This is a genomic window from Arthrobacter koreensis (assembly GCF_009193255.1).
In the GTDB taxonomy this organism is placed as follows: Bacteria; Actinomycetota; Actinomycetes; order Actinomycetales; family Micrococcaceae; genus Arthrobacter_B; species Arthrobacter_B koreensis.
Window position 1 is genome coordinate 172,174 of the sequence record NZ_WACG01000007.1, and the last position, 43,463, is coordinate 215,636.

Genomic DNA, 43,463 nt, shown 5'->3' on the forward strand with positions numbered 1-43,463 from the left:
CGCGGCAAGTATCCGATCCTCGTGGGCGGTTCCGGACTGTACGTCCGCGCTGCCCTGGACGTCCTCGAGTTTCCCGGCACCGACCCGCAGGTGCGGCAGCGGATCGAAACTGAACTTGAGCGCGCCGGACTCGACGCGCTGCGCGGGCGGCTCGCGGCGGTTGACCCGGTGTCCGCCGGACGGCTGGGCGATGCCCGCCGGGTGGTACGCGCGCTGGAGGTCTACGAGCTCACCGGACGGCCGTTCAGTTCGTTTATGCCGGACCGCACCTACCACCAGCCGGCCATCCAGGTGGGGCTCGACGTCGACCGCCAGGTACTGCACGAACGGCTCGCCCTGAGGGTGGACCGCATGGTCGCGCAGGGCCTGCTGGAGGAAGTCCGGAACCTGGACGCTGCCGGTCTGCGCACCGGACGCACCGCCTCACGGGCTCTGGGGTACGCCCAGTTCCTGAAAGTCCTCGATGGGCTGTGGAGTACGGAACAGGCGGTTGAGGACACCGTGGTGGCAACCCGGCAGTTTGCTCGCCGCCAGCTCACCTGGTTCCGGGCCGATCCGCGCGTCACGTGGCTGGATGCCCTCGATCCCAACCTGCATGAGAAGGCGCTCACCGCTATTCTGGATCAGTGAGCACTACTTCCCCCGCTGCCCTGTCCGCCTCTGGTCTGCCCTCCGGCCTGGCCGGCCTCGCCTTCGCGAAGGGACACGGTACCGGCAACGACTTTGTCCTGGTTGCCGATCCGGACGGGCTGCGGGACTACGACGCCGGGGAGGTGGCAGCCGTGTGCGACCGCCACAACGGCATTGGCGCAGACGGCTTCATCCGTGCCGTGCGTTCGGAGCACCTTCCCGAAGGACAGGCACTGCTGCAGACCAACCCGGACGCAGAGTGGTTCATGGACTACCGCAACGGTGACGGCAGTGTCTCGGAGATGTGCGGCAACGGCGTGCGCGTATTCGTCCACTTCCTGCTGGAAGAGGGGCTGGCGCAGCTCGCCGAGGGCCAGGCCCTTCCGATCGGAACCCGCGCAGGACTGAAGACGGTGACCCGCACCGAAAACGGCTACGCCGTGGACATGGGCCCGTGGGAATTCATCTTTCCGGATCACGCTGCGGCGAAGGCCATGGACACAGTGGTGGACGCCGGCGGACTGGAAGTACCCCGGCCCGGCCTCTCAGTAAGCATGGGCAACCCCCACACCGTGGTGGCCCTGGCGGAACTGTCGGAACTGGCTGCGACGGACCTTAACACGGCGCCGTCGGTGGAACCCGTCCCCGAAGACGGGACCAACGTCGAATTCGTCGTTCCGGCGGAACCTCTGGTGGTCGACGGCGTGGGCCAGCTGACCATGCGGGTGCACGAACGCGGGGTGGGGGAGACCCAGTCCTGCGGCACCGGAGCCTGCGCTGCAGCCGCTGCGACCCGCTTCTGGGCCGGAGCCGCTGCCCCGAACAGCTGGAGCGTTGCCGTGCCCGGAGGTGTGCTGGGGATCCGTTTCCTCACCGGACCGGAAGGCCGCGAGCACGTAGAGCTCAGCGGACCCGCCGTGCTGGTGGCACGCGGAACCCTGCTCTAGCGGTTACCGCGGGGTCCTAGGCGGCGCGCTGGACCTTCAGGATGCGGAAGGACTTTGCCGTGCTGTGCCGGGACACGCCGAAATCCGCGCCCAGCGTCTCGTCCAGCCAGCGCTGAAGCGAATCGGACCCGAGGTTCTTCTGCACCACCAGCCAGGCGGTTCCGCCCGGAGCCAGGCGGGGAAGCCAGAGCAGCAGCAGCGCGTGCAGCTCGTCCTTGCCGATCCGGATCGGGGGATTGGACCAGATGGTTTCGAAGCGCAGGGACGGATCAACATCGTCCGGGAGGGACGCCCGCACGTTGGACAGGCCCAGCGCCGCAGCGTTGTCCCGGGTCAGGCCAAGGGAACGCTCGTTGACGTCCACCGCGTAGACCTGGGCCGCCGGGGACTTCAGGGCCATGGTCAGCGCGATCGGTCCCCAGCCGCAGCCGATGTCCAGGAGATTGCCCTCTGCTGCCGGATCGGGAATACCGGAGAGCAGAACCTGCGTTCCCTTATCAACGCCGTCGGGAGAGAAGATCCCGCCCGAGGTTGCGAGGGTGACCTCGCGTCCTGCAAGCGAGACGTGCAGCGGCCTGCGGACCTCCGGCGTTGCCGGCTGCGAACTGAAGTAATGCTCTGAACCCATAACTACCAAGATTAGTGGCTGTCCGGGCTCCAGGCCCCATCGGGGACGGCCGCGAACCTTCTTGCACAACCTGCCGGGCGCCCCTCACAATGTGGGTCCACTGGCATACCATGGTTAACACCGCTTCTAAGGAGATTATGACGATCAACAATTCCCGTCCTGCTGCCGGCTCGACGCCCACGGACCTCCAACCCGAAGAAATTCAGGGTGTCATTGACCGGATCCTGGCCAAGGAAGACGCAGCTGCCGCCAAGCAGAGCGTCAATCCTGCCGGCGGATACCGCGGACAGGCCCAGGCGCTGTCATCGCAGGCAGCGGAGCATTCAGATTATGACGGGGATCAGCAGGATCTGGCGGACCGCCGTGCCCTGCGCCGTGTAGCCGGACTGTCCACGGAACTCGAAGACGTCACCGAGGTTGAATACCGGCAGCTGCGGCTTGAGCGCGTTGTGCTCGCCGGACTGTGGACGGAAGGAACGGCGGCGGACGCCGAGAATTCGCTGCGTGAACTGGCGGCACTGGCTGAGACTGCCGGTTCCGAGGTGCTGGACGGAATGATCCAGCGGCGCCTCAAGCCGGACCCCGGTACTTTCCTTGGCTCCGGCAAGGCCCAGGAGCTCAAGGACGTGGTGATGGCTACCGGTGCGGACACCGTAATTGTGGACAGTGAGCTTTCGCCGTCCCAGCGCCGCGGACTGGAAGACATCGTCAAGGTGAAGGTCATCGACCGCACAGCGTTGATCCTGGACATCTTCGCGCAGCACGCAAAATCCCGCGAAGGCAAGGCCCAGGTTGAACTGGCGCAGCTTGAATACCTGCTTCCCCGGCTCCGCGGCTGGGGCGAATCAATGTCCCGGCAGGCAGGCGGCCAGGTTGGCAGCGCCGGCGCAGGCATGGGCTCGCGCGGTCCCGGTGAAACCAAGATTGAACTTGACCGCCGGAAGATCCGCACCCGCATGGCCAAGCTGCGCCGCGAAATCGCCGGCATGAAGCCGGCCCGGGAAACCAAGCGTGCCAACCGCCAGCGCAACGAAATTCCTTCCGTGGCGATCGCCGGCTACACCAACGCCGGCAAGTCCTCGCTGCTGAACCGCCTCACGGACGCCGGGGTCCTGGTGGAGAACGCGCTGTTCGCCACCCTGGACCCCACGATCCGCCGCGCGGAGACCCCGGACGGCCTGGGCTATACCCTGGCGGACACGGTGGGATTCGTGCGGTCCCTGCCCACGCAGCTGGTCGAAGCCTTCCGCTCCACGCTTGAAGAAGTGGCGGACGCAGACCTCGTCCTGCACGTAGTGGATGCCTCCCACCCGGATCCGGAAGGGCAGATCGCGGCCGTGCGTTCAGTCCTGGCCGACGTCGATGCCCGCCGGATCCCGGAGATCATTGTGCTGAACAAGGCCGACGCCGCGGACCCGTTCGTCATTGAACGGCTGCGCCAGCGCGAAGCCCGTACCGTCGTAGTATCCGCCCGCACGGGGCGGGGCATCGACGAGCTCCTCCAAGCCATCTCCGAAGGTATTCCGCGCCCGGGCGTTGAACTCGAGCTGCTGGTTCCTTACGACCGCGGCGATGTTGTTTCCCGCCTGCACAGCCAGGATGCCGAGATCCTGCAGCTGGACCATGAGGAAAGCGGCACCCGGATACGGGTGAAGGTCCGCGATTCCCTGGCTCCGGAGCTGGAGCCGTTCCTTAGCCATGCCTAGGAAAGACACCGCCGGGGAGGTCCTGGACCTGCTGCAGACGGCCGTGACAGCAATGGGCGGCCAGCAGCGTCCGGGACAGCAGCAAATGGCCAGGGAGGTTGCCGAGTCAATCGACTCCGGCCGGCACCTGCTGGTCCAGGCCGGAACCGGTACGGGCAAGTCACTGGCATACCTGGTGCCGCTGATCCACCATGCGCTGCAGAGCAGCAAGCCGGCGCTGGTTTCGACCGCCACTCTGGCCCTCCAGGCGCAGATCGTTGGGCGTGATGTTCCGCGCCTGCTGGCTGCCCTGAAGCCCAAGCTGTCCCGTGACGTTGACGTCGCGCTCCTGAAAGGACGCAGCAACTACGTCTGTGTCCACAAGACGGGCGGCGGATTTCCCGACGACGATGACCCGGGGGCCCTCTTTACCCTCGGCGAGGAAAAGGCGGTGTCCCATCCGGCTCCTGCCGCGGGGCCGACATCGGCCCTTGGCCGCGAGGTAGTGCGGCTGCGGGACTGGGCTGAGGAAACCGAAACCGGTGACCGGGATGAGCTGCTGCCCGGCGTCAGCGACCGCGCCTGGCGGCAGGTGTCCGTCACGGCGATGGAGTGCCTGGGAGCCCAGCGCTGTCCCGTGGCCGAGCACTGTTTCAGTGAACAGGCACGTGCCAAGGCAGCCGTAGCAGACCTCGTGATCACCAATCACGCAATGCTGGCGATCAGTGCGTTCGAAGGACTCGCGGTGCTGCCGGACTATGACGTGGTGGTGATTGACGAGGCCCATGAGCTCCAGGACCGGGTGACCGGGGCAGTGACCGGCCAGCTCTCCGGAACGGTCATCAGCGCCGCCGTGACAGCCGCACGCAAACACACTTCGGCTTCCGTGGAAGAACTGGCAGCAGCCGGCCGTGCCTTTGACTCGTCCGTGGAGGGCCTGCCCGCGGGACTGATGCCCTCCGGCCTCAACGAAGAACAGCAGCTGGCGGTTTCCCGGGTGCGCGAAGCCTGCCGGGTTGCCCTCTCTGATTCGAAGCCCGAAGGTGGGGACGCCGGCGACGGCGGACGGCAGATGGCCCGTTCACGGCTGCTCGCCGTGCTGGAACTGTGCGAACGGCTTCTTGAGGCCCCGGACTCAGGCGAAGTCCTGTGGTCCTCGCGGCCGAGCACGTTCTCCCCGGGCGAGGGATACTCCCCGGCGGACGACTCGGCGCCCGCGACCCTGAACATCGCACCGATCTCCGTAGCCGGACGGCTCAGGGACGGACTCTTCGACGGGCACACCGTGGTGCTGACCTCTGCCACCCTGGCGATCGGCACCGAGTTCGGACCGGTAGCGGGCGGACTCGGCCTGAGCGGAGCCGGCGCCCCGGACTGGACGGGCACCGACGTCGGCAGTCCTTTCGACTATCCCCGGCAGGGTGTCCTCTACGTGGCGAAAGACCTGCCCAAGCCGGACCGCGGCACGTCACCGGCCCAGCTGGAAGAACTCGAAGCGCTCCTCAAGGCATCCGGCGGAGCCGCCCTGGGGCTGTTCTCGTCCCGGCGTGCTGCCGAGGACGCAGCGGCCGCCCTGCGCGACAAAGTGGACTTTCCCATCCTGTGCCAGGGCGAGTCCTCTATGTCCGCCCTGGTCAAGGAATTCGCCGAGGACGACGCGACGTGCCTGTTCGGAACCATGTCCCTGTGGCAGGGTGTCGATGTCCCGGGCGAAGCCTGCCGGCTGGTCGTGATCGACCGCATTCCGTTCCCGCGCCCCGATGATCCGCTGATGACAGCGCGGACGAGGGCTGTGGCGAAGGCCGGCGGCAACGGCTTCATGAGCGTCTCGGCGACCCATGCCGCCGTCCGGCTGGCCCAGGGGGCCGGCCGGCTGATCCGTGCTGCCGGAGACCGCGGCATGGTGGCGGTGCTGGATTCGAGGCTGGCGACGGCCCGGTACGGAGGGTTCCTGCGCGCGGCGCTGCCGCCGTTCTGGTCGACCACGGACAGGTCCGTGGCGCTGGGCATCCTGGAACGGCTGAACGCCGGCCAGCGCGCGGAAGCCTAGCTTCGAAGACCGTCGAAGAGGCGGAGACCGGAGCGGGACCTGGGCTGGCTAGAGGGAACGCATCACTGAAACGACCTTGCCCATGATGGTTGCGTGGTCGCCCATGATCGGCTCGTAGCGGGTGTTCTGCGGCAGCAGCCAGGTGTGGCCGTTGCGCTGCCGGAAGGTCTTGACCGTGGCCTCGTCGTCCAGCAGGGCGGCAACGATGTCCCCGTTTTCAGCAGTCTGCTGGCGCCGGACAACTACCCAGTCCCCGTCACAAATGGCGGCGTCCACCATTGAATCTCCGGAGACGCGGAGCATAAAGAGTTCACCGTGACCCACCAGCTGTCGGGGGAGCGGGACCATTTCCTCAACCACCTGCTCGGCCAGGATCGGCCCGCCGGCAGCAATCCGTCCCACCAGCGGAACCATTGCTGTGTCCACGGCGGTGGTCAGCTCCGTGACGGACGCCGCGGCTCCGGTCTCCGGGGTTTCCGGTGCGGAGCCGGAGGTCTCCTTGTGCATCAGCAGCGGTACCAGGATCTCCATGGCACGGGGGCGTTTCGGGTCCCGCCGGATATATCCCATCTTCTCCAGCTGGCTCAGCTGGTGCGTGACGCTGGACAGGCTGGCCAGTCCTACCGTGTCACCGATTTCGCGCATGGATGGCGGGTAGCCGTTGGCACTGACCGATGCCTGGATGGTCTCCAGGATCTTCTTCTGCCGCGGGGTCAGCGCCCGGGGGCGGGGGGAATCGACCGCAGCAGCGGCAGCCGAGCGGCCTTCGGAGTCTGTCCTACGGGGCACTTCGGCTTCCCTTCGAGCGTTCCGGGCTACCCGGAAGTGGCGGCAATGTCAGTGGCGGGTGTTTTCCTTTAGTCCGAACGCTGATGCCGGAAACGGTCCGCTCATCGAGAGGGCCACATCCAGCGGCTTTCGAAGGTTTCCGCTGGTACCACGCTAGGTGAGCGGAAGGTCATTTTCAAACATTTGTTCGAGTGAGTCTCGACAGCGTTCGTAGATAGATGCTAGAAAAGGAAACAGCAGGAATCGAATACATGTTCGATTCGAAGATGCCAACAGTTCGAATCCAGTTTCGAAGCCGGGTGCGTGTGCCGGCGAAGAAAGGCTTCGATCCGGAAAGGTTTGCCATGTCCGTTCAGTTTGCGGCAGCCCCCAGTTCAATGGGCTCCATCCGTCTCGCCTCCGCTGCCCGCCGCTCAGGTGCCAACCCCGCGGCCGCCCGCACCACAGAAAGCCGTTCCGGCAAAAGCCGCACCGCGCCGCAGGCTCCCTTGAAGCTCACCCGCCGCGGCCGGCTCCTGCTGATCGGCGCTCCAGTGATGCTCGGCGGGGCAGCGCTGCTGACATTCATTGGGTTCTTCACCGCCCCTGCACTCGCCTCAAGCGGCGTCGCAGAGGTAACGCGGACACAGCAGGTGAGCGTGCACACGGGGGACAGCCTCTGGAGCCTCGCGGGAGAGTACGCTCCAGAACGTGACCCCCGCGCCGTCGTCGCGGACATCATGGAACTGAACAACCTCTCCGACGCCGTGGTCCCCGCCGGTGTCCAGCTCTACATCCCGGTGGCCGGCTAGGCCCGTACAGCACTCCGGGCTGCCGGTCACCGTTACGCAGGATTCTGCGGCGCGGCGGGCGGCGCCTTAAGCTGTAGTGGTGAACGAACAGCTGGAAAGACTCAACCGACTTCCCCTGCGAGACGACTTGAGGGGCCGGACCCCGTACGGAGCTCCGCAGCTGGAAGTGCCCGTCTTGCTGAACGTCAACGAGAACACCCATGGACTGCCGCAGGAAGTTGCGGACGCCATCGCCGGGTCTGTCCGCCAGGCTGTAGCCGGGCTCAACCGCTACCCCGACCGGGAATTCACTGAATTGCGTGAACGGCTGGCCTCCTACCTCGGCCACGGGCTGTCGGTCGAAAACATCTGGGCAGGAAACGGTTCCAACGAAGTCCTGCAGCACATCCTGCAGGCCTTCGGAGGCCCAGGCCGGACCGCCATGAGCTTCCCGCCCACGTACTCCATGTATCCGCTGCTCGCCAACGGGACCGGCACCGAGTACATCGCAGGGCACCGCGCCGCGGACTTTACGCTCAGCGCCTCCTCGGCTGCAGACCAGGTGCGGGGAGCGAAACCGAACATCGTCCTGCTGTGCACTCCCAACAACCCCACAGGCACGGCTCTCGGGCTGGACGTCGTGGAAGCCGTCTATGAGGCGGGCAGCGCCAGCAACACCGTCGTGATCGTGGATGAGGCGTACGCCGAGTTCTCCCACGCAGGGACTCCGAGTGCGCTGTCCCTGCTCCCCGGACGCGAGCGTCTGATCGTTTCCCGGACCATGAGCAAGGCGTTCGCCCTGGCCGGTGCCCGCCTGGGGTATATGGCCGCGGCGCCGGAGGTTACCGATGCCCTGCGCCTGGTCCGCCTGCCGTACCACCTGTCGGCGGTCACGCAGGCCACCGCCAATGCCGCCCTGGCCCACGCGGCCGCCCTCCTGGCCAATGTGGAGGACATCAAGGCCCAACGGGACCGCATTGTCTCCGAACTGACCGAACTGGGCCTGCAGCCGGCGGAGTCGGACGCCAACTTCGTCCTCTTCGGCGGACTCGAGAACCCGCGGAAGACCTGGCAGGGGCTCCTGGATGCGGGTGTGCTGATCCGCGACGTGGGTATCCCGGGGCATCTTCGTGTGACCGCCGGCACGGAGGCCGAAACCACCGCCTTCCTCACCCGGCTCCGTGAGCTGCTCTCGGCCTAGCATGCAGCGGCGACCGGAGCGTCGGCTCCGGTGCGCAAACACTAGACTGGTAACCAGAGCCCCTTCTTCCTAAGGAACCTTTTATGACCGTGGAGACCGCCACCGGCCGCACGGCCCGCCTCGAGCGGACCACCAGCGAATCATCCGTCCTCGTGGAACTGGATCTGGACGGCACCGGACAGTCGGACATCAGCACCTCCGTGCCGTTCTACGACCACATGCTCACCGCCCTGGCGAAGCACTCGCTGATCGACCTCACGGTCAAGGCGACCGGAGATACCCACATCGACGCCCACCACACGGTTGAAGACGTTGCCATCAGCATCGGTGAAGCCCTGAAGACTGCCCTGGGCTCCAAGGCGGGTATCCGCCGCTTCGGCGAGGCCACCGTTCCGCTGGACGAAGCGCTGGCCAACGCCGTCGTCGACATCTCAGGACGCCCCTACCTGGTCCACTCCGGAGAGCCCGCCGGGCAGGAATACCACCTGATCGGCGGGCACTTTACCGGGTCACTGACGCGCCACGTATTCGAGGCGATCACCCTGCACGCCCAAATCTGCCTGCACATGACCGTGCTCGGCGGCAGGGACCCGCACCACATCGTGGAAGCCCAGTTCAAGGCCTTCGCGCGCGCCCTGCGTGCCGCAGTCGAACCGGACCCGCGCGTAGACGGCATTCCTTCCACCAAGGGTGCGCTGTGAGCCGCAACGTCACGGTCCTGGACTACGGATCCGGCAACATCCACTCCGCCGTGCGCGCGCTGGAGCGGGTGGGGGCCAACGTCACCCTGAGTTCCAAGTCCTCGGACGTGCTGGAAGCGGACGGCCTGGTGGTTCCCGGCGTCGGTGCCTTCGCGGCCGTGATGCAGGGACTGAAGGATGTCGACGCGCTGCGGATGATCGGCCGCCGCGTAGCCGGCGGCCGGCCTGTGCTCGGCATCTGCGTGGGTCTGCAGGTCCTCTTCGACGAGGGCGTGGAACACGGTGTCCGCACCCAGGGCATGGGCGAATGGCCGGGCGTGGTGGAGCGGCTGGCCGCGGATGTGGTTCCGCACATGGGCTGGAACACCGTCGAAGCCCCGGCGGGGTCCCGCCTTTTCTCCGGCCTCGAAGACGAACGGTTCTACTTTGTGCACAGCTACGGCGTGCAGAAGTGGGACTTCGACGTCACGCAGCCTGCCATGCAGCCGCCGCTGGTTACCTGGGCCAACCACGGCGGGCCCTTTGTGGCTGCCGTGGAAAACGGTCCGCTGAGTGCCACCCAGTTCCATCCGGAAAAGTCGGGCGATGCCGGCGCCGCGCTGCTTGAAAACTGGCTGAAGGGACTGGGCTGAGCCGTGTGGAGCGTTGTCCTCATGGGTCTGGCCGGCCTGCTGATTGGCGGAGCCATCTCCTTCCGGCGGCAGGGCATGCCGCGCATGATCTCCATCAGTTTCTGGGTGCTGGCAGGAATGTCCCTGCTCGGTGCCTACGTCCTTACCCTCGGCCTCTGAGCCGGCCCCACCTCTGAAAGCAGGACCATGTCCCTCACCGAAACACCCATCCTCGAACTGCTCCCTGCGGTGGACGTTGCCGACGGCCAGGCCGTGCGGCTGGTCCAGGGCGAAGCGGGCTCCGAGACGAGCTACGGCGACCCGCTGGATGCTGCCATGGCCTGGCAGAACGACGGCGCCGAGTGGGTGCATCTGGTTGACCTGGACGCAGCTTTCGGCCGCGGCAGCAACCTGCCGCTGCTCAAGCGCGTGGTGGAAGAGCTTTCCATCAAGGTGGAGCTTTCCGGCGGTATCCGGGATGACGCATCGCTGGAGAAGGCGCTGGAACTCGGTGCCCGCCGGGTGAACCTGGGCACCGCTGCCCTGGAGAACCCGGAATGGACCGCCAGCGCGATTGCCCGCTACGGCGACGCGATCGCCGTCGGGCTGGACGTGCGCGGCACCACGCTGGCCGCCCGCGGCTGGACCAAGGAAGGCGGCGACCTCTGGGAGGTCCTCGCCCGCCTCGAAGATGCCGGCTGTCCTCGCTACGTCGTCACCGACGTGACCAAGGACGGAACCCTCCGCGGACCGAACGTTGACCTGCTGCGTGACGTGCTGGCACGCACCGACCGTCCGGTAGTGGCCTCCGGCGGCATCTCGAGCCTGGATGACCTGGCTGCGCTGCGTGAACTCGTTCCGCTCGGGCTGGAAGGCACCATTGTGGGCAAGGCACTGTACGCCGGCGCTTTCACGCTGCCCCAGGCATTCGACGTCGCCGGCCACCCGGAGCGCTAGTACCCGTGGCCAAGCGCGAACTTCCCGGACACATCGCCGCAGCACTGGCGGGGGCCGGAGGGCCGACGGACTCCGCCGGCGTGCCCTGGGAAGGGCGCAGCCTGGAGGGTGAGGGCAACCCGCTGCACCAGTTCGACAAGGACGACGGCCAGGCGGACGCCGGGTACGCGGCTGCCGTGCAGGCCCTGGTCGCGGGAACCGGCACAGAGGCCGGGGTGGTGGAATCGCTTGCCACAGCCAGGGTCTACGTGGCGATCGTCGCGACCCTCGGTGAGGAAGCTACGTCGGACCACGGACTGACAGCAGACAAGGAAGCCGACCTGGCACTGGTGACCCTTACCGCGCCCGACGGGCGGAAGGCCCTGCCGGTCTTCTCCTCCGTGGACGCTCTTGCGCACTGGCATCCGGAGGCGCGCCCCGTGGCGGTCTACGCACCGCGGGCAGCCCTGTCCGCGGTGTCCGAGGAGGCCCAGCTGCTGGTCATCGACCCCGGCAGCGATGTGACGTTCGTGGTGCGCCGGCCGGCCATGTGGGCTTTGGCCCAGCAGCGGGAATGGGTGCCCTCCTACGAAGACGGCGGGCTGGCCGGGATCGTTGCCGAAGCCGCCGGCCAGGAGTCGGCGGTGCGCCAGGTGCGCCTCGCCGCCGGGGGTGGCGTAGCCTCCCACACGGCAGGGGGTACGCTGGTTTCCGGCGGGGGCGCAGGGCCGGAACTGAGAATTATTCTCCAACTGGCACCGGGACTCGACGCGGCAGGCGTCCAGTCACTCGCAGCAGCGTTCCAGCAGCGCCTTGCCGGCCATCCCGAATTCGTTGAGCGCGTAGATTCCCTGGAACTGAAAATCACGCGCTGACCGGCCCGAGCGGCCAGAAGAGAAGTGCAGTGAATTTTAGTGTCTACCGGGACCTGCTTGCCATCGTCCCGGTCCGGCGTGTGCTCCTGGTGGGCATGCTGGCCCGTTTCCCCCATGCTGCCGCCGGCGTGCTCCTGACCCTCCACGTAGTGCTCACCCTGGACAAGGGGTATGCCGCTGCCGGAGTCGTCGCCGCCCTTGTGACCATCGGCATCGCCGTCGGAGCTCCGTGGCGCGGCCGCCGGGTGGATAACGTGGGCCTGCGCAAGGCGCTCATTCCCTCGGTGATTTCCGAAGCCGTGATCTGGTCCGTGGCCCCGCACGTCAGCTACGAGTGGCTGCTGGTGCTGGCCCTGATCGGCGGGCTGTTCACGCTGCCCGTCTTCAGTGTGGTGCGGCAGTCCCTTGGCGTGCTCGCCAAGGGGGACAAGCGGCGGACAGCCTTCACGCTCGACTCGATCGGCACCGAAGTGGTGTTCATGGGCGGGCCGGCCGTAGGTGCCGTCCTGGCCACTTCAGTCTCCACCGCCGTCGGGCTGACCCTGGTGGGCATCTGCACTGCCGGTGCCGGGCTCTTCCTGATGTGGTTCAACCCGCCCACCAGGTCTGAATCGCCCGAGGCCACGGAGCACGACGTCGAAGCGGCCACGGCGGCCGTGGTGTCCTCCGCGCCGGCCCACCTGGGCGAACCGGCGGCTGAGCTAACCGAAGCGGCCGGTGCCGCGGTTGAAGCGGAAGGCCAGAGCGGCGGACTGCTGGCCCGTGCAGCAGCAGGTTTCTCCTGGCTGACGGTCAGCGTTGCCGTGGTGTTCGTCGTGGCTGCAGGCGCGGGCCTGCTGCTGGCCAGCAGCGACGTCGGCATCGTGGCCCTGGTGGAGTCCTCTGGCAACCCGGGCCAGCTGGGCATAGTCTTCGCGGTCTGGTGCTTCGCCTCGCTCGTGGGCGGCCTGGTCTACGGCGCCATGAAGCGGCGTGTCTCGCCCATGCTGCTGCTGCTCGCCATGGCGGTGCTGACGCTGCCGATGTCCTTGGCAACCGACACGGTCTCCCTGGCGCTGCTTTCGATTCCCGGTGGACTGCTGTGCGCGCCTGTCCTTTCAGCGGCGTCCGAGCGCGTCGCGGACCTGGTCCCGGAAGAACGCAGGGGAGAGGCCATGGGCTGGTACGGGTCCGCGCTGACCACGGGTACCGCCATCGGTGCGCCGCTGGCGGGAATGGCGATCGACGTCGTCGGACCCTGGGCGGGTTTCGCCTTCGCCGGCACCGCAGCAGCGCTGATGGTTCTTCTCACGCTTGGCATTCGGGCCGTGGTGAACGCCCGCCGCACGCTGGTCTAGGCATGCATAAGGCCCGAAGGAACATCCTTCGGGCCTATGCATGTGCTGAAACCTAGTTGACGGGTCCGGTGAATTTCTCGCCCGGTCCCTTTCCGGGAGCATCCGGAACGGAGGAGGCCTCGCGGAAGGCCAGCTGCAGGGAACGCAGCCCGTCACGCAACGGACCGGCATGCTGGCTGCCGATTTCCGGAGCAGCCGCGGTCACGAAGCCGGCCAGTGCGGTGATCAGCTTGCGGGCCTCGTCCAGGTCCTTGAGTTCTTCTGCATCCGCACCTTCGGCCAGGCCGCACTTCACGGCGGCCGCGCTCATCAGGTGGACTGCCGCGGTGGTGATGACTTCAACCGCCGGGACTTCGGCGATGTCCCGGACGTGGTCCGACACGGGGCTATCAGAATGGGTGTGGGTTTCTTCTTCGGAGGTTCCGGGGAAGGAATGGCGGGCAGAATCGCCAGCCGGATTGCTCTGTGGGGTACTCATACTGGTAAGCTTGTCACAGACCGACCGGTACACGTTATTTGTGCCCAGCTCACCGACGTGATGAAAATCAGTGGAATGCTGGCGCAGGTAACGGGACCGGTATGCAAGCGGAGTCTCTCCCACCCGCGTCAGCCTGATTAAACCAGCCTCACGGCCGGATCAGAGTTGCCGGGTTCTGGTCGGCCCTTCCGGGGCATCATCTTCGGATGATTCCGGGAAGTGCACTGCAAAGCAGTGCCCGGCCGATCCCCGAGGCCTCCGATTGCGCGTGCAATTGGGGGCCTTCTTCAGTTGCAGGCGGTAGCCGTTTTGAGTCAAACAGGAGCTGCAACATTAGCGAGCCAAGAATCAATGATCGGATCCGTGTCCCTGAGGTGCGGTTGGTAGGACCGGCTGGGGAACAGGTAGGTGTGGTCCGGATCGAGGACGCCCTTCGCCTGGCAGCGGAGTCCGACCTGGATCTTGTAGAGGTAGCACCTCAGGCGAAGCCTCCGGTGTGCAAACTAATGGACTTCGGCAAGTACAAGTACGAAGCCGCAGTCAAGGCCCGTGAGGCACGCAAGAACCAGACCAACACGGTCCTGAAGGAAATCCGTTTCCGTCTCAAGATCGACACCCACGACTACGAGACCAAGCGCGGGCATGCCCTTCGCTTCCTCGGTGCGGGTGACAAGGTCAAGGCCATGATCCAGTTCCGTGGACGTGAGCAGCAGCGCCCTGAAATGGGCATCCGCCTGCTGCAGAAGTTCGCTGAGGACGTCTCCGAGGTGGGTGTGGTTGAGTCCAGCCCCCGCATCGACGGCCGGAACATGGTCATGGTGATCGGCCCCCTCAAGAACAAGGCAGAAGCCAAGGCTGAAGCCCGCCGCGCTTCCCAGCGCGCTGAGGCGAAGGCCGCCAACGAAGCCGCCAAGAATGGTGAAGCCCCGGCACGGGTCGACACCAGTGCTGACAAGGCACCCATGACGCAGAGCCTGGCAGATCTGCTGCCGGACGGTCTGCGCCTTGGATCTTCCGCAGCCGAAGCCGACCAGGCCCGTGCTGAGCAGGAACAGGCTGAGAAGGCAAAGGCAGCGCAGGCCGCCAAGGCTGCGGCGGACAAGGCTGCTGCCGATGCCCGCCGTGCGGAGGAAGCAGCCAAGGCTGCTGCCGCCAAGCCGGCTACAAAGCCTGCTGCGGCACCTGCTGCAGCAAAGCCGGCCGAAGCGCCCAAGCCCATGGCAGTGCCCAAGCCGACGGCCGTCAAGCCGTCCGCGCCGAAGCCCGCTGCCCGGCCGAAGCCGGCCGCCGCGCCCAAGCCTGCTGGCAAGGCACCCTCCCCGGGAGCCTCGAGCCAGAAGAAGCCTGGCTCAGCGGAGTAAGCACCGCTAGAACGCCCAGGCGTCCCTAGGAAACCCCGGCACCGTTACAGGTGCCCATATCCCCGCGGGCTCGTACCGCGGAAACCAAAGGAGATCGGTTCCCATGCCGAAGATGAAGACCCACAGTGGCGCCAAGAAGCGCTTCAAGCTGACCGGTACCGGCAAGCTCAAGCGCCAGCAGGCGAACCGCCGCCACTACCTGGAGCACAAGTCCTCCCGCCTGACCCGCCGTCTCGCCGGTGACAAGATCGTCACCCCGGGCGAGGCCAAGGTCATCAAGAAGATGCTCGGCAAGTAACCATCTTCCCCTGCGGTTCTGAGAAGGACTGCTCCATATTTCAACTAACTTTCCCGCGGCCCGACAGGGGCCGCAGCACCGGTAGTGTGCGCGGGACTATTTCTAAGGAGTACGCACGTGGCACGTGTGAAGCGGGCGATTAACGCCCATAAGAAGCGTCGGGTAATCCTCGAGCGCGCCAAGGGCTACCGCGGACAGCGTTCGCGCCTGGTCCGCAAGGCCAAAGAGCAGCTGCTGCACTCGTACGTGTACAGCTACGGTGACCGCCGCAAGCGCAAGGGCGACTTCCGGCGCCTGTGGATCCAGCGCATCAACGCTGCGTCCCGCGCCAACGGTCTCACCTACAACCGCCTGATCCAGGGCCTGAAGGCTGCTGAGATCGAGGTTGACCGCCGCATGCTGGCCGAGCTGGCCGTCAACGACGCCAACGCTTTCGCCACCCTGGTGCAGGTTGCCAAGGACGCCCTGCCGTCCGACACTTCTGCTCCGGCCGCTGCTGCTGCAGCACCGGCTGCCAAGAAGGCTCCCGCCAAGGCTGCTGCCAAGACTGCCCCGGCTGCTACCGCCACCGTTGCTGACGGCGGCTTCAAGGCCTCCGAAGGCGAAGCTCCCGAGGGCTACGTCATCAAGGGTGCGGCAACCGGCAAGTACCACGTCCCGGGTTCCACCTGGTACGAGCAGACCGTAGCCGAGTACTGGTTCAACTCCGTGGAAGCAGCCAAGGCTGCCGGCCTGGAGCCTGCTGGCGGCGAAGCCCGCCAGAAGTTCCAGGGCTAATTTCGGTACCTGCTGAACATGCATGACGCCGGACGCTCCGCCGCTCCGCTGATGTCCAACCCCCGAGCAGATCGGGTGAAGGAGGCAGCGAAGCTGGCGGGGCGTTCGGCTCGTTTAAAGACCGGCCGGTTCCTGGCCGAAGGCCCGCAGGCTGTCCGTGAAGCCCTCGTGGCGCACCGCGCGGCGGTTGCGGACGGCCGTCCCGGCGTCGTCGTCGAGGCTTACGCCACCGAAGCGTGCCTGGACCGGCTTCCCGAACTGGCTGAACTCGCGGAGCAGACCAGCCTGCGCCTGGCCACGGACGAGGTCCTCGCGGCCATGGCGGACACGGTGTCCCCGCAGGGGATTGTCGCTGTGTGCCGCATCCAGTCGCCGTCGCTCGACGACGTACTGGCCACCCGGCCGAAGCTCCTGGCAGTGATGTGCGAGGTACGGGACCCCGGCAACGCCGGAACCATCCTGCGGGCGGCGGACTCGGCCGGAGCTGACGCCGTGATCCTCACGGCGTCCAGCGTGGATATCCACAATCCCAAGGCCGTGCGCTCCACAGTCGGCTCCCTGTTCCACCTGCCCGTCGTTTCCGGCGTGGACTTTGCTGAGCTTTCCTCCCGGCTGCGTACGGCCGGCATCACGATCCTCGCCGCGGACGGCTACGGCAGCCAGGACCTGGACGCACTCCAGGACTCATCTGCGCTGCGTCGGCTCGCACCCGTTTCCGGAGACCTTGCGCAGGCACCGGCAGATGCTGGTCCGCGCCTGGAAGATCCCTCCGCCTGGCTGTTCGGCAATGAAGCCCAGGGCCTTGCCGAAGATGAACTTGCCGCAGCGGACTACCGCGTCGCCGTCCCCGTGTACGGCCAGGCCGAGAGCCTCAACGTCGGCACGGCCGCGACCGTGTGCCTGTACGCCTCCGCCCGCGCCCAGAACCGCTAAAGACCCAGAACCGCTAAAGTCCCAGAACCGCTAAAGACCCAGGGCCGCCCCTAGCGCTGCAGTGCCTTCTCCGCCTCGTTCGCGGACGCCCCGGCGGGACGACGGCGGTCCAGGGCCCCGCTGAGCAGGGCAACTCCCAGGCCCAGCAGCGCCAGGACCGCACCCACGATCGCAGGTGACCGGAAGCCCCAGCCCCAGGCGATGACCAGACCGCCGGCCATGGCACCCAGGGCGTTGGCCATGTTGAGGGCGGCGTGGTTCAGCGAGGACGCCAGCGACGCGGCACCGGGGGAGACATCCAGGAGGCGGGTTTGGAGTGCGGGAGTCAGTGCTGACCCGATAGCCCCGACCAGGAAAACGAGGATGATCGCACTGGCCTTGTACTGCACGCCCCAGGCATAGACAGCCAGGATCACGACGGTTCCGGCCAGGACGGCATAGATGCTGCCCATAACTGAGCGGTCCGCGATCCGTCCGCCCACGATGTTGCCCACCACCTGTCCCACGCCGTAGAGGCCCACAATCAGCGGCAGCACTCCAATGGAGAAACCGGCAACCTCGGTCATGGTGGGGGAGATGTAGGTGTAGACGGCGAAGAAGCCGCCGAAGCCGACGGTGCCCACGAGCAGGGCCAGCCACATCTGCATCCGGCGGAGGGCACTCAGTTCACGTTTGATGCTGGCATCCGGGTGCGCGGCCTGGAACGGAACGAACCACGCCACCAGGGCGACCGTCAGGAGGGCGATGGCACCAACGAGTACGAACATCCAGCGCCAGCCGGCAAGCTGTCCGAGCCAGGTGGCGAAGGGCACGCCGATCACGTTGGCGATGCTCAGGCCCAGCATGACCATGGAAATGGCCCAGCCGCGCTTTGTAGGTGCAACAAGGGAGGCTGCAATGACCGCCGCGACGCCGAAAAATGCCCCGTGCGGCAGCCCGCTGAGAAAACGGGTGAACAGCAGCCAGCCGTAGTCCGGAGCAATGAAGGACGAAAGGTTGGCGACGGCGAAGAACGCCATCAGCCCCAGTGCCAGCCACTTGCGCGGCAGCTTGGCGCCGGCAGCGGCGAGCAGCGGGGCTCCGACGACGACGCCGAGGGCGTACGCGGAGATGACGTGGCCGCCCTCGGGGACGGAGATGCCGAGGTCGGCGACCATTTCCTGGAGCAGGCCCATAATGGCGAACTCGGTGGTGCCGATGGCGAATCCGCCGGCGGCAAGGGCAATGATGGCCAGGGATACGTGGCGGGTTTTGGGCGTCGCTACGCGCGGGGAGGGCATAAGTGCGTGGGGTGCTTTCGGATCAGCGGTGCCGCGGAGCCGTGTAGAGGCACGGGCGCGTCTGGCGGGCCCGGGGCCGGAGCGGGAACGCTGGCGCTGCCGTTGGCCGGGGGCCAAACGGCCACGATGCCGTTCCTTCCAAGTCTAGGCCAGTAGGCACCGTAGACTCGATCTGTGTCGAATTCAGAACTGAAGCAGGTAGTCGGGGCAGCGATCGTGGATGACCTCGGCCGGCCGCAGAGCCTGCTGGCCGCTCGCCGTACCGCACCCGTTGCCTATGCCGGCATGTGGGAGTTCCCGGGCGGCAAGGTTGAACCCGGAGAAACCTGCGAGGCCGCACTGCACCGTGAGCTCACCGAAGAGCTCGGTATCGAGGTGGTGCTCGGGAGCGAGGTCACCGGACCTTTGGATCAGGGTTGGCCGCTGAATCCCCAGGCCGCGATGCGGGTTTGGCTTGTTGAGGTGAAGGCTGGGGAGCCCCGCCCGCTGGAGGACCACGATGAACTCCGCTGGGTGCGGCTGGATTCTCCGGAGCTTGCAGAACTGCCGTGGATTCCAGCGGACCTGCCCATTGTCTCGGCAGTTCGCCGGGCCGCGGATCAGTCCCCGGCCGAATAGGTTCCAGCCGGCCGGGGACTCTCCGGCCTTCGCTAGGCGGACGCCAGGATGGCGTCCATCTGCGACATCGCCTCGGCGGCGCCTTCTACCGCACCCATTGAGATCAGCTCCTCCATCTGGGTCCGGTCCGCGAAGGACGTCACTATTTCTGCAGCTGTTCCGCCGTCTCGGGCCGTGAGCGTCACCGTGACCTCTGTGACGGGCATGTCATCCCGGCGGGTTCCGTCCTGATCAGCAAATCCGTCCCGGAAGCTCAGCTGCCGGGGCGCATCCACCTGCTGCACCGCCCACCAGCCGTGGTAGATCTGTCCATCCGGTCCAGTCATGAAATAAGTGACGCTTCCGCCGGGTACCAGGCTGTGTTCCCGCACCGTGGCCGGGTAGGTCGGTGGACCCCACCAGCCCTCCAGCTTGCGGGGATCGGCCCAGAGCTCCCAGACCCTCTCCGGGGCTGCCTCGAATTCTGCGAGGGCCCTGATGGTCAGGGTGTCATAGTCCTTGTCAATGCGTTTCACGCTCATGGCGGTTCTTCCCAGCTCCCGGGAGGTTCCCGGGCTTGTCCTGCCGCAGCAGGTCGGACATCCGGTTCAGCCGGCCGGCCCAGGTCTCTGCCAGCGCGTCCAAGGCGCGGTGTGCCTGCTCCACGGCATCGGGTGTGGTGCTCACGAGCTGTTCCCTCCCGCGGCGTTCCTTGGAGACCAGGCCTGCGTCCGCAAGGACCGCGACGTGTTTCTGCACCGCCGCGAAACTCATGGGATAGGCCTCGGCCAGCCGGGATACCGACAGCTCGCCGGCGGCAGCACGGCGCAGGATATCCCTGCGCGTGCTGTCCGCCAGGGCATGGAACAGGCGGCTCACGGCTTCGTCTGGCAACGCATCTACAACCATTTGGTTGTAACTTAGAACCCTCCGCGGCACCGGTCAAGACCCTCCGGAGAATCAGAAAAGGGTTCCGGCTGCCACTGGCATGCCCGCCGCAGTCTTGGGCGCGGGCCGGGCGGCGCCGCGGGTGGCGACGAACTGGTTCCGGCCGGCGAATCCATGCCGGTTCTTGAAGTGGGTTATTCGTCCCGCAAGCCACTGGCGGTATTCCTTGGACGCGTAGGTGCCGCCGTCGTACAGCTTGTCGTAGCGCGCCGAAAGCTGGGGATAGTCCCGGGCCAGCCACTGGCGGTACCATTCGCGTGCACCCGGGCGCAGGTGGAGGGCACCGGCCGTGACCGAGGTGGCGCCGGCGTCGGCCAGTGCGGAGAAGAGCGCGTCCAGCGATTCGTCGCCGTCAGTCAGCCAGGGCAGGATCGGCATGGCCATCACGTTGCAGTCCATGCCGGCATCCCGGATGCGGCGGACCAGCTCCAGCCGGGCTTTGGGCGAGGGCGTGCCCGGCTCCACCCGCTGGGCAAGGTTCGGATCCAGCAGGGCGAGCGAAATGCCCATGCTGATGCTGGTCTGCTGCGCTGCCTCCGCCAGGAGCGGCAGGTCGCGGGCCAGCAGGGTTCCTTTGGTCAGGATGGAGAAGGGGGTTCCGCTGTCCGCCAGGGCCCGGATGATGCCGGGCATCAGTTTGTAGCGGCCCTCAGCCCGCTGGTACGGGTCGGTGTTGGTGCCCATGGCCACGTGTTCGTAGTCCCAGGAAGGCCGTGCCAGTTCACGCCGCAGGACCTCCGCTGCGTTGGTTTTGACTACCAGCTGGCTGTCGAAGTCTGCTCCGGTGTCCAGATCCAGGTAGCTGTGGGTCTTACGGGCAAAGCAGTACACGCAGGCGTGGCTACAGCCCCGGTAGGGGTTCACTGTCCAGCCGAAGGGCATCGACGAGGTCCTCGGAACCTTGTTCAGTACGGATTTGGCGAGGACCTCGTGGAACGTCACGCCGGCAAATCCCGGGGTCTGCACGGAGCGGACCAGTCCCTGCAGCGGTAGCAGCGCGTCAGCGGACGGCGCCGCCTTGGGTTCCTGCTCCTGCCACCTCATGCCACCCATTAGAACATATGTTCGAATCCGTGCCTACCCTCTCCGCCCCTTCGAGATGGAAGAAACTGCACGTTAGACCCCCCTATTCGGGCAGTTTCTGTGATTTCGATGGTGTGGGGGGCGGGAAGCGCGGGTCCGGTAGCCGCCGTCGGACAGACCGGCCAGGATTTCAAAAATGTTCGACGACGCCGGGTCTCCGGAACGCAGCTTGGAGAACCCCGCTGCGGCGAAGTAAAGCGGCAGGAATGCCGGCCCCAGTACCGCGTACTGGCTGCTGTGCCGCGCCTCATGCCGCAGCAGCGCGGAGGCAGGTCCGGCGTCGAACGCCTGAGAAACCCGGGAACGGTAGAGAATCACGTTTCCCAGGGTGAAGGCTGCCGCGCGGGGAAGTGGATGGTTCCAGCCGCCGGCGAGCAGCAGCCCGCCGGGCCCCTGCCGCACCGGAACCCTGCCCAGCCGGGCAGCGAGCAGGCCTGCCGCCGTCGTGCCGTTGACCAGGTTCACTGCTCGGCGAAGCGCGTGGCGGCGGGACAGGGGAGGAGCCATGCGCCAATGCTAGGACAGGCGGGGTGCCTTCACACTGCCCGGGCGGAGAGGATGAGTTGGTTAGACTGGTAGCCGCAGGCTTCGTGCCTTTGCCTGCAGGACACAGCATCCACAACCATTCACGTCAACACGGCCGGAAACAGGTAAGAACGGTACATGTCGAACTCCATACCGGGGACGGACTCCCCAGACAACGCGGCGCCCAATCCGCTCGACGAGTCAGCCATCGCGGCTGCCGTTGATTCAGCGCTCGCAGATATCGGTTCCGCAGCGGACCTGGATGCCCTCAAGGACGTCCGCATCGCCGTCACCGGGGAGAAGTCCCCGCTGTCCCTGGCGAACCGCCAGATCGGGTCGCTGCCCAAGGACCAGAAGGCAGCAGCCGGAAAGGTAATCGGCCCGGCCCGCGGACGAATCAACCAAGCGCTCGCGGCCCGCACAGTGGAGCTCGAAGCCGAGCGGGACGCGCGGATCCTCGTCGAGGAAGCCGTGGATGTCACCGCAGCTCCGCGCCGCCGTCGCATTGGCGGACGCCACCCGCTTTCCACCCTGCAGGACCGCGTCAGCGACATCTTCGTGGGTATGGGCTGGGAAATCGCCGAAGGCCCCGAGGTGGAATCCGAATGGTTCAACTTTGACGCGCTGAACTTCAAGCCGGACCACCCCGCCCGCGAAATGCAGGACACCTTCTTCGTGGAGCCTCCCGAAGCGCACCTGGTCATGCGCACCCACACCTCCCCGGTGCAGGTCCGTTCCATGCTCGAGCGCGATCTGCCCATCTACGTGCTCTGCCCGGGCAAGGTGTTCCGCACCGACGAACTCGACGCCACGCACACCCCCGTGTTCCACCAGTTCGAAGGCCTGGCCATCGACAAGGGCCTTACCATGGCAGACCTGGTGGGTACCCTGGAGCACTTCACCCGGGTGCTCTTCGGCGACGAGGCCAAGGTGCGCCTGCGTCCGAACTATTTCCCGTTCACCGAACCCAGCGCCGAGCTGGACATCTGGCACCCCGGTGCCAAGGGCGGCCCGCGCTGGATCGAGTGGGGCGGCTGCGGCATGGTCAACCCCAACGTGCTGCGCGCCGCGGGAATCGACCCCGAGGTCTACTCAGGTTTTGCCTTTGGCATGGGCATTGAACGTGCCCTGATGTTCCGCAACGAAGTATCCGACATGCGGGACATGATCGAAGGCGACGTACGTTTCAGCGAACACTTCGGGATGGAGATCTAAGTGAGAATCCCACTTTCCTGGCTGCGCGAGTATGCCCAGGTTCCGGCGGACGCAACCGCCGAAGACGTCATGGCGGAACTGGTCAAGGTTGGCCTGGAGGAAGAGGACGTCCACCGTCCCACCGACGAACTCTCCGGCCCGATCGTCGTAGGCCAGGTGCTCTCCAAGGAGCCTGAGCCGCAGAAGAACGGCAAGACCATCAACTGGTGCTCCGTACGCGTGGTGCCCGAGGGCACCGAGCAGACGCTCACCGGGGAGGGCATTGATCCCTCCGGCGTGCAGGGCATCGTCTGTGGCGCGCACAACTTCGAGGTGGGGGACAAGGTAGTTGTCACCCTGCCCGGCGCCGTGCTGCCCGGAGACTTCCGGATCAGCCCGCGCAAGACCTACGGCCACGTTTCCGCCGGCATGATCGCCTCCGTGCGTGAACTCGGCATCGGCGAAGACCACGACGGCATCCTGGTGCTCTCCACCCTGGGACTTGATCCCGAGGTTGGCACCGACGCGATGGAACTGCTCGGTCTTTACGACCAGGCCGCCGAAATCAACGTCACCCCGGACCGCGGCTACGTCTTCTCCATCCGCGGCGCTGCCCGCGAATACGCCCACGCAACGGGTACCAAGTTCACCGACCCCGCCGCCACGGTGGAGGTACCGGAGGCCGACGGCGCCGGGTACCCGGTGCGCCTGGCCGACGAAGCCCCGATCTACGGCAAGGCCGGCTGCGACCGTTTCGTCGCCCGCACCGTCCGCGGCGTGGATCCGACCCGCCCGACGCCGCCGTGGATGTCTTCCCGACTGCGCCTGGCCGGCATGCGTTCCATCTCCCTGGTGGTGGACATCTCCAACTACGTGATGCTTGAGCTCGGCCAGCCGCTGCACTTCTATGACCTGGACAAGCTCACCGGTGAAATCGTGGTGCGCCGTGCCAACCCGGGTGAGACGCTAAAGACCCTCGATGACAAGGTCCGCACCCTGGACCCGGAGGACCTGCTGATCACGGACGGTTCCGGTGCAATTGGCATTGCGGGCGTCATGGGCGGAAACGCCACCGAGGTCTCTGACGCCACGCAGAACGTCCTGATTGAGGCAGCCCACTTTGAGGAAGTCTCGATTGGACGCTCCCGCCGCCGCCACAAACTGCCCTCCGAAGCGTCCAAGCGCTTCGAACGCGGCGTTGACTGGTACGTCGCGGACATCGCCGCCCAGCGCGCCGTCGACCTGCTCGTGGAACTGGCCGGCGGCACCGCCGACGAGTCGATTACCGACGCCGGCACCGCGCCGGAAACCCGCAGCATCTTCCTGCCAGCGGACTTCCCGGCCAAGCTGATCGGCCTGGACTTCACCGAAGAGCAGATCACCGGCACCCTCACCGATCTTGGGGCGGACGTTGAAAAAGCCGACGGCGGCTTCCGGGTTGTTCCTCCGAGCTGGCGGACCGACCTTGAAACCCGTGAGGACCTCACCGAGGAAATCATCCGTCTGGTGGGCTACGACAAGATCCCGTCCACTCTTCCCGTTGCTCCTCCCGGGCGCGGGCTAACGCGCGTCCAGCAGCAGCGCCGCCGCCTGCTCCAGTCCCTCGCGGCGTCGGGCATGACCGAAGTGCTGTCCTATCCCTTCGTCACCGAAGCGGACAACAACGCCTTCGGCACCCCGGTTGCCGGCGAGGAGCGCCCCGCGGTCAAGCTGGCCAACCCGCTCTCCGCCGAGTTCGGCTACCTGCGCACCTCCGTGCTGCCGGGCCTGTTCGACGTCGCCAAGCGGAACCTTTCGCGCGGCTTCCGCGACCTGGCACTGTACGAATCTGCGCTGGTCTTCCTCCCGGGTGAGCAGAACGGGACGGAATCGACCCCGCCGCTGGGCGTCAAGCCGTCCGAGGAAGTCCTCGACGGCCTGTACAACGGCATCCCGGACCAGCCGCTGCACATCGGCGTGCTCTTCACCGGGCACGAATCACCCGCCGGTGCCGGCCACACCCCGCGCGCCTGGGACTGGGCCGACGCCGTGGACACCGCGCGGCTCATGGGTGACGTGCTCGGCGTCGAACTGGTCATCAGCCAGGGCGAACACCAGGCGTTCCACCCGGGACGCACCGCCAGGATCTCGCTGCGCAGCGGCGAAACCGTGGGCTACGCCGGCGAACTGCACCCGAAGCTGCTCGCAGCGCGGGACATGCCGGCCCGCACCGTGGCGCTGGAACTCAACGCCGACGCGCTGTTCGACGCCGCGCCGGACGTGATCGTGGCGAGGGAAATCTCCACGTTCCCGGCCACCACGCAGGACGTTGCGCTCATTGTGGCCGCCGAGATCCCGGCCGAGTCCGTGCTGGAAACCCTCCGCGAAGGTGCCGGTGACCTGCTGGAAGACATCGCACTGTTCGACGTGTACACCGGGAAGGGCATCGACGAAGGACAGAAGTCCCTCGCCTTCGCCCTGCGCTTCCGCGCACCGGACCGCACACTGACCGCCGATGAGGCCTCGGAATCCCGGGCCGCCGCCGTCGCGCTGGCTGCCGAGCGTTTCGGTGCCGTTCAGCGGTAGTTTTCCCTGATTGCGTGAAGCCCCGCCGGTACGTTCCGGCGGGGTTTCGCGCATGTTTGTTAGCTTGTGGAGGATGAATACCTTCCCCGCATCCGGCACCTGGTACCTCTTCGACTACGGCAGAGTGATCTCCACCGAGCCCCTCGCTGAAGACTGGGATGCGCTGGGGGAGGCTGCCGGACTGGACCTGCGGTCCCCGTCGAGTTCCTATTGGGCTGCGCGGCTGGAGTACGACGGCGGCGGGCTCAGTCCGGCTGAATACTGGTCTTCCGTGCTTGGCCGGCCCGTCGGTGGTGATGACCTGGACCGGCTGGAAGAGCTGGACGCCCGCCTGTGGTCCCGGCTGAACCCCCGAACCCTGGAAGTCCTTGATTTCCTGGCGGCGCAGGGCGCGCACTTGGCGCTGCTCTCCAACATGCCCGAAGGGATGTCCCACCGGTACGAGTCGGAGGCCTCCTGGCCAGGGTTTTTCGCCGCCCGCTACTTCAGCGGCCGGCTGCGCATGGTCAAGCCGGAGCCGCAGATTTACCGGCATGTCCTGAAAGGCCTCGGTGCAGCCCCCGAAGACGTGGTGTTCATCGATGACAGCCGGGCGAACATCGAAGCGGCCGAGGCACTGGGTATGCGGGTGGTCCTGCTCAGGGAGGACACGGACCTGCGGCAGGAGCTCACCCTGCTTGGGGAGCCGGCCTAGCCGCCCTTGATGCGCGGCCCGTCTTCGTCTCTGCCGCCCGCGCATCCGTTTTGGACTGGATCATTTGGTTTCCGGCTCTCCACCAGGGATGAGGTGCTGGTGCCCACTCCGACGAGCAGGCAGCCGGTGGCTAACCAGCCGTACCCGTGGACAGTGCCGTAGAAGAGGACGGGAACCAGAACTGCTCCGGCCAAGGCAGCAGGTCCCAGGCGCTTGCCCCGGGGTCGAACGGTCCGCACGGTTTCGTGCCGTGCCGCGGACTGTCGGTCCCTGATCACCCGGACGGTCAGGGCGAGTCCGAAGAGAAGCGGCGTGGCCTGAACGAGCTGGGCCCTTGGCGGCAGGCTGATCAAACTGGCGCACAGGACGCCCACGACGACGAGGACGATGCTCGCGGCGTCGAGCAGCTTGACGTTGTCCGGGGCCTTGGGGCTCGTCATGGTGCAGAGTCTGGCACAAAGTCGCTGCGCCGTTGTAAGGGAGCGGTATCAGGCACGGCGTGCGGGGGCCGGAGGGGGCAATTCTGCTGCCGGTTCGGGAAGATCCGACCGGTTCGCACTTTTCCTGCCGCTTGGATCTGGCAGCAAAACCCGGAACCGGCAGCAGAACCCGGAACCGGCAACAGAACCCCAACCCGGGCGAACGCTACGGAACCAGCAGCACCTTGCCGGTCGTCTTGCGGCCTTCCAGGTCTTCGTGCGCGCGGGCAGCTTCGGCAAGGGGATAGGTTGCGCCGATCCGCACGTCCAGGGTCCCGGCCTCCACCATTTCGAACAGTTCGCGGGCACGCCACTGCCGTTCCTCCGCGCTGAGCAGGTAATCCCTTATGGTCGGCCGGGTCAGGTACAGCGAGCCCAGGGCGTTCAGCCGCTGGATGTCGAACGGGGGCACCTGGCCCGACGCACCGCCGAACAGCACCATCATGCCGCGGGGCCGCAGGCTGGAAAGCGAGCCGTCGAACGTGGCCTTCCCGACGCCGTCGAACACCACATCCACGCCGCGGCCGTCCGTCAGCTCCCGCACCCGGTCAGCGAAGCCGTCGTAGCGCAGCACATGGTCCGCGCCGGCTGCGGCCGCCAGTGCTTCCTTCTCATCGGTGGAGACCGTGGTGATCACGGTCGCGCCCTTGGCTTTGAGCAGTTGGGTCAGCAGCAGCCCGACTCCGCCGGCACCGGCATGGGTCAGGACGGTCTCCCCGGACTGAACCGGGTACGTCGAGTTGCAGAGGTAGTGCGCCGTCATGCCCTGCAGCGGCAGGGCAGCAGCCACTTCGCTGCTCACGCCCCGGGGAACGGGGAGAGCCTTGGACGCGTCCAGCAGCATGTACTCCGAGTAGGCTCCGCCGCCTTCCGCGGTTGCTACGCGGTCCCCGTCGCTGAAAGCAGCAACGTCCATGCCTGCCTGGACTACCGTGCCGGCGGCTTCGGAACCGGGAATGAAGGGGTACTTCATCGGATAGACACCGCTGCGCTGGTATGTGTCGATGAAGTTCACGCCCGTGGCCGCCACCTTCACGAGCAACTCGTTCGGGCCGGGAACCGGGAGGTCCACGTCTTCGTAGCGCAGAATTTCAGGTCCGCCCGCTTTCGGGACGACAATGGCCTTATGCATGGAATGCCTCTTCCGATGGATGGGCGGGGTTAACCGGGTACGCGAACCCATCGTAGGACGCCTGTTGCCGGGAGGCACAGCGATTGCCTCACCAAGGACACATTGCATAATTATGAAACCCCATGCATAAAACTGCTGTAGGGTGGTGGGCATGACGATTTCCGTAGCTGTATCAGGTGCCAGCGGTTATGCCGGCGGTGAGGTCCTGCGCCTGCTCGCCGGCCACCCCGGCGTCGAAATTGGTGCCATCACCGCCCACAGCAACGCCGGCTCCCGGCTCGGTGAACTCCAGCCCCACCTGCATGCCTTGGCGGACCGGATCCTGGTGGACACCACTGTGGAGAACCTGTCCGGGCATGACGTGGTTTTCCTGGCGCTGCCGCATGGTGCCAGCGCCGAGATCGCTGCGCAGCTGCCCGAAGACACCCTGGTGATCGACGCCGGTGCCGACCACCGGCTCACGGATCCCGCTGCGTGGGAAAAGTTCTACGGATCCCCGCACGCCGGTTCCTGGCCCTACGGTCTGCCCGAGCTGCCCGGCCACCGCGACATGCTCCGCGGCGCACCCCGGATCGCTGTTCCCGGCTGCTATCCCACGTCCTCGCTGCTGGCGCTAACGCCCGGTTTCGCGGCCGGTGTGCTGGAGCCCGACGACGTCGTCATAGTCGCAGCGTCCGGTACCTCCGGAGCGGGCAAGGCAGCTAAGCCGCACCTCCTCGGCTCCGAAGTCATGGGCGGGATGAGCCCCTACGGTGTGGGCGGCGGCCACCGGCACACCCCGGAAATCGAACAGGGCCTCTCTGCCGCAGCGGGGGAGCAGGTCTCCATTTCCTTCACACCGACGCTGGCTCCCATGGCCCGCGGCATCCTCACCACCGCGACGGCGAAGGTCCGCCCCGGCGTCGACGCCGCCGCCCTGCGCGAGGCCTGGGAAACGGCCTACGCCGATGAACCGTTCGTCCGGGTGCTTCCGGAGGGTCAGTGGCCCGCCACCAAGATGGTGGTCGGCTCCAACTACGCCGCCCTGCAGCTCGCCTACGATCCGCACGCCGGCCGCGTGATTGTCTCCGCCGTGATCGACAACCTCACCAAGGGCACCGCCGGCGGCGCCGTCCAGTCCATGAACATCGCCCTGGGCCTCGAAGAGGGCACCGGGCTCACCCTGCAGGGAGTAGCACCGTAATGAGCACCAACGCAGCAACCGGCATCACCGCACCGGCAGGATTCCGGGCAGCCGGCGTCACCGCAGGCCTGAAGGCCTCTGGGGGACGTGACGTCGCGCTGGTGGTCAACGACGGTCCTGCCAAGGCAGCAGCAGCGGTCTTCACCCGGAACCGCGTCGCCGCAGCACCCGTGCACTGGTCCCGGCAGGCCATCTCCGACGGCCGGGCCGACGCCGTGTTCCTCAACTCCGGCGGCGCCAACGCCTGCACCGGCCCGCAGGGTTTCCAGAACACCCACGCCACCGCGGAGAAGGTCGCTAACCTGCTCGGCGTTTCCGCGAACGACGTCCTGGTCTGCTCCACCGGCCTGATCGGCGAGCAGCTGCCCATGGACAAGATCCTTCCGGGCGCGGAAGCCGCTGCGGCAGCGTTGGACGCCGACGGCTGTGCCCTGGCTGCCGAGGCGATCATGACCACCGACACCGTTTCCAAGCAGGCAGTGTTTACCGGTTCCGGCTACAGCATTGGCGGCATGGCCAAGGGCGCCGGCATGCTGGCTCCGGGCCTGGCTACGATGCTGGTGGTCCTCACCACCGATGCGGACCTCGACGCCGCAGCCCTGGACACGGCACTGCGCGCCGCCACCGCCGTCACCTTCGACCGCACGGATTCGGACGGCTGCATGTCCACCAATGACACCGTAATCCTGATGGCCTCCGGTGCGTCCGGCACCACTCCGGACACGGAAGAGTTCACCCGCGGACTCACCGAGGTGTGCCATTCGCTGGCCCAGCAGCTGATCACCGATGCCGAAGGCGCCAGCCACGACATCGCCATCACCACCGTCAATGCCGCCACGGTGACCGACGCCGAGAACGCCTCCCGCGCCGTCGCCCGCTCCAACCTGTTCAAGACCGCCATCTTCGGCAACGACCCGAACTGGGGCCGGGTGCTCTCCGCCGTCGGCACCACGGACGCCGCCTTCGAACCGGAGAACATCAACGTCACCATCAACGGCGTCCAGGTCTGCCGCGGCGGCGGCATCGGCGATCCGCGCGAAGGCGTGGACCTCACCGGCCGGGCCGTCAGCGTTGAAATCGACCTCGCCGCCGGCACCGAGTCCGCGACCATCTGGACGAACGACCTGACCACGGACTACGTCCACGAAAACTCGGCGTACAGCAGCTAGGCGGGAAGAGAAGCATGAGCACAGCCACCCAGCAGGACCAGGCAGCGGCACAGGACAAGGCCGCCACCCTGATCGAGGCACTGCCCTGGATCCAGCGCTTCGCCGGCAGCACCATCGTGATCAAGTACGGCGGCAACGCCATGATCAACGATGAACTGCGCCAGGCGTTCGCCGAGGACATCGTCTTCCTCCACCACGTAGGCGTCCACCCCGTTGTGGTGCACGGCGGCGGCCCGCAGATCAGCGCGCTGCTGGACCGGCTCGGCATCGAATCCGAGTTCAAGGGCGGGCTGCGCGTCACCACGCCCGAAGCCATGGATGCCGTCCGCATGGTGCTCACCGGACAGGTGGGCCGGGAACTGGTGGGCCTGGTGAACTCCCACGGCCCCTACGCCGTCGGCCTCTCGGGCGAAGACGGCGGACTGCTGCAGGCCGTCCGCACCGGAACCGTCATTGACGGCGAGGAAGTGGACCTGGGCCTCGTCGGCGAAGTGGTGGGCGTGAACCCCGGAGCCATCCTGGACCTCATTGAAGCCGGCCGGATACCGGTCATCTCCACGGTGGCCCCGGAAATCGGCGCCGACGGCAATCCCACCGGCCAGGTGCTCAACGTCAACGCGGACACCGCTGCCGCAGCCCTGGCCGTGGCCCTGGGGGCCTGCCGCCTGGTGGTTCTCACCGACGTCGAGGGTCTCTACGCCAACTGGCCGGACAAGTCCTCACTGATCTCCGCCCTTACCGCCGGGGAGCTCCGGGACATGCTGCCCACCCTTGAATCCGGCATGATCCCCAAGATGGAAGCCTGCCTGGCCGCCGTGGACGGGGGAGTGGACCGGGCCGCCGTCGTCGACGGTCGCATGGCGCACTCGATGCTGCTGGAAGTCTTCACCACCGCCGGCATCGGCACCCAGATCATTCCGGACGGAGCACAAGCATGAGCAACCCCATGACCACCGCGGTTTCCCCGCTGATTGATACTGCCGGTTCCGGCAGCGAATGGCTCGCCCGCTACAGCGACTCACTGATGAACGTGTTCGGCGCTCCGCAGCGCGTCCTGGTGCGCGGCGAGGGCTGCACCGTCTGGGACGCGGACGGAAAAGCCTACCTGGACCTGCTCGGCGGCATCGCGGTCAACGCGCTGGGCCACGCCCACCCGTTTGTCACCTCGGCCATTGCCGGGCAGCTGAACACCCTGGGACACATCTCCAACTTCTTCACCAGCCCCACCCAGGTGGGCCTCGCGGAGAAGCTGCTGCAGCTGGTTCATGCCCCGGCCGGGTCCAAGGCCTTTTTCTCCAACTCAGGCACCGAGGCCATTGAAGCGGCGTTCAAGCTCGCCCGGCGCCACTCCACCGGTGGCCGCACCCGCATCATTGCCATGGACCGCGCATTCCACGGCCGGACCATGGGCGCCCTGGCGCTGACCGCGAAGCCCGCCTACCGGGAGCCGTTCGCGCCGCTGCCCGGCGGCGTCGAGCACATTCCGTACGGTGACGTCGAGGCGCTGCGGGCAGCGGCCGATGCGACGGTTGCTGCCGTCTTCATCGAACCGATTCAGGGGGAAGCCGGCGTGCAGGTGCCGCCGGCCGGGTTCCTGGAGGCCGCCCGCGAGATCACCCGGGACGCCGGTGCGCTGCTGGTGTTCGACGAAGTCCAGACCGGCATCGGCCGCACCGGCCGCTGGTTCGCGTCCGAAGGCGTGCTGCCGGATGCCATGACCCTGGCCAAGGGCCTGGGCAGCGGCTTCCCGATCGGCGGGCTGATCACGTTCGGTCCCGAGGTCTCTGCGCTGCTGGCCCCCGGCCAGCACGGAACCACCTTCGGTGGAAACCCCGTGGCAACCGCTGCCGCACTGGCCACGCTGTCCGTCATCGACGCCGACGGCATCCTCGCCAACGTGCAGGCCACCGGTAACTTCCTGCGCGACGGCCTGCGCGGCGTCGACGGCGTCACCGAAGTCCGCGGCGAAGGCCTGCTGATCGGCATCGACCTCGCGCAGGAGCTCGCTCCGGCCGCCGTCCAGGCAGCCCTGGACGCCGGCTTCATCATCAACGCCACCGGCCCGGCCACCCTGCGCCTGGCACCGCCGCTGATCCTCACCACCGACCAGGCAGCCACCTTCCTGGCCGCGTTCCCCTCCATCCTGCAGGCCGCCGCGGCCACGACGATTGGACAGTCATGACCCGCAACTTCCTCGTTGACACTGACCTGACCCAGGCCGAGCAGGCCGAAGTCCTGGACCTCGCGGACGCGCTGAAGAAGGACCGCTGGAAATACCAGCCCTACGCCGGGGAAGGCTCGGGACGGCAGACCGTCGCCGTCATCTTCGACAAGACCTCCACCCGCACCCGGATCTCCTTCGCGGCCGGCATCTCCGATTTGGGCGGCGTTCCGCTGATCATCGGCGCGGGGGAGTCCCAGCTGGGCCACAAGGAATCAATCTCGGACACCGCCAAGGTCATGGAGCGCATGGTCTCCACCATCGTCTGGCGGACCTACGCCCAGTCCGGGCTGGAGGAAATGGCCGCGAACTCCAGCGTCCCGGTCATCAACGCACTCTCCGACGACTACCACCCCTGCCAGCTCCTGGCAGACCTGATGACCATCCGCGAGCACAAGGGCACCCTGGCCGGCCTCACCCTCACCTACCTGGGCGACTGCGCCAACAACATGGCCAACTCCTACCTGCTGGCCGGCGTCACCGCGGGGATGCACGTGCGCGTCGCCGGACCGGTGGGCTACCTGCCGGACCCGGCGATCGTCGACGCCGCTGCGGCGCGCGCCGAGGAAACCGGCGGATCGGTCATGATCACCACCGACGCCGCCGAGGCCTTGGCCGGCGCCGACGTCGTAGCCACGGATACGTGGGTGTCGATGGGCCAGGAAGACGAAAAGGCCGCCCGGCAGGAACTGTTCCGGGACTACGCCGTGGACAGCGCCGCCATGGCGCAGGCGGCCCAGGACGCCGTCGTACTCCACTGCCTGCCTGCCTACCGCGGCTACGAGATTTCCGCCGACGTGATCGACGGCCCGCAGTCCGTGGTCTGGGATGAGGCAGAAAACCGGCTGCACGCCCAGAAGGCCCTGATGGTCTGGCTGATGGCGCGGTCCGGCCTCACCGGGATCCCGGAGGAAGCGGCATGAGCATGCCCACCACCAAGACGGCCCGGCAGGCACGCATCCGTGCACTGCTGACCGGGCTGTCGGTGCGGTCGCAGGCAGAGCTCGCCGCACTGCTGGCGGACGACGGCGTGCAGGTCAACCAGGCCACGCTTTCCCGCGACCTGGTGGAACTCGGTGCCGTGCGCATGCGCGGCAAGGACGGCGTGCTGGTGTACGCGGTGCCTGCTGAAGGCGGAACCCGCACGCCGCAGTCCGGCATCACCCAGGAAGTGCTCGACGCCCGGCTGGCCCGGCTGTGCGGCGAACTGCTGGTCACCGCCGAAGCGTCCGGGAACATCGTGGTGCTGCGCACCCCTCCCGGTGCCGCGAACTTCCTCGCCCTGGCCATCGACCACTCGGTCATGCCGTCCATCCTGGGCACGGTGGCAGGGGATGACACCGTGCTGCTGGTGACCCGGGAGCCCGACGGCGGCGCGGACCTGGCGGCGCGTTTCCTCTCCATCGCTGACGAGGCAACCGCCAGCGGGCAGGCCCCTGACAATCGCATACTGTAGAAGCTGGTCCCGGGCAGGAAATCCGCGCAGCTTCCCCCTGTTTTCACAACCAACCCGCAGCCTGAGCGCTGCACCAATCGCAAGAGGAGCACATTCGTGAGCGAACGTATTGTTCTGGCCTACTCCGGTGGCCTGGATACGTCAGTGGCAATCGGCTGGATTGCCGAGGCAACCGGCGCCGAGGTCATCGCCGTGGCGGTCGACGTAGGACAGGGCGGAGAGTCCCTCGAGACCATCCGCCAGCGTGCCCTCGACTGCGGCGCCGTGGAAGCCTACGTGGCTGACGCCCGCGACGAATTCGCCGCCGAGTACTGCATGCCGGCGCTGCAGGCCAATGCCCTGTACATGGATTCCTACCCGCTGGTCTCCGCCCTGTCCCGCCCGGTGATCGTCAAGCACCTGGTAGCCGCCGCCCGCCAGTTCGGCGCCACCACCGTCTCGCATGGCTGCACCGGCAAGGGTAACGACCAGGTCCGCTTCGAAGTCGGCATCCAGACCCTGGGCCCGGACCTGAAGTGCATCGCCCCGGTCCGTGACCTGGCCCTGACCCGTGACAAGGCCATTGCCTTCGCCGAGGAGAAGAACCTGCCGATCGTCACCACCAAGAAGAATCCGTTCTCCATCGACGCCAACGTCTGGGGACGCGCCGTGGAAACCGGCTTCCTGGAAGATATCTGGAACGGCCCCACCCCGGACGTGTACGAATACACCTCCGACCCCGCCTCCGGCATCGCCGCTGACGAAGTGGTCATCACCTTCAAGGAAGGTGTTCCGGTGGCAATCGACGGCAAGCCCGTCACCCCGCTGCAGGCCATCGAGGAAATGAACCGCCGCGCCGGCGCCCAGGGCATCGGCCGGATCGACATCGTCGAAGACCGCCTCGTGGGCATCAAGAGCCGCGAGATCTACGAAGCCCCCGGCGCCATGGCCCTGATGGCCGCGCACCGCGAGCTCGAGAACGTCACGGTGGAGCGTGAGCAGGCCCGTTTCAAGAAGACGGTTGGCCAGCGCTGGACCGAACTGGTCTACGACGGCCAGTGGTTCTCCCCGCTGAAGAACTCCCTGGACGCCTTCATCGGTGACACCCAGAAGTACGTCTCCGGCGACATCCGCATGGACCTGCACGCAGGCCGCGCCACCGTCACCGGACGCCGCTCGGAGTCCTCGCTGTACGACTTCAACCTCGCCACCTACGACACCGGTGACACGTTCGACCAGTCGATGGCCCGCGGGTTCATCGAACTGTTCGGCATGTCCTCCAAGGTGGCTTCCGGCCGCGACCAGCGTTTGGCAGAAGGTAAGTAAGCAATGAGTAACGGCAAGCCGTCAATCGAATCCCAGCCTGGAGCCGGCGGCTCCACGGTCCAGGGTGCACTGTGGGGCGGCCGCTTCGCCGGCGGTCCGGCCGACGCACTGGCAGCCCTGAGCAAGTCCACCCACTTCGACTGGCGGCTTGCCGGCTACGACATCGCCGGCTCCCGGGCACACGCCCGGGTGCTGCACAAGGCCGGCCTGCTCTCCGATGAAGAGCTGACCGGCATGCTGGAGGCACTGGACGCGCTCGACGCCGATGTGCGCTCCGGCGCCTACCTCCCGGCGGACTCGGACGAGGACGTGCACGGCTCCCTGGAACGCGGGCTGATCGAACGCGCCGGACCACAGCTGGGCGGCAAGCTCCGCGCCGGCCGGTCCCGCAATGACCAGATCGCCACGCTGGGCCGCATGTACCTGCGCGACCACGCCCGGATCATCGCCGCCGGCGTGCTGGCTACGGTCGATTCCCTGGTGGAACAGGCCGAGAAACACCTCGGCGTGGCCATGCCCGGCCGCACCCACCTGCAGCACGCCCAGCCGGTGCTGCTCAGCCACCACCTCCTGGCCCACGCCTGGGCCCTGCTGCGCGACGTGCAGCGGCTGGCCGACTGGGACAAGCGCGCCGCGGTGTCCCCGTACGGTTCCGGTGCCCTGGCCGGTTCCTCCCTCGGTCTTGACCCCAACGCCGTCGCTGCGGACCTCGGCTTCGACTCCGCGGCCTGGAACTCGATCGACGGCACTGCCTCGCGTGATGTCTACGCCGAGTTCGCCTGGGTCGCCGCCATGATCGGCGTCGACCTGTCCCGGATCAGCGAGGAAATTATCCTCTGGGCCACCAAGGAATTCTCCTTCGTCACGCTCGACGACGCCTTCTCCACCGGATCCTCGATCATGCCGCAGAAGAAGAACCCGGACGTGGCCGAACTGGCGCGCGGCAAGGCCGGCCGCCTCATCGGGGACCTCACCGGACTCCTGGCCACCCTCAAGGGCCTGCCGCTGGCGTACAACCGTGACCTTCAGGAAGACAAGGAACCGGTCTTCGACGCCACGGACACACTGGAGCTTCTGCTCCCTGCCGTGTCCGGCATGATCGCCACCCTGGTCTTCAACACCGAACGCATGGAATCCCTGGCTCCGCAGGGCTTCGCCCTGGCCACGGACATTGCCGAATGGCTGGTCCGCCAGGGTGTGCCGTTCCGTGAGGCGCACGAGCTGTCCGGTGCCGCCGTGAAGCTTGCCGAATCGCGCGGCGTCGAACTCTGGGACCTCACGGATGAGGACTACGCCGGGATCTCGGAGCACCTGACCCCGGCGGTCCGCACCGTCCTTTCCACCGAAGGTTCGCTGGACAGCCGCAGCAGCCAGGGCGGCACCGCACGTTCGGCCGTGGAATCGCAGCTGGCCGAGCTGAAGAAGCAGCTCGACGCCGCCCGCGCCTTCGCTGTGTAACCCCCATCCCCACTCCATCGAGAGGCCAGTTACGGCCGGTTTGAGCCCTCAAACCAGCCGTAGCTGGCCTCTCGCGTGCCGGGAGGCAGCTAGCCTAAGGCCCATGCCTATCTTCGAGCCCGGTCCGAACCTGCGACGCACGCTGCGTGCGCTGCCCGACTTCGCCGATAACCTTCCCGGCTTCGACCCGGAGCAAGCGCCGACGGACCCCGCCGAGCTGTTTCTGGCCTGGCTGGAGGAAGCCCTCGCCGCAGGGGTGGCCCAGCCGCACGCCTTCTCCCTCGCCACAGCCGATGCCGCAGGGAACCTTTCCTCCCGCATGCTGATCCTGAAGGGCCTCGACGCCGACGGATGGCACTTCGCCACCTCGCGTTCCTCCCGCAAGGGCCGCGAACTGGAGCAGAACCCACGCGCGGCGATGAACTTCTACTGGTATGCCCAGGGCCGCCAGGTCCGGGTGACGGGGAACGTCGTGCAGCTCAGTGCCGAGGCCTCCGCCCGGGACTGGAACGAACGCCCCGGCACGGACGGGTCAGAGAACCCGCACTGGCAGCTCTACGCGCTGGTCCCCAGGGAGGTCGAGTTCTGGCAGGCGGATCCGGCCAGGCGGCACATCCGGCACCGCTACGAGCTCTAGACACTGCCGCGCCACCGGGGCAAGGTGTGTGCACCCCCTCCCGCCGGACGTCCGCCGCCGCTAGCCTGAAGTGGTCCGCATCCACCGTCCAGGAAGGCCGGGCCATGGCTGATAGCACATCACCGTCCACCAGCAGGGAATCCCGGCCGGTCCCCGAAGGCAGGATCGAGAGGACAGCCGGCGGATGGGTGCTGGCGTTCGACAAGCAGCTCGATTACCCCGCAGCGCACATCTGGGACGTCCTGACCAACCCGCGGAAGGTCGAGCAGTGGCTGGGGCCCGTCCATCCCGACTGGGAGCTGGGCAAGGAATACACCCTTGAAAAGGGCGGCAGCGGGGTATCCGGCACGGTGCTGCAGCTCAATCCGCGTTCGGCCCTGCAGATCAGCTGGGACGACGAACTCGGTGAGGAATCTGTCCTGGACTGGCAGGTCCTGGAGTCCGACGGCGGGTGCCTCCTGAAGTTCCGGGCCCACTCGGACACCCCGGACTTCCTCGCCGAAGGAAGCGCCGGCTGGCAGGGGATCATGGGCGCTTTCGCCGCCGTCGCCGCCGGGAATCCGCCGCCGGAACAGGAACCGGGCGACTGGCAGGCCCTGCGCGACGCCTACTCCCGTGAGTTCAAGATCAGCCCCACCATGGGCAGGGTGGTGGCGGACCAGGACGGCACCAGCTTCGAGTTCGAACGCTGGTACAACGCCCCCGACCCAGGATGTAGGCGCCGCCGTCGAAGCGTCCAGCGGGAACCTCGGGATCGGCGAGGAAGCGGTCACGGAAGTGCGCGACGACGGCGGGCTGGCCAAGCTGCAGGTCCGCCAGCGGGTGGCGGGCGGCACCACGGAGGACAGCGCAGCGCTGATGGCGGCCTGGCACCTGGCCCTAGACTCGGCGGCGGTCCGCCTCACGGGGGAAACGCCGCATCCCAATTCGCACCGGCTGCGCGCCCTCGAAGCGCTGTACCGCACCGCGATCTGATTTTTTGCCCGGGGCGTCCCGGCCCTTACGGTAAGGGAATGGACGTTTCCGATGCCCGCAGCCTCCTGGCCGTCCCAGCGACCGAAGCAGCTCCCTGGCTTTTGGGGGCAGTCCTGCACCGGGAATCAGGCGAAGGGCCGGTGGCGGTGCGGATCACCGAGGTTGAGGCATACCTAGGGGAAGCCGATCCCGGATCGCACGCCTTCCGCGGACAGTCTGCGCGCAATTCCACCATGTTCGGCCCGGCCGGCCACCTCTACGTCTACTTCACCTACGGCATGCATTACTGCGCCAACGTCGTTTGCGGACAGGCGGGACAGGCGACCGGGCTGCTGCTGCGGGCCGGGGAAATCGTCGAGGGATCGGCGACTGCACGGCACCGGCGAAATGAACCCAGGACGGACCTTGACCTTGCCCGCGGTCCTGCCCGGCTCGCCCAGGCGCTGGGGATCGACCGGGAACTCAACGGAGCCGACGTCTTTACCGGCCCCCTGCGGCTGGAACTGCCGGCTGCACCCGCGGACCCCGCACGGATCTCGCGCGGGCCGCGGGTGGGAGTCAGCGGCGAGGGCGGGGGAGAGGCCTATCCGTGGCGATACTGGCTCACCGGCGAACCGACTGTCTCCAAGTACCGGCCCGCCGTGAAGCGCCGCCGCCCGGCCGGAGCCACCGCACAAAAGGCCTAGGCGCGCGATCGTGTGACCAGCAGCGCAGCCGCGGAACGGCACCGGGCAGGCGAGGCGGGGCCTCCGCCCGGTAAGGTGGATGGGTGAAAGACGAAGCTTCAGCCCCCGTTGCCGGTTCAGCTGCTCCGGCAGAATCCATCCTCGAAACCATTGACCGCCTCTGTGCAGTGGTGCCGAATTACCCGACGCCGGGGGTGACGTTCCGCGACCTGACCCCGGTCTTCGCTGACGGACCGGCGCTGCGCGGCATGGTCGATGCCCTGCTGGCAGAGTTCGAGGGGACCTTCGACTTCGTGGCCGGTGTTGAAGCCCGCGGCTTCCTGCTCGCCGCTGCCGCCGCTTATGCCTCCGGACACGGTGTGATCACCGTCCGTAAGCCCGGCAAGCTGCCGCGCCCTACCTACAGCGAGACGTATTCGATGGAGTACGGAACCAACAGCCTTGAAGTGCACATCGGTGACATTCCGCACGGCTCCCGCGTCCTGGTGCTGGACGATGTCCTGGCAACCGGCGGCACCCTGGGCGCTACCGCCCGGCTGATCGAACGTGCCGGCTCCAGCGTTGCCGGCATCGGCGTCGTTCTTGAACTCGACGGACTTGGCGGCCGGGAAAACCTCGCCGGCTACAAGGTCCATTCGCTGCGCACGTACTAGCCTTTTGCGCCCGGGCGGCGTGCCAATAAGCCGGACTCTGGACAGGGCATACAAAATGTGCCGACGCGGGGTAAACTTGACGGTCTGCCTTTGCGAGAGGGAACGCGAACATGCCTGAAGAGTCTTCGGCCCACACGGAGCTGGAAAACGAGCGCCAGTACGTAGCTGGCCTGTACCACCGGCTTGATGAGCTGCGCGATGAAAAACGTGAGCAGCTGGCCCAGGTGCGCCGCAGCCACTCCGCGGGGTCGCACCAGAACCGTTCCGAACGCGACGCGTTCGCAACCATGTATGAAGACCGCCTCGCGCAGCTCATGGCCGTCGATGACCGCCTGGTCTTTGGCAGGCTGGACCTCGACGACGGCGAGACCCGCTACATCGGGCGCATCGGCCTCTCCACTGCGGACCTGCAGCGGCTCATGGTGGACTGGCGTGCACCGGAAGCGGGCACCTTCTACCAGGCAACGGCCTTCGAGCGGCAGGGCGTGCGCCGCCGCCGTCACCTGATGCTCAAGGGCCGCGAGGTCCAGGGGCTCGAAGACGACGTGCTGGACTACTCCATGCTCGAAGAAGGCCAGGACCTGCAGGGTGAAGGTGCCCTGCTGGCCGCGCTGAACTCGAAGCGCACCGGACAGATGTCGGACATCGTCGGTACCATCCAGGCCGAACAGGACCGGATCATCCGCGCGCCGCTGCCCGGAACCCTGGTAGTCCAGGGCGGGCCGGGCACCGGCAAGACCGCCGTCGCGCTGCACCGCGCCGCGTACCTGCTTTACACCCACCGCGAACGGCTGAAGTCCGCCGGCGTGCTGCTGGTGGGACCGTCCAACGCCTTCATCCGCTACATCGAACGCGTGCTTCCCTCCCTGGGCGAGACCGGCGTCGTCATGTCGAGCCTTGGCCAGCTGATGCCGGGCATCGCGGCCACCGCTGAAGAGTCTGCCGAAGCGGCGGAGATCAAGGGACGGCTGTCCATGGCCGACGTCGTTGCCCGCGCCGTCGCGAACCGGCAGCGCAACTTCACCGAGCCGCGCCGCCTGAACATCGAAGGCACATGGGTCACCCTGACACCCAAGCAGGTCTCCCGCGCAAGGGACCGTGCCCGTGCCACGGGCAAGCCGCACAATGAGGCACGCGTGACGTTCGTGAAGATCCTGCTGCGCGAACTTACCGACCAGATGACCGAAATCCTGGAAGAGTCGGCCGGCGCCGGCAACAGCACGGACCGCGCGTACCTGGCCGAGGACGTGCGCAGCTCGCGCGACGTGCGGGTGGCCCTGAACCTGTGCTGGATGCCGCTGACGCCGGAGAAGCTCATCAGCGAGCTCTTCAGCAAACCGGGCCAGCTGGAAGCTGCCGCACCGGAACTGACCGATGCGGAGCGTGAGGCGCTGCGTCGCAGCCCGGACGCGCCGTGGACCGAAGCCGACGTTCCGCTGCTCGACGAAGCCGCAGAACTGCTCGGTGAACTGGACGCCTCCGCCGGCCGGGACAGCGCAGCACTGGAAGAAGCCCGCAAGCGGGACCTCGCGAACGCCGAACGGGCCATCGAGAACACTGAAGGCTTCCTGGAAGACTCGGGCGCCCACGGCATCCTCTCCGCGGAGGACCTGGCCAACCACAACATGGCCACCGAGCAGCGGCTCACCGCCGCGGACCGCGCCGCCGTGGACCGCACCTGGGCCTTCGGTCATGTGGTGGTGGACGAGGCGCAGGAACTCTCCGCCATGCAGTGGCGCCTGCTGATGCGCCGCTGCCCGCTGAAGTCCTTCACCGTGGTTGGCGACATAGCCCAGACCTCCTCGGCGGCCGGAGCCACGTCCTGGCAGCAGGCGCTGGATCCGTTCGTGGGGGAGCGGTGGACGCTGGAGGAGCTGACGGTCAATTACCGCACGCCCGCCCAGATCGCCGAGGCCGCGGTCCGCATGGCCAATGCCGCCGGCCTGGTGGTCTCCGCCCCCAAGGCCGTCCGTGAAGGCCTGTGGGCGCCCTTCCTGGACGAGGTGCCGCAGGGAGGCCTGCTGCCGCGGCTGCTCGAGACGCTGCCGGAGGACCTCGCCGCGATCGAGGGCGGCCTGCTGGCCGTCATCACCGAGGACCACCGGCTGGAGCAGGTCCGCGAGGAGGTAACTGCCGTGTACGGGAACCGGGTCGGTACCGGTGCCGGCGGCCTGAGCCAGGACATCGTGGTGATTTCGCCGCGGGAGGCCAAGGGCCTGGAGTTCGACGCCGTCGTCATCCTTGAACCGTCCGAACTGCTCACCGCAGCTGCCGGCAAGGTAGGCGATCTGTACGTTGCCATGACCCGTCCCACGCAGCGCCTTCGACTTATTGCGGAGCACGGCATCCCGGCGGGCATCGACGGCAGCGAATCCTGATAATTTAGAAGGCGTGCCACAGAATACCCAGACCTCCGAGGGCCTTGCTGCCCAGCAGAACGATCCGAGCTTTGCCAATATCTGGCAGGAACTGAAATGGCGTGGGCTGATCAAGCTCTCCACCGATGAGGCGGAACTTGAAAAGCTGCTCGCCGGGGATCCGGTCACGTATTACTGCGGCTTCGACCCCACCGCGCCCAGCCTCCACCTTGGCAACCTCGTCCAGCTGCTGACCATGAGACGCCTCCAGCTGGCCGGCCACCGGCCCCTGGCCCTGGTGGGCGGCTCCACCGGCCTGGTCGGCGATCCGCGCCCGACGGCGGAACGCACCATGAACACCAAGGAGACGGTGAATGAGTGGGTTGGCTACCTGCAGGGACAGGTGCAGCGTTTCCTGAGCTTTGAGGGTGAAAACTCCGCCCGCATGGTGAACAACCTGGACTGGACGGCGCCGATGAGCGCCATCGACTTCCTCCGCGACATCGGTAAGCACTTCCGGGTGGGCACCATGATCAAGAAGGAAATTGTTGCCTCCCGCCTGAACTCAGACGACGGTATTTCCTACGCCGAGTTCAGTTACCAGGTGCTGCAGGGCATGGATTACCTCCAGCTCTTCCGCGACTACAACTGCGTCCTTGAAACCGGCGGTTCGGACCAGTGGGGCAACCTGACCTCCGGCACCGAACTGGTGCGCAAGGTGGAAGGCGCCACGGTCCACGCGCTGGGCACCCCGCTGATCACCAACTCCGACGGCACCAAGTTCGGCAAGAGCGAAGGCAACGCCGTGTGGCTGGACGGGTCCATGACCAGCCCCTACGCCATGTTCCAGTTCTGGCTGAACACCGCCGACGCCGACGTCATCGACCGGATGAAGGTCTTCACCTTCCGCACGAAGGCAGAGATTGAAGAACTTGAGCGCTCGGTGAAGGAAGCCCCGCACAAGCGGGAGGCGCAGCGCGCCCTTGCGTACGACGTGACCTCCCTGGTGCACGGCGTCGACGCGACTGAGAAGGTCATCGCTGCCTCGGCAGCACTGTTCGGTCAGGGATCGCTCGAAGAACTGGATGAAGCGACCCTCACCGCCGCCACCGCTGAACTGCCGCGGGCCGAGGTGGCTTCGGACGGCCTGGGCGTTATCGACCTGCTGGTGGCCACCGGACTCTCGAAGACCAACTCGGAGGCACGGCGGACCATCACCGAAGGCGGTGCCTACGTGAACAACCGCAAGGTCACCGGAATCGATGAAGTTGTTACTGCGTCCGAACTACTGCACGGCAAGTACCTTCTGCTGCGGCGCGGCAAGCGGAACCTCGCCACTGCGGTGGTTGCAGGAGAGTAGAACGTCGATGGACGAGGCCGGTTCCCAGCGGGAGCCGGCCTCGTCCCGTTTGGGAACCCCGCCTCTTTTTGTGCGGAGCCGGGTCCCGGCCTTCCTGTGCGGAGCGGGGGAGGGGAGCCGGGCGGGAGACGGGGCAGTGGACAGCGTCACAGGAGGCTGGCTTGCACGGGTGCCGGGCGGTGTGTAAAGTAATTGGAGTCGCCGCGGTTGGGGCGCCGGAAGCTAGCCTTCCGGAGATCCCGGACGGTGGCTAATCCACACAAAACAAAAGCTGGTTCACGGCTCTGCTGTGAAGAAGCTTCTTTTTCGTGTGGCATTATCTTATTGTTTCGAGCTCTTTCGGTAAATACGCCGAATTGCGGAAAATAAGATGATGGAATATGCTGGTAAAACACACAGCGGTGCGAAAAGAAAACAAATATTCTCCTTGAGGGAATGGTTTTCCGAGTAGACCGGATGTGCCTGTTGTTTGAGAACTCAATAGTGTGCCAAGTTTATT

At 66.8% G+C, this 43,463-nt stretch carries 44 protein-coding genes (1 of these 44 running past the window's edge); 33 read left to right on the top strand and 11 right to left on the bottom strand.

The window, feature by feature from the left end:
- Together miaA and dapF are read left to right on the top strand one after the other, a co-directional pair.
- On the top strand, positions 1-630 hold the 3' portion of the coding sequence (gene miaA, locus GD628_RS14845) for a tRNA (adenosine(37)-N6)-dimethylallyltransferase MiaA (protein ID WP_152275245.1). Its footprint begins 279 nt before the window's first position; only the last 630 of its 909 coding nucleotides appear in the window; its start codon lies beyond the left edge, outside the window; the stop codon is at positions 628-630.
- The gene (dapF, locus tag GD628_RS14850; protein ID WP_226802576.1) at positions 627-1,577 is read left to right on the top strand and encodes a diaminopimelate epimerase; all 951 of its coding nucleotides are present in this window, start codon (positions 627-629) and stop codon (positions 1,575-1,577) included. Before miaA ends, dapF begins: the two co-directional genes overlap by 4 nt.
- Positions 1,578-1,593: 16 nt before the next feature.
- Here dapF and GD628_RS14855 read toward each other — a convergent pair whose 3' ends face one another.
- A complete protein-coding gene (locus GD628_RS14855) occupies positions 1,594-2,205 on the bottom strand; it encodes a class I SAM-dependent methyltransferase (protein WP_091606113.1) in 612 nt (203 codons plus the stop codon).
- Positions 2,206-2,342: 137 nt separating this feature from the next.
- On the opposite strand from GD628_RS14855, the gene hflX reads away from it, so the two are divergent.
- Complete coding sequence (gene hflX / locus GD628_RS14860; RefSeq protein WP_152275246.1) at positions 2,343-3,911, top strand: GTPase HflX; 1,569 nt, start codon at positions 2,343-2,345, stop codon at positions 3,909-3,911.
- Positions 3,904-5,940, top strand: coding sequence for an ATP-dependent DNA helicase (locus GD628_RS14865; RefSeq protein WP_091606107.1), 2,037 nt, complete (start codon positions 3,904-3,906; stop codon positions 5,938-5,940). The genes hflX and GD628_RS14865 overlap by 8 nt, the downstream gene beginning before the upstream one ends.
- 48 nt (positions 5,941-5,988) lie before the next feature.
- On the opposite strand, the gene lexA is transcribed toward GD628_RS14865, so the two are convergent.
- Complete coding sequence (gene lexA / locus GD628_RS14870) at positions 5,989-6,657, bottom strand: transcriptional repressor LexA (RefSeq protein WP_226802581.1); 669 nt, start codon at positions 6,655-6,657, stop codon at positions 5,989-5,991.
- A gap of 416 nt (positions 6,658-7,073) precedes the next feature.
- On the opposite strand from lexA, the gene GD628_RS14875 reads away from it, so the two are divergent.
- From GD628_RS14875 to GD628_RS14905, 8 genes are all read left to right on the top strand, one after another.
- Complete coding sequence (locus GD628_RS14875) at positions 7,074-7,520, top strand: LysM peptidoglycan-binding domain-containing protein (protein ID WP_226802577.1); 447 nt, start codon at positions 7,074-7,076, stop codon at positions 7,518-7,520.
- A 79-nt stretch (positions 7,521-7,599) separates the two neighbouring features.
- Positions 7,600-8,700, top strand: coding sequence for a histidinol-phosphate transaminase (locus GD628_RS14880; RefSeq protein WP_152275248.1), 1,101 nt, complete (start codon positions 7,600-7,602; stop codon positions 8,698-8,700).
- 83 nt (positions 8,701-8,783) lie between these two features.
- Positions 8,784-9,401 carry an imidazoleglycerol-phosphate dehydratase HisB gene (gene hisB / locus GD628_RS14885; RefSeq protein WP_091606102.1) on the top strand — a complete coding sequence of 206 codons (618 nt, stop codon included), beginning with the start codon at positions 8,784-8,786 and terminating at the stop codon, positions 9,399-9,401.
- Positions 9,398-10,033: an imidazole glycerol phosphate synthase subunit HisH gene (gene hisH, locus GD628_RS14890; protein WP_091606099.1), complete on the top strand. Its 636-nt coding sequence runs from the start codon at positions 9,398-9,400 to the stop codon at positions 10,031-10,033. Before hisB ends, hisH begins: the two co-directional genes overlap by 4 nt.
- 21 nt (positions 10,034-10,054) lie before the next feature.
- Positions 10,055-10,192 (top strand): hypothetical protein, encoded by a 138-nt coding sequence (locus tag GD628_RS16560; protein ID WP_193313291.1) that lies wholly within the window; start codon positions 10,055-10,057, stop codon positions 10,190-10,192.
- Between the two features lie 27 nt (positions 10,193-10,219).
- The gene (gene priA, locus GD628_RS14895) at positions 10,220-10,969 is read left to right on the top strand and encodes a bifunctional 1-(5-phosphoribosyl)-5-((5-phosphoribosylamino)methylideneamino)imidazole-4-carboxamide isomerase/phosphoribosylanthranilate isomerase PriA (RefSeq protein WP_152275249.1); all 750 of its coding nucleotides are present in this window, start codon (positions 10,220-10,222) and stop codon (positions 10,967-10,969) included.
- A 5-nt stretch (positions 10,970-10,974) separates the two neighbouring features.
- On the top strand, positions 10,975-11,823 hold the full coding sequence (locus GD628_RS14900) for an SseB family protein (RefSeq protein ID WP_338083428.1): 849 nt from the start codon (positions 10,975-10,977) through the stop codon (positions 11,821-11,823).
- Positions 11,824-11,852: 29 nt separating this feature from the next.
- Positions 11,853-13,160, top strand: coding sequence for an MFS transporter (locus tag GD628_RS14905; RefSeq protein WP_152275251.1), 1,308 nt, complete (start codon positions 11,853-11,855; stop codon positions 13,158-13,160).
- A gap of 52 nt (positions 13,161-13,212) precedes the next feature.
- Here GD628_RS14905 and GD628_RS14910 read toward each other — a convergent pair whose 3' ends face one another.
- Positions 13,213-13,638: a DUF1844 domain-containing protein gene (locus tag GD628_RS14910; protein WP_091606908.1), complete on the bottom strand. Its 426-nt coding sequence runs from the start codon at positions 13,636-13,638 to the stop codon at positions 13,213-13,215.
- A gap of 374 nt (positions 13,639-14,012) precedes the next feature.
- Here GD628_RS14910 and infC point away from each other — a divergent pair, with 374 nt between their 5' ends.
- The 4 genes from infC (at position 14,013) to GD628_RS14930 (ending at position 17,007) form a co-directional block, all read left to right on the top strand.
- Complete coding sequence (gene infC, locus GD628_RS14915; RefSeq protein WP_377955806.1) at positions 14,013-14,999, top strand: translation initiation factor IF-3; 987 nt, start codon at positions 14,013-14,015, stop codon at positions 14,997-14,999.
- 103 nt (positions 15,000-15,102) lie between these two features.
- Positions 15,103-15,297 carry a 50S ribosomal protein L35 gene (gene rpmI, locus GD628_RS14920; protein WP_055240480.1) on the top strand — a complete coding sequence of 65 codons (195 nt, stop codon included), beginning with the start codon at positions 15,103-15,105 and terminating at the stop codon, positions 15,295-15,297.
- A 117-nt stretch (positions 15,298-15,414) separates the two neighbouring features.
- Positions 15,415-16,074 (top strand): 50S ribosomal protein L20, sunset domain variant, encoded by a 660-nt coding sequence (rplT, locus tag GD628_RS14925; protein WP_091606083.1) that lies wholly within the window; start codon positions 15,415-15,417, stop codon positions 16,072-16,074.
- A gap of 18 nt (positions 16,075-16,092) precedes the next feature.
- On the top strand, positions 16,093-17,007 hold the full coding sequence (locus GD628_RS14930; RefSeq protein ID WP_152275252.1) for a TrmH family RNA methyltransferase: 915 nt from the start codon (positions 16,093-16,095) through the stop codon (positions 17,005-17,007).
- 50 nt (positions 17,008-17,057) lie between these two features.
- Here the strand turns inward: GD628_RS14930 and GD628_RS14935 are convergent, their stop codons facing one another.
- Positions 17,058-18,287, bottom strand: coding sequence for an MFS transporter (locus tag GD628_RS14935; RefSeq protein ID WP_152275253.1), 1,230 nt, complete (start codon positions 18,285-18,287; stop codon positions 17,058-17,060).
- Between the two features lie 174 nt (positions 18,288-18,461).
- Here GD628_RS14935 and GD628_RS14940 point away from each other — a divergent pair, with 174 nt between their 5' ends.
- Positions 18,462-18,905 (top strand): (deoxy)nucleoside triphosphate pyrophosphohydrolase, encoded by a 444-nt coding sequence (locus GD628_RS14940; RefSeq protein ID WP_176697609.1) that lies wholly within the window; start codon positions 18,462-18,464, stop codon positions 18,903-18,905.
- A 32-nt stretch (positions 18,906-18,937) separates the two neighbouring features.
- Here GD628_RS14940 and GD628_RS14945 read toward each other — a convergent pair whose 3' ends face one another.
- The 4 genes from GD628_RS14945 to GD628_RS14960 all read right to left on the bottom strand — a co-directional run bounded on the left by GD628_RS14945 (position 18,938) and on the right by GD628_RS14960 (position 21,422).
- Positions 18,938-19,426, bottom strand: coding sequence for an SRPBCC family protein (locus tag GD628_RS14945; protein WP_152275254.1), 489 nt, complete (start codon positions 19,424-19,426; stop codon positions 18,938-18,940).
- On the bottom strand, positions 19,407-19,793 hold the full coding sequence (locus tag GD628_RS14950) for an ArsR/SmtB family transcription factor (RefSeq protein WP_152275255.1): 387 nt from the start codon (positions 19,791-19,793) through the stop codon (positions 19,407-19,409). Before GD628_RS14950 ends, GD628_RS14945 begins: the two co-directional genes overlap by 20 nt.
- A 51-nt stretch (positions 19,794-19,844) precedes the next feature.
- A complete protein-coding gene (locus tag GD628_RS14955) occupies positions 19,845-20,876 on the bottom strand; it encodes an Rv2578c family radical SAM protein (protein WP_152275256.1) in 1,032 nt (343 codons plus the stop codon).
- Between the two features lie 72 nt (positions 20,877-20,948).
- The gene (locus GD628_RS14960; RefSeq protein WP_152275257.1) at positions 20,949-21,422 is read right to left on the bottom strand and encodes a hypothetical protein; all 474 of its coding nucleotides are present in this window, start codon (positions 21,420-21,422) and stop codon (positions 20,949-20,951) included.
- Positions 21,423-21,578: 156 nt separating this feature from the next.
- On the opposite strand from GD628_RS14960, the gene pheS reads away from it, so the two are divergent.
- The 3 genes from pheS to GD628_RS14975 all read left to right on the top strand — a co-directional run bounded on the left by pheS (position 21,579) and on the right by GD628_RS14975 (position 25,893).
- Positions 21,579-22,655, top strand: a complete 1,077-nt coding sequence (pheS, locus tag GD628_RS14965; protein WP_152275258.1) for a phenylalanine--tRNA ligase subunit alpha — start codon at positions 21,579-21,581, stop codon at positions 22,653-22,655.
- On the top strand, positions 22,656-25,199 hold the full coding sequence (pheT, locus tag GD628_RS14970) for a phenylalanine--tRNA ligase subunit beta (protein ID WP_152275259.1): 2,544 nt from the start codon (positions 22,656-22,658) through the stop codon (positions 25,197-25,199).
- A gap of 73 nt (positions 25,200-25,272) precedes the next feature.
- A complete protein-coding gene (locus GD628_RS14975) occupies positions 25,273-25,893 on the top strand; it encodes an HAD family hydrolase (protein ID WP_152275260.1) in 621 nt (206 codons plus the stop codon).
- Here GD628_RS14975 and GD628_RS14980 read toward each other — a convergent pair.
- Together GD628_RS14980 and GD628_RS14985 are read right to left on the bottom strand one after the other, a co-directional pair.
- Positions 25,890-26,333: a hypothetical protein gene (locus tag GD628_RS14980; RefSeq protein ID WP_152275261.1), complete on the bottom strand. Its 444-nt coding sequence runs from the start codon at positions 26,331-26,333 to the stop codon at positions 25,890-25,892. The two genes, GD628_RS14975 and GD628_RS14980, sit on opposite strands and share 4 nt — an antisense overlap.
- A 205-nt stretch (positions 26,334-26,538) precedes the next feature.
- Positions 26,539-27,504 (bottom strand): quinone oxidoreductase family protein, encoded by a 966-nt coding sequence (locus tag GD628_RS14985; RefSeq protein ID WP_152275262.1) that lies wholly within the window; start codon positions 27,502-27,504, stop codon positions 26,539-26,541.
- Between the two features lie 151 nt (positions 27,505-27,655).
- On the opposite strand from GD628_RS14985, the gene argC reads away from it, so the two are divergent.
- The 13 genes from argC to tyrS all read left to right on the top strand — a co-directional run bounded on the left by argC (position 27,656) and on the right by tyrS (position 42,964).
- On the top strand, positions 27,656-28,687 hold the full coding sequence (gene argC / locus GD628_RS14990) for an N-acetyl-gamma-glutamyl-phosphate reductase (RefSeq protein ID WP_152275263.1): 1,032 nt from the start codon (positions 27,656-27,658) through the stop codon (positions 28,685-28,687).
- The gene (argJ, locus tag GD628_RS14995; protein ID WP_152275264.1) at positions 28,687-29,856 is read left to right on the top strand and encodes a bifunctional glutamate N-acetyltransferase/amino-acid acetyltransferase ArgJ; all 1,170 of its coding nucleotides are present in this window, start codon (positions 28,687-28,689) and stop codon (positions 29,854-29,856) included. Before argC ends, argJ begins: the two co-directional genes overlap by 1 nt.
- Before the next feature lie 14 nt (positions 29,857-29,870).
- Positions 29,871-30,794 carry an acetylglutamate kinase gene (gene argB, locus GD628_RS15000; RefSeq protein WP_091606049.1) on the top strand — a complete coding sequence of 308 codons (924 nt, stop codon included), beginning with the start codon at positions 29,871-29,873 and terminating at the stop codon, positions 30,792-30,794.
- The gene (locus GD628_RS15005) at positions 30,791-32,038 is read left to right on the top strand and encodes an acetylornithine transaminase (protein ID WP_091606047.1); all 1,248 of its coding nucleotides are present in this window, start codon (positions 30,791-30,793) and stop codon (positions 32,036-32,038) included. Before argB ends, GD628_RS15005 begins: the two co-directional genes overlap by 4 nt.
- On the top strand, positions 32,035-33,000 hold the full coding sequence (argF, locus tag GD628_RS15010; protein ID WP_152275265.1) for an ornithine carbamoyltransferase: 966 nt from the start codon (positions 32,035-32,037) through the stop codon (positions 32,998-33,000). The genes GD628_RS15005 and argF overlap by 4 nt, the downstream gene beginning before the upstream one ends.
- Positions 32,997-33,533 (top strand): arginine repressor, encoded by a 537-nt coding sequence (locus GD628_RS15015; protein ID WP_091606041.1) that lies wholly within the window; start codon positions 32,997-32,999, stop codon positions 33,531-33,533. Before argF ends, GD628_RS15015 begins: the two co-directional genes overlap by 4 nt.
- Before the next feature lie 96 nt (positions 33,534-33,629).
- The gene (locus GD628_RS15020; protein WP_152275266.1) at positions 33,630-34,838 is read left to right on the top strand and encodes an argininosuccinate synthase; all 1,209 of its coding nucleotides are present in this window, start codon (positions 33,630-33,632) and stop codon (positions 34,836-34,838) included.
- 3 nt (positions 34,839-34,841) lie between these two features.
- A complete protein-coding gene (gene argH / locus GD628_RS15025) occupies positions 34,842-36,296 on the top strand; it encodes an argininosuccinate lyase (RefSeq protein ID WP_152275267.1) in 1,455 nt (484 codons plus the stop codon).
- Between the two features lie 103 nt (positions 36,297-36,399).
- Positions 36,400-36,933 (top strand): pyridoxine/pyridoxamine 5'-phosphate oxidase, encoded by a 534-nt coding sequence (locus tag GD628_RS15030; RefSeq protein ID WP_152275268.1) that lies wholly within the window; start codon positions 36,400-36,402, stop codon positions 36,931-36,933.
- Between the two features lie 104 nt (positions 36,934-37,037).
- A complete protein-coding gene (locus GD628_RS16930; protein ID WP_152275269.1) occupies positions 37,038-38,594 on the top strand; it encodes a DNA-3-methyladenine glycosylase in 1,557 nt (518 codons plus the stop codon).
- An 83-nt stretch (positions 38,595-38,677) separates the two neighbouring features.
- A complete protein-coding gene (locus GD628_RS15040; RefSeq protein ID WP_091606023.1) occupies positions 38,678-39,247 on the top strand; it encodes an adenine phosphoribosyltransferase in 570 nt (189 codons plus the stop codon).
- A 110-nt stretch (positions 39,248-39,357) separates the two neighbouring features.
- Positions 39,358-41,625 (top strand): UvrD-helicase domain-containing protein, encoded by a 2,268-nt coding sequence (locus GD628_RS15045; RefSeq protein ID WP_152275270.1) that lies wholly within the window; start codon positions 39,358-39,360, stop codon positions 41,623-41,625.
- A 13-nt stretch (positions 41,626-41,638) separates the two neighbouring features.
- Positions 41,639-42,964: a tyrosine--tRNA ligase gene (gene tyrS / locus GD628_RS15050; RefSeq protein ID WP_091606017.1), complete on the top strand. Its 1,326-nt coding sequence runs from the start codon at positions 41,639-41,641 to the stop codon at positions 42,962-42,964.
- Between the two features lie 316 nt (positions 42,965-43,280).
- Here the strand turns inward: tyrS and GD628_RS16780 are convergent.
- A partial coding sequence (locus GD628_RS16780; RefSeq protein WP_226802578.1) for a hypothetical protein occupies positions 43,281-43,463 on the bottom strand: 183 nt, incomplete at its 5' end.

Coding starts and splice junctions, on each gene's coding strand:
- GD628_RS14865 (WP_091606107.1), top strand. CDS start 3,904: ATGCCTAGGAAAGACACCGCCGGGGAGGTCCTGGACCTGCTGCAGACG.
- GD628_RS16930 (WP_152275269.1), top strand. CDS start 37,038: ATGGCTGATAGCACATCACCGTCCACCAGCAGGGAATCCCGGCCGGTC.
- priA (WP_152275249.1), top strand. CDS start 10,220: ATGTCCCTCACCGAAACACCCATCCTCGAACTGCTCCCTGCGGTGGAC.
- GD628_RS14935 (WP_152275253.1), bottom strand. CDS start 18,287: ATGCCCTCCCCGCGCGTAGCGACGCCCAAAACCCGCCACGTATCCCTG.
- GD628_RS14855 (WP_091606113.1), bottom strand. CDS start 2,205: ATGGGTTCAGAGCATTACTTCAGTTCGCAGCCGGCAACGCCGGAGGTC.
- argH (WP_152275267.1), top strand. CDS start 34,842: ATGAGTAACGGCAAGCCGTCAATCGAATCCCAGCCTGGAGCCGGCGGC.
- GD628_RS14955 (WP_152275256.1), bottom strand. CDS start 20,876: ATGAGGTGGCAGGAGCAGGAACCCAAGGCGGCGCCGTCCGCTGACGCG.
- hflX (WP_152275246.1), top strand. CDS start 2,343: ATGACGATCAACAATTCCCGTCCTGCTGCCGGCTCGACGCCCACGGAC.
- GD628_RS14960 (WP_152275257.1), bottom strand. CDS start 21,422: ATGGCTCCTCCCCTGTCCCGCCGCCACGCGCTTCGCCGAGCAGTGAAC.
- GD628_RS16560 (WP_193313291.1), top strand. CDS start 10,055: ATGGGTCTGGCCGGCCTGCTGATTGGCGGAGCCATCTCCTTCCGGCGG.
- argB (WP_091606049.1), top strand. CDS start 29,871: ATGAGCACAGCCACCCAGCAGGACCAGGCAGCGGCACAGGACAAGGCC.
- argF (WP_152275265.1), top strand. CDS start 32,035: ATGACCCGCAACTTCCTCGTTGACACTGACCTGACCCAGGCCGAGCAG.
- GD628_RS15045 (WP_152275270.1), top strand. CDS start 39,358: ATGCCTGAAGAGTCTTCGGCCCACACGGAGCTGGAAAACGAGCGCCAG.
- GD628_RS14945 (WP_152275254.1), bottom strand. CDS start 19,426: ATGAGCGTGAAACGCATTGACAAGGACTATGACACCCTGACCATCAGG.
- GD628_RS14985 (WP_152275262.1), bottom strand. CDS start 27,504: ATGCATAAGGCCATTGTCGTCCCGAAAGCGGGCGGACCTGAAATTCTG.
- GD628_RS14950 (WP_152275255.1), bottom strand. CDS start 19,793: ATGGTTGTAGATGCGTTGCCAGACGAAGCCGTGAGCCGCCTGTTCCAT.
- rpmI (WP_055240480.1), top strand. CDS start 15,103: ATGCCGAAGATGAAGACCCACAGTGGCGCCAAGAAGCGCTTCAAGCTG.
- GD628_RS15015 (WP_091606041.1), top strand. CDS start 32,997: ATGAGCATGCCCACCACCAAGACGGCCCGGCAGGCACGCATCCGTGCA.
- GD628_RS14975 (WP_152275260.1), top strand. CDS start 25,273: ATGAATACCTTCCCCGCATCCGGCACCTGGTACCTCTTCGACTACGGC.
- GD628_RS14930 (WP_152275252.1), top strand. CDS start 16,093: ATGCATGACGCCGGACGCTCCGCCGCTCCGCTGATGTCCAACCCCCGA.
- argC (WP_152275263.1), top strand. CDS start 27,656: ATGACGATTTCCGTAGCTGTATCAGGTGCCAGCGGTTATGCCGGCGGT.
- GD628_RS14910 (WP_091606908.1), bottom strand. CDS start 13,638: ATGAGTACCCCACAGAGCAATCCGGCTGGCGATTCTGCCCGCCATTCC.
- GD628_RS14980 (WP_152275261.1), bottom strand. CDS start 26,333: ATGACGAGCCCCAAGGCCCCGGACAACGTCAAGCTGCTCGACGCCGCG.
- pheS (WP_152275258.1), top strand. CDS start 21,579: ATGTCGAACTCCATACCGGGGACGGACTCCCCAGACAACGCGGCGCCC.
- GD628_RS15030 (WP_152275268.1), top strand. CDS start 36,400: ATGCCTATCTTCGAGCCCGGTCCGAACCTGCGACGCACGCTGCGTGCG.
- hisB (WP_091606102.1), top strand. CDS start 8,784: ATGACCGTGGAGACCGCCACCGGCCGCACGGCCCGCCTCGAGCGGACC.
- GD628_RS15005 (WP_091606047.1), top strand. CDS start 30,791: ATGAGCAACCCCATGACCACCGCGGTTTCCCCGCTGATTGATACTGCC.
- GD628_RS14875 (WP_226802577.1), top strand. CDS start 7,074: ATGTCCGTTCAGTTTGCGGCAGCCCCCAGTTCAATGGGCTCCATCCGT.
- argJ (WP_152275264.1), top strand. CDS start 28,687: ATGAGCACCAACGCAGCAACCGGCATCACCGCACCGGCAGGATTCCGG.